This is a genomic window from Herpetosiphon gulosus, assembly GCF_039545135.1.
In the GTDB taxonomy this organism is placed as follows: domain Bacteria; phylum Chloroflexota; class Chloroflexia; order Chloroflexales; family Herpetosiphonaceae; genus Herpetosiphon; species Herpetosiphon gulosus.
The window spans coordinates 346029-403699 of the sequence record NZ_BAABRU010000004.1; the positions used below are offsets into that span (position 1 = coordinate 346029).

The following is a 57671-nucleotide window of genomic DNA, read 5'->3' on the forward strand; positions in this document are numbered from 1 at the left end:
TGCTCGTTCCCAAAGTAACCGTAATTGGGCTAGGGCTAAAGCGGAAGTTTTGAATATTGACGGTTTGGGTCGTCGCGAAATCAAAGTCTTGGATGATGGTCTGATTGAGCACTACGGTTACCGTTGCCACTTGGGTTTCCAAAGCCATAAATTCGCTAGAAATCGTAAAGGTTCCGGCTGGTAAATCCAAACTATAATCGCCGTTAGCATCGGTTTCGGTTGTGAAATTGCCTGGGTTGGCAGTGATGCTTACGCCAGCGCGGCCAGTGCCATTGAGGGTTGCATTCCCGCTGACTGTACCACCACCAAATTCAAAGTCTTCAGTGGCAACTTGACCTTTGACAATCGTTACTTGGCGGGTCATTGGCGTTTCATTTGGCACCGTCACGGTTGCGGTGTAGAGGCCTGCTGGCAAGCTGGTGCTATAAACCCCAGTGGTTTTGCCGAATTCAACTACACCAACGCTATTTTCCAAGCGAATGGTTGCTGAGGTTGCCGCCGTGCCATCAACCGTGATGCTGCCTTGCAAGGTTGGGGCAATGGCAGTCAAAGCATTAACATAGCCATGGCCAAAGGTGTTGTTAGGAATGCTTGTGCCAGCAACGCCACCACAGGTTTGGGTTGAAGGCGCTGGGGTAGCGGTTTCTTGCAAGATTGCGCGAGTTAGATCAACTTGGCCTTGTAGTTCTGGGCGAGCCGACCATAACAAGGCCACGACCCCAACCACGTGTGGGCTAGCCATACTCGTGCCTGAGCTTGAACCATAGGTACTATCACTACCATTGGTTGCCGAGCGAACGCTCGAACCAGGCGCAGAAATATCTGGGCCAATCCGGCTAGCACCATTATTGGTAGCAGGACCGCGGCTGCTAAACCCAGAAATTGCGCCACTTGAGGTATGTGAGCCAACCACAAAGCTTTCAGGGTAGATCGCGACTGGCGTGGTGATAGTAGCACAGCTGCTACCATCATTCCCAGCTGAAGCCACAAACATAATCCCAGCATTGGTCACATTTTGAACTGAAGTTTGAATCCCGTCAGAAGGCGTATTGGTACAACCTTCTGTGTCTGGACAACCCCACGAGTTGTTGACAACGTGTGGTGCTTTGCTGGGGTCGCCTTGAGCACTAGTGCCAGCAGCGGGGAATGGAGCCAGCATCCAGTCGATACAGCGAATGTAGGTTGCAGGCGTACCATTGCCAGCATCCATGTTACGGCAGGCGATCCATTTTGCGCCAGGTGCAACCCCAATTTGTTCGCCTGTGCCGTTATCGCCCACAACCGTACCAACGGTGTGAGTTCCATGCGAGTTATCATCACAAGGTGCATTGATCGCAATCCCACAGGGGTTGCTGCCACCTAACGAGGTGCGAATGCCGTCGTACCAGTTGTAATCGTGGCTAGCATTTGCGCCATCCCAGCCGCGATATTTATTCTTCAATGCAGCGTGAGTCCAGCGCACGCCAGTATCTTCGCCTGCAATCACAATCCCTTGGCCAGTAATGCCTTTAGCCCAAACTTGAGGCGCTTTCACATAATCAACACCCCATGTCGTGGTATTGACTGTTTGTGGTGCTGGATTGGTTTCGGCAACTGGTTTTTCGACCTTGACCACAATCGAATCTTCAATCAATTGCTTAACACTGGCTTGCTCGGCCAGCCATTGAGCACTAGCTAAATCAAGTGTCGCATACAAGGCATTAACCGAGAGAAAGCCCTCTGATCGAATACCACGGTTGCTAAGTTCGGCGAGCAACGGGGTTTGATCGCGTTGGGCTTGTTGACGAAGGGCAGCAACGACTGCCGCACCTTTGGCTTCTTTGCTTGCCAAACGATCAGCAAAGTTGGTATCGACTTGGGCTTGCAATAGCACCAACGTTGGTACTTGTTGGCCTGCATTCAGCTTTGCCAGCAGGGCTGAATCGGCTTTGCTCGCGAGGCGGTCGGGGGTGTTGGCGGAGGCGCTTGGCAGACAAAAAGCTGCCAACACCATCAGGAGGATGAATGGTTTGATCAGACGCATAGGCTCCCCACACAGGTAAAAGATATTAAGGTTGAAGGCAAGTATAGCAAACTTTTGGGCATGGTAAAATAGCATGATGCTGATAGATTGCCCAATACGCTGAAATGGAAAACTATGGAAGATTTTTTGCGCCGAGCAGCGGCGGATTTACATATTGGGGTTGAACAAACCAGCCCAACCACTTGGACGCTGACGATCCCCGGGAGTTTGGCGCGGGTTTTTGGCAAAGAAACGGTTTTGGTAACAACCGATAAGCAGGTGGCGGCGCTCGATCCTGATCTTCAATTACTTTCGCCGAACTCATCGTTAACCTTGCGCTTAGCCGAGCAACTGCGCTCACGTGGGCGGCCAACCCATCGCGCTCGCTTGGAATGGTATCCCGATCAAGCATCATTGCTGGCCGATGTGCAGGAAGCTCAATTAATTCAAGGCCCAAGCTTGCAACTGAGCGGGTTGCAACAACATATTGTATTGCGAATTACCTTTCGCATTCGCTTTGAACGCGAGGTGATTGAGGAAAAAATGGTGGCCTGTTGTGTCGATTATGAAACTGGCCAAGTTTGGCCAACGATCACCGACATCACCAATTTGCGCGATCAACTCACGCCGTTGCCCTCAACTGGCCTAACCGATGAGCATGTGAATGTGGCATTGCACCATGCCCGCCGCTGGCTTGAGCGCTTGCTCTACCCGCAAAAAGCGCTGCACGAAGCCCAACTGGCCCAACTACTGGCAGTCGAAAAAGCGCGGATCAACGCCTTTTACGATGCGCTCGAAGAAGATTCGGGCCTAGCACTGGGAGCCAAAGAGGGCGAATCCAACAAGCAATATGCCCTCGAAGAAGAACGTAAACGCCTACTCGATGAGCAAGAATATCGTTATGCCTTATCGTTGGCAGCCGAAACTGTCAGCGTAGCAACAATTCAAACGCCAGTGCTGCATATTGGCAGCAAACAACAACCACATTTAATTGCGATCTCGCCCTTATTCGAGCCGATGATTCAATTGCCCCATTGCCAAACCTGTGGCCGCCAAGCCAGTTTGGTACAGCATAAAGAGCAATTGGTTTGCAATGTTTGCCATCAGGTGCTAGCACAATAATTTTTGCCCTCACCCCTCACCTCAACCTTTCAAAGGATAGCTGACGTTCCCTCACCCCTAACCCCTCGCCCACTGCGGTGGGCGAGGGGCGTTCACCGTTCATGATGGGAGGGTTCCCCCTCGCCTCGCTGGGCGGGAGAGGGGGTGAGGGGGTGAGGGCATGCCAATCGATGGGAAATCCCACCCAATTATTGGTAAGAATCGGCTCTTATAAGGTCTAGGGGGCGAGGGCATGCCAAACTCCTAGCTATCCAGCCGACCTTCGTAAAAGCCTATTACTTAATAAAGGTTAATCAAGGATAGGACTTAAGGCGCTTGCAAGGGCTTGCAAACAAAACTATGATACTAGCCAAGCATAGATCCTTTAGCCCTGAACGTTACACCCTTTCTATGCAAATCAGTTTTCGTAGCCTGTAGAATTGGCATAGTACTGAGCGTTGCAGAAGCGAAAGGGGAAGTATGCGTTACACCCAGCCCTATCTTGAATCGTTGCGCCCAATTGGCGACCCTGCCGCCGATCGCTTGATTGAACAATTGGCCAGTAATGGCGATTTAGCGCGGGTCAGCCAAGTGTTACGTCAAATCACCAAAAACGATCAGCCTTTACCCCGCGATTTACCCCCTGTTTTGTTTGATTGGCTTGAACACCATTGTAGCCCGCATGGGTCAATCGATTGGCAACGGATCAATAATGGCGCAGCATTTTTCGCTCGCTACGGCATGGCAATCACGGTGGTACTCTCAACCGCAGCCTTGATTGGCTGTTATGCCGCCCAAAAAGGGGTCAAAGTGCTGACCCAAACCCAACGCTTGCAGGCGGAACCTTATCGCCGAGTCACTGAATCGGGCCATTTTTTGATGACGGTATTACAGCCGCAGGCGCTCCAAACCAACGGGGCGGGCTTGCAGGTGATTCAAAAAGTGCGCCTAATGCACGCCGCTGTGCGTTATCAAATTGCTCACGCTGGCCAATGGAAGAGCGCTGAGCTTGGTGTACCGATTTGCCAAGAAGATATGCTGGGAACGCTGATGGTGTTTTCGTATGGCGTTATTTGGGGCTTGGAGCAATTGGGCTATCGCATAGCCGCTCAAGCTGCCGAAGATTTTTTGTATACTTGGTGTGTGATTGGCGAATTGATCGGGATTGATCCGACGAGCTTACCACGCTCGATGGCTGAAGCCGAAGATCTGGCCTATAGCATTTCTAATCGTCAGCATGGCCCGTCTGATGAGGGGCGCGAATTGACTCAAGCGCTGCTAGCAATGCACACTGGGCTATTACCAGGTCGCTTTTTCGATGGCATGGTTCCAGCATTAATTCATCATCTCGCAGGTGATGAGGTTGCTCGCTGGATGGGCGTGCCGCAAACCCGTTGGAAATATGCGGTACGCTATCTCAAAACCCTCAATAGTGCCATGCGCAGCATCACCCAACGCTTTCCAGCTATCGATGAGCAATTTGATCGACTGACCTTCTTGCTGCTCCAACGTTGGACTGGCGCAATCCATCGTGGCGAACTTTAGCGAAACTCTCAGCGAACGCGTGGCCTAATTTTCAACCAAGCCCCAGCCAATGCTACACTGAGACCGATCTGGCTTTGCCACGATTGGTCTTTTTTCATCCTTGACACAATTCAGTTTACAGTGTAAATTCATTTATAGATTTACAGTGTAAATCTATTGAGGTTTTGAAATGGCGCGAACCCGTAATCAAGCACTCAACGATGAAACGATCATTCACATTAAGCAAGCGGCCCGCCAACTAATGGCACAACATGGCACAGCCGGCTTATCGATTCGTGGGATTGCCAAAGTTCTATCGGTTAGCCCACCAGCCTTGTACCACTATTTTGCTAATTTGGAAGACCTGATTACAACCTTGATTGCCGATAGTTTTAATAGTTTGGCCGATACCTTAGATGCGGTTGGGCTTAAATCGCGCACAAAAACCAAGGCTGGGCGTTTGTTGATGGTCTTTGAGGCCTATCGCCAATGGGCCTTCGACCATCCGATCGACTTTCAATTGATCTATGGCAATCCAATTCCTGGCTATAACGCGCCACGCGAAATTACCGTACCAGCGGTGGTTCGCACCTTTATTACGCCAGTTCGCTTGGCTGATCTCGCGATCAAAGCTGGCGAATCAAGCCTCAAGGATTTTCGCATTCCAGCATTTTGTGCTGAGCATATGAATGCCATGATTGTCGAACATGGCTATCCTGTGTCCTTAGAGTCGATGTACCTGATTATGACCCTTTGGACGCAAATTCATGGCCTGATTATGTTGGAATTGTATGGACATCTTAGCTCGAATGTTGGCAATGCCGACGCTTTCTATCGCCATCGCGTCATAGAAATGCTGCATACGTTTGGTTTTGACGATCTAACTTAATTCAATTTGGCCAGCACAATCAACGAGCCTTAGCAACCAGGCTTAGTTTGCTGTTGCCAAAAATCAGCAAGGAAGCATTATGACAAGTGAATTACACGTTATTTTTGGCACAGGCCCAATTGGTAAGGCAACCGCTCGCTGTTTGGTCAGTGCGGGCAAACAAGTGCGCATGATCAATCGTTCCGGCAAGGCCAGCCATCTGCCCGAAAGCGTTGAGGTGCTAGCTGGCGATATTTATGATCAAGACTTCGTCGCCCAACAAGCGCAGGCCGCCACCAGCGTTTACCAATGTGCCCAACCAGCTTATTACGAATGGACGAGCAAATTTCCAGCAATGCAAACAGCGGTGATCGAGGGTGTAGCCCAAAGTAAGGCCAAGTTGGTGGTGATGGAAAATTTATATGGCTATGGGCGCAGCAACGGCCAACCAATGACTGAAAATACACCTTTTGCCGCCCATACCCGCAAGGGCAAATTGCGAGCACAGATGAGTGAGCAACTGTTTGCCGCCCATCGTGCAGGCAAGATTCGCGCAACCAGCGTGCGAGCCTCAAATTTCTACGGCCCCGAATATCAATTAATGGGAGATCAGGTGGTTAAGCCAGCCTTGCAAGGCAAAAAAGTTAATTTGCTCGGCAAAGCCGATGTTCCGCATAGCTTTAGTTATGTCAATGATATTGGTGCAACCTTGGCATTACTTGGCACTGATGAGCGTGGTTTAGGCCGACCGTGGCATGCCCCCAGCCCTGCCGCACTAACCCAACAGGAGTTTGTGGCAATTTTAGCCAAGGTTTTGGGCCAGCCAGTCGGCTATCGCACCGTCAATACTGCCATGGTTTGGCTGCTTGGGCGCTTTATCAAAGAATTAGCCGAAACCGTCGAGATGCTGTATGAGTGGCAAGCGCCCTTTATTATGGATAGCAGCGCCTTTACCAAAACGTTTGGGCTTGAGGCAACTCCAATTGAACAAGGCGTTAAAGCCATGGCCGATTGGTTTCGCAATTAAATTGCAACGTGCAGCGCAATCAGATCAAAAGGTTGCGCTGCATTGCAAAGCCTTGGCCAACAATTGTTTATATTCAGCTCGTGGAATTTCGTAGGCTCCAAATGTTGCTAAATGCGGCGTGATAAATTGGGTATCAAGTAGTTGAAAGCCACCCGCCCGCAAGCGTTCGACCAACGCCACCAAAGCCACTTTGCTGGCATCACGAGCTTTGCTCCACATACTTTCGCCAGCAAACAAACCCGCCAAACCCACCCCATACAACCCCCCAACCATCTCACCATCCTGCCAAGCCTCGACACTATGGGCTAAACCACCAGCATGCAATTGACTATACATTTCAATAAATTCTTGGCTAATCCAGGTTTCATCGCGTTCAGCACAAGCCTGCATCGTTGCACGAAAGGCGGTATCAAAACGAATTTCAAAGGTTTGGCGGCGAATTGTGCGCTGCAAGGAATTAGATACATGAAACCGTTCGTCAAGTGGAATGATCGCCCGTGGATCAGGATCGTACCAATAGATCTGCCCATCCTCATCCATAGGAAAGATCCCTTGGGCATAGCCATAAATTAATAATTGTGGTGAGAGTCGCTTGGTCATGCTATCATGTCTCCAAAAAGTGAGGTCAACCAACCAATGAATACACGACGGGATGTCGCAACCGCCGAACCACAAACAACAACTGATGTCGAGCTAGATTTTATCACGCTCAGCGATGAGGAACTGGAAAAGCCCTATCGGGTTATTTTGCAAAATGATGATATCACGCCCATGGAAGTGGTCGTCTGGGTTTTGGAAAAAGTCTTCGAGCAATCGTTTGAACAAGCCAAAAGGATTATGATCGAAGCCCATGTCAAAGGCCATGCTTTAGTCACAATTTTACCCTTCAAAGAGGCTAGCGCCCGCGTCTACAGCGCCCAAAGCCGCGCCCGCGATATGGGCTTTCCGCTAGTGCTCTTTTTGGAGCCAGATTTTTAACCAAGGGGTCAGGGGTCAGGGATTAGGCTATTAGGAAGCAGCCTGACTATTTGATGAGGTTTCAATCAACTGACCTCTGACCCCTAATCGCTGGCTGCTCCCATTCATCCTTCATAATTCATCCCTCATCCTTGTTTTAAATGTCATAGCATTTGTCACGGCCACGGTGTATGCTAGCCTTAGCATCGCAGTGGAGGACACCATGATTATTCCTTGGATCTACTACGTTCAGGCCGATGAGCAATTATTGGTTGAGAGTCTGAGTCGCCGCTGGACGGTCAATGGGCCACGCCGCTACACTGCCCAACCATTCGAGCGAATCACGCGGCGCAGTGGGTTGGTGCTTGGGCCAACCGAATATGTCTATGTAACCGATTCGCTAACTGGCCAAGAACGGCTTGAGCGCGGCCCCCAACTGCTCTTTCCAACTGCCTACGAAGAAATTGGCACAACTCAACAAGCGTTGCCGCTCAAGAAAAACCAATATGTGCGAATTTTAGATCGCAGTACAGGGCAATTGCGGGTTGAGCGCGGCGAACAAAGCATTTATCTCCAGCCCAACGAAACTCAAATTGGCACTATCGAGGCTGGCTATAATATCGATGAACATCACGCGGTGTTGGTACGCAGCACCACTGACGGTCAATTAAACCTGATTACCACACCACAAGTGTTTATTCCTACCGCTGAGCAAGAGGTAATCGAGCATCGCCAGCGCATTTTGCTCGAAAATCATGAAGTTGTGGTGATTAAGGATCGTGATGGGCGCTATCAGTTTCGGCGTGGCAGTCAACGCGATCGCTCCTTCTTCCTCGAACCTTACACCGATTTGGTGACCTTTCGCTGGTCGTCGGGCTTGCACAAAGATAAACGTAATTTGATCATTACTCATTTGGATATTCGACCAAAATTTATGTGGTATGCCTTCGAGGCCCGTACCCAAGATAATGTCGAAATTATGATCGATATTACCTTTTTCTGGCAGTTGGCCGATGTTGAGGCCATGATTGTTAGCACTGATGATGCCCCGGGCGATATTTGCGCTCACGCTCGTAGTGCAATTATCCAAGCAGTTTCGCAAACCAGCCTTGAACGCTTTTTAGCTAATTTCAATAGCATCGTGCGTGATGCCGTGATCGTGCCCGAAGATGGTTTCTATGCTGAACGTGGCGTGAAATTACACTCGGTCGAAGTGCGCTCGATCACGTGCAAAGATGCCAATACCCAGCGCGTGCTGCAAGAAATTATTCAAGAAACCACCAATCGACTCAATCGGCTGCAAAAACAAGAGAGCGAGAACGAAATCAAGGTCAAACAGCTTGAAGGCGAGATCGTCGCCCAAGAAACCCGTAGCCGTTTGCTTGAATTGCAACGCCGTATCGCCCAAGCCGAAGCTGAAACTCAAGGTTTAGCCGAGGCCGAGCGCGTACACGCCTTTATCCAAGGTCTAGGAACCGAATTACCGCTCAGCGAAAAATTGGCAATTTTCAATATTTTACGCCGCCAAGAAGCGATTGCTAGTCTGAGCCAAGGCAAAGCTCAGTTGTATCTCACGCCTGCCGATATCAATTTGAATATAGAACATCGAGCATAGAACATAATAGGCTATTGGCTAAGTGTAAAGGTTATCCCTCACCCCCAGCCCCTCTCCCACGACGGCGGGCGAGGGGAGACTCCTGAAGCGGTTCCCCCTCGCCTCGCGTGCGGGAGAGGGGGTCAGGGGGTGAGGGAAGACGATCATTGCTAACCCAATAAACCATTACAAATAGCCTATAGCCTTATTCCTTCCCACACTTCATAGATCAAAAAAATCCTGCCAACATCCATTACACTATAGCCATTGTTTTGAGCAAGGAGGCTTGAACGCTATGATGAAGGCAGGATTTTTTCGCCAACACGGTGGGCTAGAGGTTTTAGAATATGGCGATCTAGCTGAACCAGTGGCTGGGCCAGATGAAGTTTTGGTGCGTGTACGGGCCGCTGCCCTAAACCATCTTGATCTGTTTGTGCGCGAGGGCTTACCTGGCCTAAACTTAAGCATGCCGCATATTGGTGGCTGCGATATTGCTGGCGAAATTGCGGCAATCGGCGAGGGCGTAACTGGTTGGAGCGAAGGCCAGCGCGTGGTCGTCAATCCTAATATGTGGTGTGGCACCTGCGAATATTGCATCGCTGGCGAAGAAACCTTATGCGATCGTTATGGGGTAATCGGCGAGCACCAAACTGGTGGTTTGGCTCAATATATCGCCGTGCCAGCCCGCAATCTCTACGCCATTCCTGCTGATTATGCGTTTGAGCAAGCTGCCGCCGTGCCGCTGGTTTGGATGACCGCTTGGCGTGCTTTGATTGGTCAAGCTCAGTTGCGGGCTGGCCAAAGTGTGCTGATTTTGGGCGCTGGTGGCGGCGTAGCAAGTGCTGCAATTCAAATTGCTCGCTATGCTGGAGCCACGGTGTATGCTGCTTCACGCTCACCCGAAAAACTAGCGCGAGCCAAAGCATTAGGAGCCGATTACGTGGTACGATCAGATGGTGATTGGGGCCGCGAAATTTGGAAACAAACCAACAAGCGCGGGGTTGATGTAGTATTAGAGAATGTGGGTGCGGCCACTTGGGAAAGCTCGTTGCGTAGTTGCGCCAAAGGTGGCACAGTTGTAACCTATGGCGCAACTACAGGCCCAATCGTCAATATCGATATTCGTAAACTTTTTTGGCGACAATTTAACCTGATTGGCTCAACCATGGCCAATAATCGTGAATTTAACACGATTATGCGCTTGATGTTTTGGGAACGTCGGTTTCAACCATTGATCGATAAGGTGTTTCCACTCAGCGAAATTCAGACAGCTCAACGCTATCTTGAATCAGCCGAGCAATTCGGCAAAGTCGTGATCGCAATACCCTAGAAGACAGCCCGACCCAAGCAAATAAGCAATGGGTCAAGGCTTGGAGCAATTAATTCATGGCAATCACTATCGAACATGTTCGCGTTTTAGAAGGCCCAAATATCTATTACCCTCAGGCTGGAGTTGCTGCAACCTTGCAGGCGAGCCACGATCTGCGCGATGAACTCGGGCGGCAACTCAAAACCTGGGCCCAAGCAGTTGGTTTGATCATCGGCTATTTGCGCATGAAAATCGAGCCAGTTGACGATCAATGGCAATTAAGCTTGAGTTTTACCTGCAATCATCCCCAACTTGGCGCGGCCATTTTGCAGCATGCGGTCGAAGATATGTTGGCCGCCGAACGCCAAGACGAAGATTGGAATCACGATGATGCCTTGTTTGATCTGCGCCGCCAGCGCATGCGGATCGATCCAGTGCTGCCGTTATTGCAATTACGGGCCGAAGCGCAAGGACGGGTGCTGCCAGTGATTGCGGTTGGCGATGGCATGTTACAAATCGGTACAGGCAGCGGTGGCTGGCAGTTTGATCCGGCTCAACTCAGCCTTGGCTTTGCAATTAACCCGCCATGGGAGCAGATTCGCAGCGTGCCATTAATCGCCATTGGGGGAATTGGGGCCGAAGTAGCAGCAGAACAGATTGCCCAAGGATTAACTGCGGCTGGTTGGCAACAGGTTGTGCATATTCCCAAAGGCGATTTTGCTAGCGTGCGCCAAGCATTTCTCCAACCCAACGCTGCAATGTTTGTGGTAGCCTTGGATTATACTGATGCGGTCGAACGAGGTTTAGCCTTTAATCGCTGTAATATTGGGGTGGTGCTGGGCATTAGCAATTTGCCTGAAGCCCACGCCTTGGCGGCAGGTTTGCCAGCCCTAACCGCCGACGAACTGGGCAACACAATCTTACTTGCCGACGATCAACGCACTGCTGGATTGGCACGACGCACGGCGGCTCCAGTTGTGCAACTACAGCGAACCCACGAACCAGCCAGCATTCAACAACCCTTATTGGCCTTGGTCGTCAATCAATTGCAACAATTGCTCGACGCTGGAGCCTTTGATTAACCTGAGCAACCCAATTTAACGCAGAAGGACTCGAGGCTCTTGGCGATTGGAAGGTTGTCTTTGCTCAACGAAGGGCACGAAGCCCACAAAGCATGTGTCTCCAGACTATTAACGTTTGGCTAGCGGAACCAGTGTTAGGATTTTAACCACGCTCCGCTAGCCCATAGCCATCAGCTTATAGCCTCACCCTCTGCGCCGCTGCGTTAAATTTCATCCTTCATCCTTCATCCTTCATCCTTCATCCTTTCTATGCTCTATGGTATGATGGCACAAATTTATAGCTGAGAGCTAGCCCCCGTTTTGGAGTGCAAGGAGGCATTGCAATGCTACGTGGCCTGATGATGGACTATCCGCTGACCGTTGATCGGTTGCTCGACCACGCTTATAAGCTCTACCCCCACAAACGCGTGACAACTAAGCAACCTGATGGCTCACTCCACCGCTATTCGTTCGCCGATCTCTACCACCGTGTGAAGCGCTTAGGCAATGTCCTACACAAACTTGGCATCAACCAAGGTGATCGCGTCGGCACGTTTGCATGGAACAACTACCAACATCTTGAACTCTACTATGCAATTCCTTGTGCTGGTGCTGTCTGTCATACCTTAAATATTCGGCTTTCAACCGAGCAATTGGCCTATATCATCAATCATGCCGAAGATAAGGTGATTTTTGTTGATGCAACCTTGTTGCCGTTGTTCTCCAAGCTTGCCGATAATATTCCTGCGGTCGAAACCATCGTTTTGATCAATGCCCAACCTGGCATCGAAACACCCTTCCCAAACGTTTTGCATTACGAAGATTTGATGGCGCAAGTCGAAGCTGAATTCGAATGGCCTGTAACTGATGAACGCCAAGCAATGGGTCTGTGCTACACCAGCGGCACAACTGGCAATCCTAAAGGCGTGTTATATAGCCATCGGTCGCTCTATTTGCACACGATGGGCGAAAATCAAGCCACGGCCTTGGCCTTTACCCCCGATGATATTGTAATGCCCGTCGTGCCTCAGTTTCATGCGATGGCGTGGGGCTTGCCCTACTCAGCCATGTTCGCTGGCGCAGATTTGATCATGCCAGGCTTGCACTTGAATCCAGTCGCCTTGGCCGATTTGATTGCCGACGAGAAAATTACTTTCCCTGCTGGTGTGCCCACAATTTGGACGGCGATGTACCAAGAATTACGCGCCAATCCTCGTGATTTTTCGCATGTGCGCTGTTTGGCAGTTGGCGGTGCAGCCATGCCACGCGGCTTGATCGAAGCCTACGAACGTGATTTTGGCGTGCCAGTGCTGCATGCGTGGGGCATGACCGAGCTTTCGCCCTTGGGCACAATTTCAAGCCTACAACCCCAACATCGCCAGCTAAGTGACCACGAACGCTGGGATTTGCGCGCTAAACAGGGCTATCCAATCGGTGGCGTTGAATTGCGGATCGTCAATGATGCTGGCGAGGAATTGCCGTGGGATGGAACGACTGTCGGCGAGTTACAGGCGCGTGGCCCATGGGTGACTGCTGGCTATTACAAAGTTGAGCCAACCGCTGAGCATTTTACCGCCGATGGCTGGTTCCGCACTGGCGACGTGGCTACAATCAACCACGAAGGCTATTTGGGCATTACCGATCGTACCAAAGATTTGGTCAAGAGCGGCGGCGAATGGATCTCATCGGTTGAACTGGAAAATGCCTTGATGGGCCATGCCAAGGTCACCGAGGCGGCGGTGATTGCGATTCCCGATGAGCGTTGGAGTGAGCGCCCGTTGGCTTGTGTGGTGCTGACCAAAGATGCAGGCGAGGTTGAGCCAAACGAACTTTTGGAGTATCTCGAGCCGTTGGTGGCTAAATTCTGGTTGCCTGAACGAGTTGTCTTCTTGAGCGAAATTCCCAAAACCAGCGTGGGCAAGTTTGATAAAAAAGTGCTACGCGCACGCTATGCCAACGGCGAATTAAGCTAGTTAAACAAAAACAGGGCGGATGCAACATCCGCCCTGTTGATCTATTGATTGGGGTTTAACAGACTGTTTCCCCAAAGCATGCCTCGAGTAGGCTGCGAACTTGGGTTTGATGTTGCTGCCACCAGCCACGCCCACCCAGCACTTCAACAACCGTAATAACCTCGTTGAGTTGATAACAGGTAGCCTCAATTCCATCCGAGCGCACAATCGAGATGCTATGCTCAGCGGTATTGGGCGAAATTTTAATTGTATATGTTTGGGTTTCAATCACCATGCTCATTTGTTTACTACTACCCTTTCGTGAGTGCTATTCACCTTGACTCCCCTGATGGTTGGAAACGTTTTCTCAACCAGAAGGACTATGGTTTTAGAGTACAATTTCAAGTTAACCAACTAATTTACCCAACTTGGTTCGTTGTAAGTAGAACGTTTTGGTAATGTTGAACGTTCCTAGAAAATATTCTTTAAGCTACTTTTTAACATTGCGCTAACAGTAGTTACTGGTTGGTCTAGGCTAACATCAACCATTCCAAGGATAAATTTACGCCACAATTTCCCCAACTATTTTCTTTGGGGCACATCAACCACTGCCTCGCAAATTGCAGGCACTTGGCACTATGTTGGCAACGGTGAGAGCTTTCGATTTGACATTGCCAACACGCCAGAGACGATTCGCCCCAAGCATAATGGTTATCTTGCCAACGATCACTATCACCTCGATCGAACAAGCAAATATCGATCCATGGCTATGTATGTATGATTGGAAATTTTAGGCTACTAACGAGGGGGATTTAGGCTGAGGGGCCAAATTTGATCCACGAAGGGCACGAAGAAGCACGAAGTTGAGGTTAGGGGCTAGGTTTCAGGAATCAGGGGCCAGCAGTAACACAGAGGCGCAGAGCATGGCTATAGTTTCATGGCTATAGGCGATCGGAACAATTGTTGCCATTTCAAGAAATCTCTGATAGTCAAGAGCCAATAGCCCTCATGCTCTGCGCCTCTGCGTTAAAGCTTCGCGCTCTTCGCGTTCTTCGCGGATCAAACTTAACTGACCCCTAGCCTCTGAACCCTGATCCCTCGTGCTTATTGCCCCAAAATCAAGGCAAACATCAATGGTGCAACAATTGAGGCATCAGATTCGACGATAAATTTAGGTGTGGTTGGTTCTAATTTGCCCCAGGTGATTTTTTCGTTGGGCACTGCGCCTGAGTATGAGCCATAGCTAGTGGTTGAATCGCTGATTTGGCAGAAATAGCCCCAAACTGGCACGTTGCCCATCTGCATATCTTGGTGCAACATTGGCACAACACAAATTGGGAAGTCGCCAGCGATGCCGCCGCCAATTTGATAGAAGCCAATTGAATGGGTTTTGCTGGTTTCGATATACCATTCGGCCAAATAGGCCATGTATTCGATCCCAGTCCGCACCGTGTGCACATTCTTGATTTCGCCTTGGATACAGTGAGCTGCAAACATATTGCCAGTTGTTGAATCTTCCCAGCCTGGCACGATAATTGGCAGATTTTTCTCCATTGCGGCGTACATCCACGAATCCTTAATATCGATTTGGAAATATTCTTCTAAAACGCCTTTGCGCAAAATCCGATACAGAAATTCGTGAGGGAAATAGCGTTCGCCTGCTGCATCCGCCGCAGTCCATTCATCAACCAAGGCCCGTTCCAAGCGGCGCATGGCTTCTTCTTCAGGAATACAGGTGTCGGTGACCCGATTCATATGGCGAGCCAACAGCGCTGCTTCATCATCGGGAGTTAAATCGCGATAATGCGGCACACGTTCGTAGTAATCGTGAGCCACTAAGTTGAATAAATCTTCTTCGAGGTTGGCTCCGGTACACGAAATAATTTGCACTTTATCTTGGCGAATCATTTCAGCCAACGAGATTCCCAATTCGGCGGTGCTCATCGCACCAGCAAGGGTAATCATCATTTTGCCGTTGTTTTCAAGATGGCGCACATAGGCATCGCTGGCATCGATCATGGCTGCCGCGTTGAAGTGGCGAAAGTTATGGCGCAAAAAATCGCTAATAGGAGTCGTGCTCACAAGCTACCTCTTTTGTTGATAAAGCAAATCTTAAAGCGCTAGATCGAGCCAGCGCCGCCGTCTATTGTACCGCAGGCTGAGCCTTATTGCGCCAAAACCAGCGCGATCCGTTTGCGATCTGGGTCGATCGATTGAATGCTGACATCAACAATATCGCCAACACTCAAACTCAGGCCACGGGGAATTTGCGAACTGTGCAATAAGCCATCGTGCTTAACCCCCAAATCGATGAACGCACCCCAATCGACGACGTTGCGCACCGTGCCTTTGAGTTGCATGCCTGGCTGTAAATCTTCAAAAGCCAGCACATCGCTGCGCAAAATCGGCGCTGGCACATCCTCGCGTGGGTCGCGACCTGGCCGCAGCAGTTGATCGATAATATCGCTTAGAGTTGGCACGCCTGTGCCCAATTCCGCCGCAAGGCTATGCAATGGCTGATTTTTCAAATCTTCCAAGCGTTTGATCCGTTCGTTACGGCCTGTTTTGGCATTGATATTCAGCTTGGCTAGCAAATTACGGGTAACCGTATAACTTTCGGGGTGAATTGCGCTGGCATCCAAGGCTTCATCACCATCGCGAATCCGCAAAAATCCGGCGGCTTGCTCAAAGGCTTTTGGCCCCAGCCCTTTAACTTTTTTGAGTGCTTGGCGTGAACGAAAGGGGCCATGTTCCTCGCGATGGCTCACAATTTGGGCCGAAAGCTTGGGGCCAATCCCTGCAACATAGCGTAAAAGCGCAGGCGAAGCGGTATTGACATCAACCCCAACGTTATTGACCGCGCTCTCAACCACGCCATCAAGCGCATTGCCCAAGGCCGATTGATCAACATCGTGTTGATACATGCCCACGCCAATCGCTTTTGGCTCGATTTTGACCAACTCGGCCAAGGGGTCTTGCACCCGCCGCGCAATCGAAACCGCGCCACGCAGGCTCACATCGAGATCTGGCAATTCGCTGCGAGCAAGGCTGCTAGCGCTGTAAACACTGGCTCCAGCTTCGCTGACAATCAAATAGTGCAAGCCAGTTTGTTGGCGAATCACATCGGCGACCAATTGCTCAGTTTCGCGTGAAGCCGTGCCATTGCCAATTGCAATCAAACTCACCGCATAGCGTTTGATCAATGTTTGCAATTCTTGAAACGCCCGTTCACGCGCTGCTGCGCCACTGTGCGGGTAGATCGTGGCGGTGGTGAGCACATTGCCAGTTTGGCCGATGATCGCCACTTTGCAACCAGTGCGATAGCCTGGATCAAGCCCCAGCACCACATTGTTAGCGATTGGCGCTTGCAACAGCAACGAATGCACATTCTTGGCAAAGACGGTGATCGCATGGCTTTCAGCTTGCTCAGTCAAGGCGCGGCGCACATCGCGCTCGATGGCTGGCAAGAGCAAACGCTCAGCGCCATCGTGAATCGCCAAACGCAGTTGCTCGGCCCACGCTGAACGTTGATCAAGCGGGAAATATTTGGCAACCACATCAAACCAATCACGTTGATCCATCTGAATTTTAAAACGCAAAATATGTTCGGTTTCGCCGCGATTGAGCGCCAACACTTGGTAAGGCTTGAGGCGGCTAGCGGTGCTCTCAAATTGATAGTAGGTTTGATATACGCCCTTGCTATCCTCGGCATCGGCGATTAACTCGCTGCGAACCACGCCCCAACGCAAAGCCCGTTCACGAGTTTGGCGGCGCACCTCAGGATGATCGCTGATCTGCTCGGCCACAATATCGCGTGCTCCCGCCAAGGCCTCTTCAATGCTGGCAATCTGTTCGTTGAGAAACTGCCGAGCGGTGGTATCAATCGGATCGTTCGGCTGCATTTGGATAATTTCCGCCAAGCCTTCGAGGCCACGTTCGCGGGCAATGCTAGCGCGAGTACGCCGTTTGGGCTTGAAAGGTGCATACAAATCTTCGAGGGTGGTTTTATCAGTGGCAGCGGCCAAGGCTTGAGCTAATTCATCGCTCAAATTGCCTTGCTCGCGCAGGGCACTTAAAATTGCCTCGCGCCGTTCATCAAGCTCACGTAAACGGGCAATTTGACTTTGAATGCTGCGTAATTGCTCTTCATCCAAGCCACCAGTTTGCTCTTTGCGATAACGAGCGACGAACGGCAAGGTATTGCCTGCATCGAATAATTGAATTGCGGCGGTAACTTGCTCGGCACGCACCGTCAAGCCTTTGGCAATTAAATGAGCATAATCCATGGAAGTTCCTAATCTAGCTAAACCAAGGTTTTTTAACCACGAAGGACACGAAGAGCACGAAGGGGATGAGACTATAGGCTATCTGTAATGGTGCATTGGATTAGCAACGATATCTATCCCTCACCCCCTGACCCCCTCTCCCGCCGAGCGAGGCGAGGGGGAACCACCGTATAATGAAGGGTGGAACACCCCTCTCCCGCCGCAGTGGGAGAGGGGCCGGGGGTGAGGGAATGGTAATCTAATAAACCATACAAGCTATAGGCTATCAGAGCAGCTTATGGGATTTCAAACGATTCCAATAGCCAAAAGCCCATAGCCGATAGCCCTTCTCCCGATCCCCAACAATCGATCCCCAATTAATGCTATTCAGGGTTGAGTTGCGGGCGAATGAAGGGATTGCTGAAGGTAGCGCCCCAAATGCTGCTGAGCGATTGGCCTTCGACCGTAATCTGCACCTGTTGCACGCTGTTGAACGAGGTTAATGCCAATACCAAGGCATCAACCGCCGCGCGAGGATTGCTAGTTTGGCTGAATTCAGCGCTAAGATCAAGCTGGACAACCCCATCGACAATCACTAAACGCCGCACTTGGCTGGTACTAGGGATGGCACTACTGACAACATGGCTATAGCGGCCAGCTCCGCGAATAAGCTCATCGACAGTGGCCCGCGCCTCGGTTTTGGTGCTTGGCACAAGCCGCATCACTCGCACCCAACGACCAGAACTTTGCTGAAAATATAACGGCAAGAACGAAGTTGTGTTAAACTGACCATTTAAACCCTGCGGATTATCGGGGTTGACATTAGGGCGATAGCGCAGGCCACCCAAATTCTGGCCTTGGACTTGAATTTGCACCTGAGTAATCTCTGGTTGCTCAGTCAAGGCCAACACAATCGAACGCAAGCCCAAGTCTTCTAGGCTTGAATTGCCAAACGTCGGGATACGGTTAAAATTAGCGGTAGCAATGCCATTATTCAAGCGTAGCCCAAGTAATTGGGTATCGCTGGGCAACAAACTACGTAAATCGCTGCGTGCACCTTGAATTAACTGTTGGATTGCAGCAGTCCGTGGCTGACGAGTTGCGGCAATCTGGCGCGAGACTGGCACCAAAACTTGGCCAGTGCTATCGGCAAAAAACAATGTTAATTGATTAACCTCGCGACCACCAGTTTCCTCGGTTGGCTGAGCAGTTGGCTCAGGGATTGGTTCAGGCGTTGGTTCTACAGTTGGCTCAACTGTCGGTTCTACAGTTGGCTCAAGCGTTGGTTCTACAGTTGGCTCAATGGTCGGTTCCACGGTTGGTTCAAGCGTTGGCACGGCAGTTGTCGCAATTGGCGATAACGTTGGCTCCAAGCTGGGAAGATCGGTGGCAAACGGAATGCTAGGAGTAGCAGAGGCGACAATCACATCTTCAGTTGGCGGTACAATAACAAAGGTTGGCGATGCAAGAATCACCTGAGTGGTTGCAGAAGCCGATGGCGTAGCAGAGACCGAGGGAGTGACGGTAGTGGTTTGAGCAATAACTTCGGCTGTTTGAGTTTGACGAACCGCTGCTGTGGCAAAGGCATTTGGTGATGGTGAAACCGTTAATGTTGGGCTATCAGATGTTGGCTGAAGCACTTGCGAGGTAGCGCTAGGAACGGCTGGAGTATCGGGGTTGCTAAATAAAACAACGCCGCTAATCGCATAGGCCACAATAATTAAGCCAAGTAGGCCCACCAAGGTGGCATAAATTCGGCGATCGCGAGTTGATAAACCAGCGAGCCAGCCACGCCAACCACCCACCGCAACTGGCGTAGGCGTGCTGACAACCTGCGCAACGGGCAGATCTTCACCTGCATATAATGGGCAACGCACATGGTTGCTGCTTAGACAAAACGAGGCTTGGGGCACTGGGATGTCGTGAGCCTCACCCGTCATGTAGCAGCGGTGCTCCGGCGTAGGACTCGCGAAACGAATCGCACGATTTTGTTTAAGGCCCACATATGGGCAGTGATGCACTGGTTCCACGACGTTCCTCGTTCAAGCTCAACAAAGGCTTCTGACCGCCATTATACTCTACCAACCCTTGCCACAGAAACAGCGCTTGATTGCAGAAAGGTAACACATGCGGGTTCTGGTTCTTGCTGATATTCATGCTAACTTAGCCGCACTGGAAGCTGTTCTTGGAGCAGCAGGCGAGGTCGATTCGGTTTGGTGTTTGGGTGATACGGTTGGTTATGGGCCTCAACCAAATGAATGTGTTGCGCTCATGCGTGAACGCCAGCAAGCGATGTTGGTCGGCAATCACGACCTTGGTTGCCTTGGCACAATTCCCTTGACCAATTTTAATCGTGATGCACGGATTGCCAATGAATGGAATGGTTTGCAATTAACCGAAGAGCATCGCGAGTTTTTGCTCAGCCTAAGCCCGATGCAACAGGTTAACGATATGGTTACCTTGGCACACGGTAGCCCACGCGACCCAGTTTGGGAGTATTTACTCGATACCGTGGGGGCAACCTATTCGTTCGATCATTTTAGCACACCGATTTGCTTTGTGGGCCATACCCATCAGCCAGTGATTTTTACTGCTGATATGCTTGGCGATCATTGCACGGCGACGATTCCGACTGACCAATTGGTGCTCAAGCTGCAACCCGATAAGCGCTATATCATCAATGCTGGTGGCGTTGGTCAGCCTCGCGATGGTGATGCCCGCTCTGGTTGGGCAATTTATGACGATGAGCAACAAACGGTCAGCTTCCATCGCACAACTTACAATATTCGGCGTACTCAAACCTTGATGCTTGAACATGGCTTGCCTAATATTTTGGCAGCTCGTTTGAGTTTTGGCATGTAGCTACTTGCCCACACTTGGCAAAAAGATATTGGTAATCGGAGTCCAGCTACGGGTTTCAGCGAGCGCATTCGTGCCATTCCAGCCACCAATGCTATAAATATCACGGGCGTTTGAAAGCACGAGGTGTTCGCTGACAGCATGGCCGGTGCGCAAATCGGTTGCATTCCAGATGTTATTTTGCAGCACCAAAATCGCTTGATCGCCCTCAGCCCCACCCACCAAATAGATCTGATTGGTGATATAAACCGCGCCAGCATCGATCCGTGGGGCTGGCAGATCGGTTAACTTTTGCCATGTGCCAGTTTGCAAACGCCAGGTTCCAAGGCTGGGGCCAGTTGAAGTTTGGCCGCCAATCAACACAACATCGCCGCCACTTTGGGCAATGGCTGCATCACGCAAGGGCAATGGAATGGTTGGGCCTTGGCTCCAGCTTTGGGTATCAGGGCTATAAATAAAGCTGGTATCAGCAATGATCCCCTCGTTCTCACCGCCAAACACATAAACTTTGCCATCGATCGCGGCAATCATGGCATTGGCCCGTGGGGCAGGCATGGCTGGGCCAGTTTGCCAACGATTTTGGGCCAAGTCAAAAATCTCTAAAATAGTGCTAGCAGCGCCATTTTTATCGCGGCCACCTGGCACATAAATTTGGCCAGCAATCTGCACTGCGCCGCTGGAGGCAACTGCGGTTGGCTTGGCAGCCAGCTCACGCCACGCCCCCGTCGCCAAATTCAATTGACGGGTATGCGCCACCACGCCAGTATCGGTGTTGCCGCCAATCACAATCAAACTATCGGCTAGGAAAACCCCAGCATGTTGGTAGGTTGGCTCGGGCAGCGCGGTCAGTGGTTGCCACACATTGCTCACAAGCGTTGTTGCCGGTTGGGTGGTTGGCGTAATGTTGCCGCGCACCACAAACCAGCCAATTGCCACCACTGCCACAATCAACCCAAATAGCACACCCAAAATTGCCAAAGCATAGGCTCGTGGAATTGTGATCTGATTGGTGGGTTGGGTGATCACTGGCGTAATCGGATCGGGCGCTGGGGTTGTGATTGGCTGAGTTGTACTAGTTATTTGAATTGGTTCGGGTACAATCGGCTCATCAATTGGAATAATCACTGGCGATTCGCTCTCAGGAATGCTCTCAGGTTCTGGCACTGGATTTGGAGTATTCAAACCCTCGATCAGGCCGCGCCGCACAGCCTCAAGCGTCGCCTCAGCCCGTGATAACACCCCCAACTTGGCGTAGATATTGCGAATATGCACCTTGACTGTGTTGGGGCTGATAACCAGCGTATTGGCAATTTCGTTATTGCTTGCCCCCAGCGCTAGCTGACGCAAGACCTCGATTTCACGCTCGCTGAGTGGTGATTGATCAGACATATTCCTCAATTCCTGAGCCAATTCTCCATCCATTGCATGGTAGCTGAACGCCGCAGCAAAGTCAAAGGTTTAATCAACAATCAGGGGTAGAATGCGGCCTAGGCTCATTCCTACCCCTGATTAAATCAGGCTAAATTGTTATTTGGTTGGCTGTTCGTCTGAATCTGTTAGGGCTTCAGTTTGATCAGCGTCATCATTATCATCATTATCATCAGCCTGATCGTCGTCATCGAATTCGTCATCAATCTGATCGTCGTCATCGAACTCAACATCAGCCTGATCGTCGTCAAATTCTTCATCGTCGTCAGCATCAGTTCCGCCCAAACCTAGCGATTGCTTGGTCATCAGCAAGGCGGCACGGCCACGTAGCATCAAATCGTCAAACTTCGATGGCTCTTTTTCCTCGCGTGGCAACACTGAGATAAAATGATTGAAGAGATAGCTATTTTCACGCACAAACTGATTCAGATCAGCCTCGGGATTGCGCAGTTGCCAATCTTCTAGACTGACAGCCAAAAATTCACTTAATTTCTCCACCGTGTCGGGAGTGGTTTGAGCCGCTGCGCCAGCAATGTAGTATTCTTCGCCAACTGGCACAAGATGGGCAAAAATCAGCTCATTTTCTTCCAAGCGCTTGGCGGCAGCATGATCGCGCAAAGTAAAGGTTTCTTTGGTCAAAACCTCTTGAATCAACGCACCTTTGCCCTTGATAATTTCAGTAATCAGATAGGGGCGCAAGCGAATGCCAGCCCAGGTTGGCAACAAATTCAGCTCATGCTCATCAAGCTCTAGCTCGGCTGGTGGATTAGCGGCGATCCGTTCGACCAAGGTTGAGCCATCATCGCCACTTTGAGCATCGAAGGCCAGCCAAGTCAAAAAGCGCTCTGAGCCACGATCTTCTAGCTCATCAAGTTCGCTCATATCGGCGGCGGTATAGCGTCCGCCCCAATATTGCTCAAACAAGCTAGGCGTGCTCGGAGCTAATTCTTCGCTTTGGGTGGCCTCGATCAATTTAGGAAACAACCGATCTTGAGCACGGCGTAATAAGCGCAACTGGTCTTCCTGCGCACGGTCAGCTGCTTCATGACATTGCTTATATTTTTTGCCACTGCCACAAGGGCATGGGTCGTTGCGGCCTACTTTTGCCATAGAACTACTCCTAGATTATGCTGCTGAGGGCATGCTAAAGATAAAGGTACTGCCTTTGCCTGGGGTGCTATCGACCCAAATGCGGCCACCATGAGCCTCAATCACCTGTTTGCAATAGGCCAAGCCAACCCCGCCGATGCGTTGTTCGCCAACCTGCTTGCTGAAACGATCGAAAATACGGCCTGCGAGTTCAACCGGAATACTTGGGCCTTGGTCGGCGATCCGCACTTGGGCATTGCCGCCAGTGTTGCTCACTTGCACCCGTACCATGCTATAGGCTGGACTGCGGCGCAGGGCGTTATCCAACAAGTGGCTCATCACCCGCCGCATCTTATCGGCATCGAAGGCAAGGCCACCACTATCAGCACCATACTCCAACACCAAGTTGATTGCCCGTTGTTGGGCTTGGGGTGTAGATTGGGCAATGCTACCTTCGATCAGTGGCCGCAATGGATTGGCCAAGCGATGCAGGCTGTTGGGGTCGCCATGCAAACGGCTCATTTCCATCAGGGTATTGGTTAGCTCAACCAAGCGCGAGGTGGTACGACGGGCAGTCGATAAAACCCGCTCATTGCCATCGCCCAAATCGCCAGCCAACAAGGTATCTTGGGCCGCCAACACCGAATTCAGCGGATCATGCATATCTTGCACGAGGAAATCGAGCAATTGCGAACGCATTTCTTCAACTTCTAATTCGGTAGTTTTATCGTGGAAAACCCCAACGTAGCCCAAGACACTGCCTGCGCTACTACGAATTGGCACTTGGTTGAGGCCAATCACGGGCTTGCGGGTGCCTTGTTGTTGCTCAAAGACCACCCGTTGGCGTTCGCCTTCGCGTTCGTTACTAATCACTCGCAAACGTCCAGTGTTTTCTTGGCTCCATTGATTAAGGGCTTGGCCTTCGAGCGTACCGCCAAACGCTTCGTTCAACAACTGACGAGCAGCAGCATTGGCCTGCAAAATGATGCCATTGCTATCGGCCAACACCACGCCATCGCTAGCTGCGCCTAGCACCGCCGCCAGTCGATCACGCTCTTGCACCAACAATTGGGCAGCGCGTTCGACCCGCTCTTGCTCTTCGCCAAGCTGCTTGTTGAGTTGGGTGGTTGATTCGTGGCCGACAGTTTGTTGGCGATCAAAAGCGCGTAAGGCTGCGCTACAAACCAAGGCAAAAATGCTAATTACCAGCACAAAAGCGCTGAGCAAGCTCCATTGAATTAATTGATTGGTACTTGGTTCAGCGGCGGCAAAATAAGCCGCTGCCCATAAACTGGCTAAACTAACAACCGTAACAATAGCAGTATGCAAGGGGCGCAAGGTCAGTGCAGCACACAAAACGGGCAGGGCGGCGCTGATAATCGCCAATTCGCGTTGCTCGGGGAAAACCATGGTTGCACCCAAAGCGATGCTGAGCGTGCCAATAATCAAGGCCCAACCACTCAAGGGCAAGCGTCGCCGCAAGCCAGCAATCAGGCCAACCAAAGCAGCCAATGAGCCAACTCCGCCAGCAATGGCTCCAATCAGCATCGTTTGAGAGCCAAAATTCAAGCCACTCCACGCTGCCAGCCCTGCACCAAGCGCCAACACCACCAAGGCAATTGGCAATAACAACCGACTTAAGGGCGAACGTGGGATAGTTATCGCAGCCGTTTGACTAGGCTGCTCGGTAATTGCGACGCTTTCAGTCATGAGCCAATCCTCAATCCATCTAAGCTAGGGCTGCCCAATTATACTACGGTGTGACGTTATAGCTGTAATCGGCTGCCTCGGTTGTGCCTTGAGTTGTAGCATTGACCACCAAAACCGCTCGTCGATTAGCCGGAATCAGCCAACGCGCTTGACCATTATCGGTTGGAATTGCGACAACTTCAGCAACCCCAGCTTGATCATACAGCACTGCCGTTAGCACCCAACGCTGCGCCAGTTGATTACGCACTGGCACAAAACCAGCCCCGCTCCATTCAGCCATTACATTGTCGATTGTGAGATTGCTCAAGGCTAAACCAGCAGCATTATACGCTTCATCGTTAATAACCCAAAATCGCAATTGAATTTGTTGACCAGCCCATGGCCCAAGATCGATGCTTTCTGCTTGCCACGCGGTTTGTTGGCCTGTCCAGCCAGCCCCAATATTTAAGCCAACCGGATTGGCTCCAGTGCTGGCTTGAGTCGCAATCGCTTGCCAGGTTTGGCCATTATCTTGCGAGAGGCTGAGATAGGCATAATCGTAATCTTGCTCTAAATCAAACCAGCGTTGATAGCTCAGGCTACTGCCAGCGCTGGGCACTTGAATTGCTGTGGTGAGCGTGCTCACTCGCGCATCGCCGCGCCCGCCCCACCATGTGGCGCTACTTGTCACATCGGCGGCGAAAATAGGCACTGTGGTATTGCCCTGCCATTCAACAGTTCGTTCGCTGCTGGCGCTATCAAAAGCCAAATAATCGCTGCCAAATTGCTGAATGCTCAAGTTTTGCTCGCTGCTCTGGGCTGGCTCTGGCAACACAGCCCGAGGCAAATCGTAGCTATAACGGCCATCGGCGAGATCAGGATCATTCACCAAATTGGCGACCGCCCAAGCTGCAAACAGCTGATCAAAGCTGGTCAAATCGGGGTAGCGGGTAGCCATCAAACTCGTAATGCTGGTCAAATTATCGCCAGCATCAGCAGCAGCCAAGGTTCCCATCGGCAAGCCGTCGAGTTGCTGATCGAGATAACCGAGGAAAAGCTGAGCCGCACCATAATGTTTGAGCGCAGTGCCAGGGCTGCTGGCCCACGCATTGAGTTGGGTATCCGGCGAGGCCAGAAAATCGAGTGCCAAACTATCGTTGCCATAGCCTGAACGATTTTCGCTCAACATCGAAGCGCCTTCATTGAGCCAAGTGGCGGGGTGGCTCAGCACATTCCGATGCAACAGATGCTGCATTTCGTGAATTAACGTGGCGACATAGCCAAAATCGCTGGGTGGCATGGCCGCAGCGTTAATCACCAACATCTCGCGTTCGTTGGAATATGGATTGATCGCTTGGGGCAATTCGTTATCGCTGGCGTAATAGCCGCCCGCCCCGTTGACCGCAGCATTCAAGACCGTTACCGGCACTTGAGGCCAAGCCTGTTGCGGATACCATTTGGCTAGCAACGGCCAACCAACCTGTTCAAATTGCTGAGCAGCATTAATCAGCGCTTGTTGATCAACTGGCAAATCATCGGCCACATAAATTAATAGGTGAGTGGTACTAAGTTGAAGGGTGGCACTGATATTGCGCTGTTGATTGCTAGTTAAATCGGTAACCCAAAAGCTGCGGCGCTCGTATGGTGGGGGCATTTCCAAACGTAGTGGTTGAGGTTTTTCGCTAAGCAAGCGCCAATCAACGGCAAGTTGGGCCAAATCGCGCTCAAGCCCTTGTTGGCTGGCAAGTTCCACCGCCGCTTCATCGGCAATGATTGGGATGCTTGTGGCCAGTGCTTGAGTCGGGCTGAGAGTTTGAGCTAGGGTTGGCAAGCTTGGTTGAATTGGAATTTGGGTGCTGGTTGCAGGTGCGGTTGCGCTACAACCCACCAACATCCACAGCAAAAGGCAGATTCGCCAGCGACGCATACCATTATCCTTATCGCAATTTTGCTATCAGGATAGCACAGAACCTTGGTAGACATGGCATATATTGCCATCTATAATCGCAGTATCCTCCGTTAGCCAGTTTATTGAAGGAGCGAAGCCCATGAAACAGTGGATGAGTCGGATGTTGTTGGGCGTGTTAGCAATTGCCTTGAGCGGTTGTGTTGCCTCACAAGTCGAAACCACAATCAGCGGTGATGGCAGTGGCACGAATACGTTTAAAGTAGGTATGGATGCCGAAACAATGGCCATGATGGCAAGCATGGGTGGCACCGAGGGCGAAGATCCCTTTAAACAAACCAGAGATGATGTTTCAGGTTATCCAGCTGAGTGGGCTGCAACTACCAGCGATTGGAAAGAAAAACTTGGCGAAACCGAGTTCCAAGGCGTACAGATTAACATGAAATTTGCCAACGTTGCGACCTTGAACGAGCAATTAAGCCAATTTTTGAGTGACTCGGGCAGCAGCGATAGCCCAACCGGCCAAGCGTTATCGAATCTTAAAATAACCGATGATGGCGAAACCTTCACTGTATCCGGCAATGCAATGGCCACCGATTTGGCTGCTGCCGCCGAGAGCGAAGGCGCTGGCATGCCTGGCATGGGCGATTCGTTGAAAAAGGCTGTGATTGTTTGGCAAGTAACCTTGCCAGGTGAAGTTAGCAGCGTTGAGCCAACCGATATTGCAACCGTCAACGGCAATACGGTTACTTGGAAAATCCCAGTTGATAAAACTGCCACCTATACCCTCAAAGCAGTTTCAACCAAGAGTGGTGGCGGTGCTGGCGGCAGTAATTTGCCATTGATCCTTGGTGGCGTTGGCTTGTTGGTGGTCTTGGCTGGTGTTGGCTTCTTCGTGATGAGCCGCCGTAAAGCTGCTCCAGTGGCCGCTGGCTATCAGCAATATGGTGGTCAAACCTACGACCCCAATGCTCAAGGTCAAAATCAACAACAAGGTTATTACGACCCAAACAACGACCCTAATCGCAAACAATAAGCCAATTTGAAACCTTTTGGCCAACGCTCCGTCTTTACGGCGGAGTGTTGGCGTTTTAGCCAGCAAATTGCGGTACGATGATAGTGAGCGATTTTTGATCAACGGAGGCTGCTGTATGCGCTATTGGTTGTTGCTTCTCGGGCTGGTGTTGTTGAGTGGTTGTGTGAGTCAGCAACAACAAACTGAATTTAATTCCGATGCCAGCGGTGTTTATGAAATTCGACTAGGTTTTTCGCAACAGTTTCTCGATTTTGCCGAGATGGGCGGAAGCGGCGCAAGCACCGATGTGCTCGATGATGCCCTCAGCGAATTAGGCTCAATCGCCGATTTACTGCCTGCTGAATGGCAAGCCAGCAACGAAAATTGGACCAGTGAAGATGGTCAGTATCGGGGCACGTTAATTCGCATGCAATTTCGCGATTTGGCGATGCTCAAAGAGCAATTGACCAGCAGCGAATTAAACGAACTCTATAGTTTGGTGCGTTTTGAGGATGTGGCAATTGAGCAAAACGGCAATGAAGTTCAGCTCAAGGCAACTGTCAAAAACGGTCAAAGTTCAATGTTGGGCAGCCAAGAATCAGGCGAGCTGTTTGGCTCCGGCTTGATTGCTAGCCCCACCACCAGCTGGACAATTCGCTTTCCTGAATCAATTAGCACTTGGAACGAGCGCGAAATTGCCACGCTCAACGAAGCACAAACCAGCATCACCTATGATTTTCCCTATCCTTTGAGCCGCGATTATCAGCTTGAAATTGTGGGTACGTTGAGTGCTGGCGTGCCGCAATGGGCTTTGTGGGGCGTTGGCGGTTTGGTTGGAGTTGGGTTGCTGTTGGTAGGCGTTGGCTTTATCTTGAGCCGCCGCAAACCCAGCACCCAGCCGTATGATTTAGTGCCTGCTGGCCCAAGCAGCGATTACCCAGCCTATCAAACTGGTAGTCAAACCACTCCATTAGCAGCATCAAGCTATCAACCCAAGCCTGAAAGCTACCAACCAAGCGATAGCGTTGCAGCCTATCAACCCAAACCTGAGAGCTACCAGCCAAGTGATAGCATTTCGCCGTATGCACCAAAACCAACAGGTTATCAAGCGCCAACACCCTCAGCTCAAGCCAGCAACAGCTACGAACAGCCAACCACATTTGGCTCAGCCCCAACAGAATTTGGTGGCCGCACGCCAACCCGTTCACTGGGCAGTTGGCAAGAGTCTAACGATGATCCTCAAAGCCGATAGGGCGCATGGGGCGCAGCATTCGGTTTATTCAGGGTTTGAATCTGGTTAATCGCTGCTAGCGGCCCGATAATCACCAATTGATCGCCGCTGCTCAAGCGTTCATCGCCGCGTGGGCGTAAATCTTCGCCATTACGCCCACGCCGATAAAGCACCGAAATATCGTGCTGATTTTCAACCGTCTGGATCAAGCGTCCATCAAAAATGCCATCGCGGGCAACCGTAATCTCCACCGTCGAGAGTAACTTGCCTGCCACATACAAGGCGTTGGTAATGCCGCGACCCAAGGCAGCAGCGGCAAGCGTTGGAGCCGCCAGCGCCGAAGTGCTAAATGCGGTCTGAATATGAAAGGCTGAGCTGAGTTTGCTTGCCAATGAATCGTTAAAAACCCGCATCACAATATGAATATCAGGGTGCGATTCGCGGGCGGTCAAAGCAATATCGAGATTGGTCAAATCGTCGCCAGTAACCACGGTGAGCGAGGTAGCATGGCGTAAGCCTGCTTCGTGCAGCAGTTCTGGCTGACGAGCATCGCCAATAATCACTGGCACATGCTGGCCCATCACCAATTCATGAAACGGCCCATCGCTATGAGCATCGATCACCACCACATCGCAGCCACTGGCCAGCAATTGCCCAACCACCCGATAGCCAATTTTGCCCAAACCACACACAATAATATGATCACGATAGGTTGATGCTAACGCCATTTGCCAAGCCTCCCGCCGATTGCGTTTATCGAAGAGCAAAATACCCATATTGAGCGCACCGCGCGCCAGCAAAATAATATTCAAGGCTGGCGCGAGATAAAACAGCACTTGCAGCCACCATGGCTCAGGCAGTGGCACAGGGTTGAGCGTCATTTGGCTAAATGCTTGATATAGCGCTTGGTTAAAAGCCAAAACAGGGCGCGTGCCTGCCCAAATTGCCAAGGTAAACCCCAACCACAACAAGAGCCATAAGCCCAGCCAAATTCCCGAATCGCGAAACACAATCCAACCATCGCGCAACGAGGCTGCGATCAGTCGTCTCCAACGCGCTTTGCGACTAGGGGTTTTGGTTGGTTTCATGCTTGATACATTGCCTCGCTCGCTCCCTCACGCAGTTGTTGATCGGCCTGTTGAATTGTACTAGCTGTGCCAATCAAGGTTAGTTGATCGGCTGCTTGCAATTGGGTTTGGCCATCGGGCACAAATAAATTGCCCGCTCGCCGAATTGCCACAATCAAGACATTACTTGGCAAATTAAGCTGTTTCAACGGCTTGCCAACCACTCGCGGATTCGATACTTCAACTTCGTAAATGCTTTGATCGGCTTGATGGCTTAAGAGCATGCTCATGGCTGATGGGCCTTGAACTAACTGGGTCAGGGCATCAACCGACGCTTGCAAGGGATTTAAAACTGTGATACCAAGATCGCGCAAAACACTGCTGGTACTCTCATTTTCAGCCCGAGCCACAATTGTTGCGACCTTGAAATGCGAACGCACCACCTGGCTCACCAACAGATTGAGTTTATCACTCGGGGTCAAGGCTACAACCGCTTTGGCCCGTTCAACGCCAGCTTTACGCAACACTTGCAGATCAGTCGCATCGCCAGTAATTGTGCTAATGCCATGGTGGCGCACCCGATCGATCAACTGTTGATCAGTATCGATCACTACCACATCGTGATGTTGGCTATGCAGTTGGCGGGCAAACAGCTGGCCTAAATCATTCGCGCCAATAACTAAGGTGGTCATCGGTTCAACTCCTAACAAACGTGCAAACAGCGGGGTAGTGAAGCTTTGCAGCACAACCGTGCCAATCACGGTCATAAACACCAAGCCAATCAATAAATTGCCCCCAGCAAATCCAGCTTCGTCCAATGAGATCGCTGCAAAGGTGGCAACCGAAGCGGCCACAACTCCGCGTGGGCAAACTGCGGCAATAAAGGCCCGTTCGCGCCAGGTTAAGGTTGAACCAAGCGTTGAGGCAAAGACACACAATGGCCGCACCACCACAATCATCAACACAACCGCTAATACGCCCCACCAACCAAGCGCGGCCAAATCGGCAAATTTCAAACGAGCTGCTAGCAAAATAAAAATAATCGTAATTGCCAGCATGGTTAGGTCGCCCTTGAACAAGACAACTTCTTCTTCGTGGGGAAAATCGATATTGCCAACCGCAATCCCTGAAACTGCTGCTGCCGCAATGCCAGCTTCATGCGAAATCGCTTCAGCAATGATAAAGATTGCGATTGCGCCACCCAACGCGCTCAAACGAGTGGTTTCAGCATTGAGCTTCGAGCCGATAAAGCGCAGCGCATAGGCTAAGCCAATGCCGCCAACCAAACCAATCAACGAGCCAATCAGCAAGCGTTCGGCCCAATCGAAGGCTCCGCTAATGGTTGTGCCGCTGGTGAGCAAGACATCGAGCACAACCACCGCCAAAATAGCCCCAACCGCATCAACCAATACGCCTTCAGCTTGCAACAACACTTTTAAGCGTTCTTTGGCATTGCTGCGCCGCATCAAAGGCGTAATCACGGTTGGCCCAGTGACGCTCATCAATGCCCCAAACAAGGTTGCCAGTGGCCATGATAAGCCCGCCACAAAATGCGCTACCAAGGTTGCACTACCCCATGTCACTAAGGCTCCAACACTCATCAACATTTGCAATGGGTACGATAAACGGCGCAAATCGTTGATATCGAGCACCAAACCACCCTCAAATACAATAATCGCCACAAACAACGGAATCAACACCCGCAGCCCAACGCCTAAGGCCGATGGATCAACCAAGCCAAAAACTTCGGGGCCAACGATCACTCCCACCAACAGCAACAAGACAATCGACGGGATGCCAATCCGTTCAGCAAGCACGAAGGTGGCGATGCCAAAACAAATCACCATCCCCGCCATCAACAGCAAACTATGTGCATCCATATAACTCCTTTCTGTGCGCCTTGCCAGATTGACACAAACCTAAGCTATGTTATGCTATTATTGTTAGGTTTGTCGTTTAACTTAGTTAACAAAAGGACTCAAACCATGGCGCGGATTTATGACAACATTACCCAACTTATCGGCAACACGCCGCTGGTGCGCTTGGGCAAGGTTAATACCACGGGGGCGACGGTATTAGCCAAGCTTGAGTTTTTCAACCCAGCCAGCAGCGTCAAAGATCGGATTGGCTTGGCGATGATCGAGGCAGCGGAGGCCGCCGGTCTGATCAATCCAAACGATACCACGATTATCGAGCCAACCAGTGGCAATACGGGAATTGGTTTAGCATTTGTGGCCGCCGCCAAAGGCTACCGTATTGTGCTAACCATGCCAGAAACCATGAGCTTGGAACGGCGCAAATTGCTCAAAGGCTTTGGAGCTGAATTAGTTTTGACTCCAGGCTCCGAGGGCATGCCCGGGGCAATTCGTCGCGCCGAAGAATTGGCCGCCGAAAATCCAGGTAGCTTTATTCCGCAACAATTCAAAAATAAAGCCAACCCAGCAGTTCACCAACGCACCACCGCCGAAGAAATTTGGAATGATACCGATGGCGCTGTCGATATTTTGGTGGCTGGGGTTGGCACTGGTGGCACCATCACAGGGGTTGCCTCGGTGCTGAAAGAACGCAAACCAGGCTTTAAGGCAATTGCGGTCGAGCCAACTGCCTCGCCAGTGCTTTCTGGTGGCAAAATGGGGCCGCACAAAATCCAAGGCATCGGCGCTGGCTTTGTGCCCGATGTGCTCGATACCAGCGTGATCGATGAAATTATTCAAGTTACCAATGAAAATGCTTTTGAATGGGCCCGCAAATTGGCTCACGAAGAAGGCTTGATGGTCGGGATTAGCTCAGGGGCCGCCGCGTGGGCCGCCTTGCAAGTAGCTGCCCGCCCCGAAAATGCTGGTAAAACGATTGTCTTTATTGTGCCAAGCAACGGCGAACGCTACCTCAGCACACCATTATTTGATGCTGAGTAGGATTTAGGGGTCAGGGGCTAGTTGCCAGGGTCCAGAAAAGCTAGAAGTAATTTTAACGCAGAGGCGCAGAGTCTTGATAAGGATGAAGGCGGTTTCAACCTGATTCCTAGCCCTGACAACTGATCCCTAAAAATCTAACACCCTCAGCACCGAACCATGCTGAGGGTGTCGAATTTTTAGCAATTCGTGAAACTAGGCGGCTGGAGGAGGAGCTTCGTCGCCGTCGATGCCTAATTTATCTTTGGCGGCTTCATACACATCGCTGGCTTTATCGCCGACGACTTCGGCAACATCACTAATTTTTTCGGCAGCTTGCTCGGCTAAATCGCCTGCTTTTTCAGCGGCATCGCCGATAAATTCACCAACCGACTCGGCGACATCCTTGGCTTTATCAACCAAATTTTCGAAAAACCCTGGTTCATTATCAGTCATGGGGTTTCCTCCGAAATGCCACGTGGTATCTACCACGATCTCTTGCTTAGCTCTATTGTAGTAGATTCAGGCCAACTTACAAGTAGCAATTTGGTTCCATTCTGCTCAGATCGAGCCAGCCTTGGCCTGCTGTTCGCCCAATGTCGGTTGGTTTGGCACACGCGGCAAGCTCAATGAGATCATGGCTGTGATTGCACTCAGCAAGGCCGCTGCCCATAAACAGCCTGCCAACCCATAGCTTTGATAGAGCAGGCCTGAAAGAATTGTGCCAAGCAAGCGACCCAAGGCATTGGCCATATAGTAGAAACCTACATTCAAAGCCACATCATCCTGATCGGTATAGGCTAAAATGAGGTAGGAGTGCACCGCCGAATTCAGCGCAAAGATAAACCCAAAGCCAATTAAGCCCACCACAACCACGACTGCCGATTGTTGGTTGATTTGCACAACGCTGGCAATCGCCGCCATAATCAGCATCAACAAGCCAGCCAAAATTGTTGCCGCCCAACCGTTGGGCGTGGTTTGCCAGCGGCGGGTTATCTGTGGCGCGAGCGCTTGAATCAGGCCATAGCCAATTACCCACAAGGCCAAATAGCCGCCAGCCTGCCAAAACGACCAACCAAGCACTTCACTGAGAAAAACTGGCAAGCCGACCACAAACCAAACATCTCGCGCTGCAAACAAAAAACAACGCGCTGCTGAAAGCAGATTGATCGCGCGGCTTTTGGCAAAGAGTTGCTGCCACTTTGGCTTGGCTTTGCTACGCCCCAAATCGTGTTGCAAAAAGATCCAAGTGCCGATTGCTGCCATAGCAATCAAACTCGCAAGCACGGCGAAGGCACTGCGAAAGCCAATGGTGCTCAATAATAGGCTACCCAAGAAAAAGCCCACGCCTTTGAGCGCATTTTTCGAGCCAGTCAAAATGGCTACCCATTTGAACAAGGTCGATTGAGCATCTTCAGCCACCAACATTTTGATACTGCTCTTGGCGCTCATTTTGGTCAGATCTTTGGCGATGCCCGAGCCAGCTTGCGCCAACATCACATAAGGCACGCTGAGCCAAGCACTGGGCACAACCATCATGCCCAAGGCGACAACTTGTAACACCAAGCCAGCATGCAACGTGCGATTCAGGCCAAAACGTGTGCCCAGCCAGCCACCAAATAAATTGGTAACCACCCCAAATACTTCATAGAAAATAAAGAGCGCCGCTACCGCCAAGGCACCATAGCCAAGTTGATGAAAATGAAACAAAACCAACATACGCAACGCACCATCGGTCAAAGTAAATGCCCAATAGGCGGCGGTAACAATCGCATATTCTTTGAATTGTTGCTGCATGGTTGGCTCCTAGCCTGCCTGAAGTTGGGCGACCTTGGCGGCTAGCTCCAACATGCGATTAACATAGCCAATTTCGTTGTCGTACCAAGCCATAATTTTCAGTTGGGTTTGGTTGGTAACAGTCGTCAGCGCTGCATCAATAATCGCCGAACGTGGATCACCTTTGTAATCAACTGAAACTAAAGGCCGTTCTTCATAGCCCAAAATACCTTTGAGCGCTCCACGACTAGCCTCAGCCAAAGCCCGATTAACCTCTTCGCTCGTAGTTGGTCGGGCCAGTTCAAAGACACAATCGGTCAGCGAGGCATTCAACAAGGGCACGCGAATCGCTACCCCATCTAAACGACCTGCTAATTCTGGAAAGATCATGCCAATTGCGCTGGCTGAGCCTGTGCTGGTGGGAATCAGCGATTGGCTAGCGGCGCGGGCACGGCGTAAATCTTTATGCGGCGCATCGATCAAATTTTGGGTATTAGTCATATCGTGAATTGTGGTGATCATGCCGTGTTTGATACCAAACTGTTCATGCACCACTTTGACGATGGGAGCTAAACAATTGGTTGTGCACGAGGCGGCAGTTAATAAACGATGCTGTAGTGGATCATAGAGCTGATCATTGACTCCCATCACAATGTTGAGTGCGCCGTGCTTAACAGGTGCGGCAACGATCACAGTTTTGACTCCAGCCGCAAAATAACCCGCTAGTTGTTCGGGGCTACGAAATTTGCCTGAACATTCCAGCACCAGATCAACGTCATGGCTCGCCCAATCGGTTGCTTCAATTGTCGCATGATTGCTATAACTCAGGCGTTGTTGATCGATGATCAGGGCTTGGGCTTCGGCCTGCACAGCTTGGTTCCAGCGGCCATGAACTGAATCGAAGGCCAGCAAATGCGCAGCAGTCGCAGCCTCGCCTTTAAGTTCGTTGATATGTACCCATTCAAATCCTGGGCGATTCCAGCCAGCCCGTAATGCTAGCCGCCCCATTCGCCCAAAACCATTAATGCCAATTCGTAAAGCCATTATTTGCTCCCTTCGCGTTGTTGGCGCTCAATGGTGGTCAGTAAAAAACGAATACGGGTCATCAGTTGCTGGGCGGTGGTTTCAATTGCAGCGGCTTGGGCTAGTTCGCTGGTTTCACGCAATGGGTCGGCAAAACTCCAGTGCATACTGGTGGGGTGGCCAGCAAGCGTTGGGCATTGTTCGCGTGCTCGATCGCAGACCGTAATCACATAGTCGAAATCTTGCTCAAGGTAGGGCTGGAGTGCCTTGGAATATAAGCCAGCGCTGGAAATCTTTTTTTCGGCCAAGGTTGCTAGAACCAAGTGATGCACCTCGGCAGGTTGGGTTCCGGCGCTCACTACATCGAGCATGGAGCCGCCAATATGGCGGGTAATTGCCTCAGCTAGTTGCGAGCGAGCACTGTTGTGGGTGCACAAATATAAAATTCGCACTGGTTTGGTGAGTTGATAGGTTTGGCTAGTTGATTTACCAGCAAATGGATCAAGATCAGGGTGCAGGGCTTGAGCGCTAGCTTGATAGGCCGTTTGCAAGGTGGGCAAATCGAGATGGTAATAGACATCACGGCCATCGGCTTCGCTACGGCGTTCGATCACCAAGGCAGCTTCACGCAACAGCCGTAAATGATATGAAACCACATTCATCGGCGCTTGCAAGACCGCCACACATTCATGCACCCGATAATCGCTATGGACTAAAAGTTGTAACAAGCGCCAACGAAGATCATGCGCTAGCAATTTGAGCACGGCAGGTGGTTCAAGCCCAAGGCTTTGCATAATAATACTCCAAATCAAAATGATTCAAATTATTTTGAAGTATATTCGAGGTATTAGCAAAAAGCAAGCTAGCATTTTGATCCACGAAGCGCACGAAGTTATTTTAGCCACGAATTGCACAAATTATGCTTTTGTGATCCCCAATGTACTACAGCTCAGTGCTATGCGTAATGTCTGACCCCTAGCCCCTGAATCCTGACCCCTGACCTCTATTTTGCCTTTTGCCTTTTGATTTTCATCCCTCATTATTCATCCTTCATCCTTTCCTATGCTACTCTGTGGCATGCGAATTGCCGCAACGTTTGGCGAAAAATAGCTAGCAGAGGAACCCTATGTTCGATTGGATTCAACCTTATTTACCACCTGTAAATAGCGTTTCTTACTATATGTTGCGGGGCACACTGACGTTTTTGCTGGTGGCAGTCGCCGCACGCGCGATTAGCATCATCATTCGGCGAGCCTTTCTCTCGAATGCCCAATTACTGCGCCATAACCTCAGCGAGCGCCGCCGTAAGACCTTGCGCTCCTTGGTTTCATCGCTGACCAATGGCTTGGCAATTTTGATCTCGCTGTTTTTGATTATGGGCATGTTTATTCAGCCAAGTGCCTTATTTACCTTTTTGGGCTTGTTTAGTGCGGGCTTGGGGTTTAGTGCGCGGCCTTATGTTAGCGATTTTCTGGGCGGAATTACGCTACTATTTGAAGATCAATTTGCGTTAGGCGATAAAGTGGAGATTGGTGATCGGCAGGTGGTGGGTTGTGTTGAACGAATTAGTTTGCGTATGACCTATATTCGCGGCGAGTCGGGCGAACTTTGGCTGGTGCCCAATGGCGATATTCGCACCATTCGCAATTTTACTCGTGGCAAATGGTCGCCAGCCAGCATCAAATTGACCGTGCCAACTACCAAACTTGATGAAACCATGATCGTTCTGCACCAAATTATCAGCGATCCAGGTGATGATGTGATTGAAACACCTGAAATCATCAGCGAAGATGGCGAAATTGGTGCAGTCACGACCACGATTACATTAAAAGTTAAGGCGCGTTACAGTATGGCTCCGGCAGTGCGTGAGCGCTTGATCACTCAATTGCAAGCGGCGTTAACTGAGCACCATGTGTTGGCTGCGGATGAAAATCGGGAATAGCATCGCCAGTTAAGGCATCGTAGGAAACTGCATCGGCAGGCTCACGCAACAGTGATTTGACCCGTGGCCAAAAGCCACGGAAAAACTCTGAGCGGCGATAGCGTTGCAAATCACGGCCTGATTCCCAAGTACTCCAGGTTGCAAAGGCGGTTGGGTCGCCAGTTTCACGTAAAAGCGATAAGGCCAAACAGCCTTCTTGATGGCGAATTGTTGGCTCGCATTCAGCATAAAATGCAAGAAATTCTGCTACATGTTCGGGGGCAAATTTTAACCGAACTAAGCGCACAACCATTGGCGTAGCTCCTTATTGGGAATTGACACACAAAGAGGTGGCCGTAACCACAGCGCTATCTTAGCATGCTTAGCCTGCATCCAATGCAAAAACTGCACCATCGTAGGCGATCAAAACTTCGCCCTTAAACATTGTGGCAACTCGCGCCAAAACTTCAGCTTCCGGAGCGGTATTGATTGGGCTGTAGTGGGTCAGAATCAGGCGTTGGACACCAGCATTTTGAGCGGTGGTAGCGGCTTGCTCAGGCGTTGAGTGGGTATCAAAGGGCATTGAAACGGTGCATTCATGAATCAATGTATGCGCCGCTTGGCTTAATTCAACTAGTGCCGCGCATGGTCCACTATCAGCGCCATACACCAAACTGCCTTGGCCTACTTGATCAATCCGTAAGGCGAGGGTTGGGCGGCTATGGTAGGTTGGGGCGGTGGTGAAGGTTGCACCTAAATCGAAGGGTAATTCGACCCTACCACCAGCATCATCGAGGGTTTGAAATTGGGGCGTAATTGCATGAATGCCTAAATCGGCGGCTTGCACAACCGCCTCAGCCGTAGCAATCGTGCGCGAATTACCAAACACTAGCAATTCACCGTTGTGTTGAGCCAACCACAAATGTAGCAACAAACTGGGCAAGCCCATCAAGTGGTCGGGGTGATTGTGCGAGATGAAGATCGCGCGGAGTTGACGTGGATCAAGCCCATATTTGAGCATCCGACGATACGGGCTACCGCCACAATCGAGTAAGACTAAGCCAGCCGCGCTTTGCCAAACATAGCCACTATTTTCACGCTCAGCATCGGGAAGTGCCGTGCCAGAGCCAAGCACAATCAAATTACTCATGCGGACCTCCTTTGGTCGTGCAATCTACGCAGATAGCGCAGCAATTAGTATAATAGGCCATAAAAGACCCGACAAGGGTGCAAAACTCACATTTTGCAGCCACTATAGGAGCCAGTATGGACGCACTCTCTGCAATGATGCAGCTTTGGTTGGGTGGGTTATTGGTCGCATGGGCACTGGTGTTGCTTGGCGGATTCGTGCTAGGCAAGCCGAATCCTGAAGGCACGCGCCGCATGACGCTGTGGGGGCGTTTGGGGTCATCAGCAATTTTGGTGGTGGCGGCTTGGAGTTGGTGGTGGCAACTGCACCAGCAACATAATCTAACGGCCTTGTTAGTTGCGCTTGGCATGAGCTTGGGCTTTGTGGGCGATTTATGCATGGCCCAAGTTGTTCCGCTTAAAAATTATGTATTGGGTGGCATGAGTGCCTTTGGGCTAGGCCATGTGGCCTATATTTGGGCTGGCCTAGGCATCGAAAGCTTCAATGTGCTGAGCTGGTTGGTTTGGTTAATCGTGGGGGCGCTTGGCTGGTATGTGGTAGTTTGGCACGATAGCTCACGCAGTCGGTTGCATCAAGTGGCTTTGCCTTATGCGTTGTTGCTGGCGAGCACGACAGGCATTGCAACTGGGGTAGCCTTGGAGCAACTGCCAATGCTGACATTTGCGATCGGCGCAGCCTTATTTTTGCTCAGCGATTTAATTTTGGCCACCCAGTTGTTTAATGATGCCCGTTGGCGCGGAATTGGCGATGTGGTTTGGTTTACCTATGGTCCGGCCCAAGCCCTAATTGTCTATAGCATGGCTTGGTTGCTTTAATTGAGAAAAGAGGATTTTAATGATCTAGCTAATATAGTTTCAGCCAAACAATGCTGGGAGCTTAATTGATCACCACCCCTCCGCCCCGCCTCAAGGCGGGGAACGCAGGGTGTTTTCATCCCCCTGCACCCCCTAAAGCACAATTTTTGATAGACAGCCGTATCCAGCTGCATCAAAAATTATGGTTTTAATACAAACGACAAAGCCACAATTGCGGCTTGTGGCTTCTTCGCTAATTGACATTTTGCAGAACGTGCTACAATGATCATGCTCTCGACCAATTTGGCGGGAAGCACTGATGGGTTTTCTGGTTTCAAACACCACTTGGATCGCACCCGACCGAGATGGTAAGTACACAGTGATGTGCTTAGTTGTCCTCGGCTGACGCGATTCGGCGTTGCGGAGGTTTTTTTATGGCTTTTTCCGCTCGACCGACAGTCGGCATTTTTGGCGCAGGCAAGGTTGGCACAGCCTTGGCCTTGGCCTTACAACGCGTCGATTACCCACTTGTCGGCGTTAGCTCTCGTTCAGCTGCTTCGGCTCAGGCATTAGCTCAAAGTCTGGCATGCCCCGTACTTATACCCAACGAATTATTTGCCCAAGCTCAATTGATCTTTCTGACAATTCCTGATGATCATTTAGCCGCTACCGCCCAAGCTTTGACTGATTCACTTGGCCATGGCACTGGCATTGTGGTGCATTGTTCAGGAGCCTTGACCAGCGCCGTTTTGCAACCATTGCAGCTGCGTGGTTGGCAGGTTGCTGGTTGTCATCCATTGGCTCCCTTTGCGAGCCGCTCAACTCCCTTACCCCAAGCAATTACCTGGGCGATCGAGGCTGAAGCTGAGTCATATGCTGTGCTGGCGGAATTAGTCCAAGCAGTTGGTGGCATTCCTCGCCCAATTCAGGCTGAGCATAAAGTGCTTTATCACAGTGCGGCGGTGCTTTCGGCCAACTATGCCATTATGTTGGCGGCACGGGCGGTCGATTTACTGCAACTTTGCGGTTGGTCAGGCCAAGAAGCATTGCAAGCACTTGTGCCTTTATTACGCGATAACGTTGAAAATTTGGCTCGCGTCGGCTTGCCCCAAGCATTAACTGGCCCATTGGCCCGTGGCGATTATGGCACGGTCGAGCGCCATCTCCAAGCCTTGGATGCCAATGCCCCTGATATTGCCAGTTTGTATCGCGCCTGCATCGAGGCAACTCAACCGTTATTAAGAACATAGATCAAAGAACATAGAACATAGCTGTCATGGTTTATCGCATGCACAACGGCCAGCATGCCCTCACCCCCTAGCCCCCTCTCCCGCACGCGAGGCGAGGGGGGATTCGCTCCGGCAGTGCTCCCCTCGCCCGCCGTCGTGGGAGAGGGGTTGGGGGTGAGGGAAAGCAATCTATTTTCGATATTTCAACATATTCAACCAAGCAAAGGAGCTACCATGCGTACACAATTGAGCGATATTCAACGGATGAAAGATCGGGACGAACGCTTGGTGATGGTCACAGCCTATGATTACACCAGCGCCCAACTGATCGATCGTACCGATATTCCGTTAATTTTGGTTGGCGATTCGCTGGGGATGGTGATTCAGGGTAATAGTTCAACCGTGCCTGTAACCATCGATGAAATGGTTTATCACACCAAAGCCGTGATGCGTGGCAGCAGTAAAGCGCTGGTGGTTGGCGATTTGCCTTTTTTGAGCTACACCAGCCCTGAACATGCCATCCAAAATGCTGGCAAGTTGATGCAAATTGGTGGTTGTGGTGCGGTCAAGCTCGAAGGTGGCGTGAACATGGCTCCAACCGTGCGCCGCTTGGTCGATTTGGGCATTCCAGTGATGGGCCACTTGGGCTTTACCCCGCAATCAGTTAATCAAATTGGTATGCGGGTGCAGGGCAAAACCGTGGCCCATGCCCGCCAGTTGCTTGACGATGCCTTGGCACTTGAAGCCGCTGGAGCCTTCGCGATTGTCTTGGAGTTAATTCCAGCAGCCTTGGCCAAGGCGATCACGGCTCGCTTGCATATTCCCACAATTGGAATTGGAGCGGGGGTTGGTTGCGATGGCGAAGTGCAAGTTTGGCACGATATTTTGGGCTTGTATAGCGATCATCTGCCGCGCCACACCAAGCGCTATGCCGATTTGGGCAGCACAATTGAGCAAGCGCTTAATCAATATGCCCACGAAGTCCGCGAACGCAGTTTCCCAACTGCCGCTAATAGCAGCGTGATCGATGCCAATACCTTGGCTGAAGCGCTGGGCGAACAAACGGTTAGTGTTGGGGCAAGCGCCAAAGTCGCCGTCTAAATAAACATTAAATCAAATGTCCGCTGGGATTAATCAGCGGACATTTGTTATTTAATTGAATAATTCAGCGACTGATTCAATAATCGCGGTTGGGCGATAGGGATAGCGCTCGGCATCAATGCGCGTCATCATACCCGAAAGCACCAAGGCCGTGCGCATACCCGCCTCGGTTCCGCCGATAATGTCGGTATCCATGCGGTCGCCAATCATCATGGCTTCGGCAGCGTGTGATTCGATTGTGCGCAAAGCGGTACGCATCATCACTGGGTTGGGCTTGCCCACAAAATAGGCTTCGGCGTTGGTAGCGGCGCGAATTAAAGCCACAACTGCCCCACAGGCTGGTAAAATTCCACGCTCCGATGGCCCTGAAACATCAGGATTAGTACCAATCAAACGTGAGCCAGCGGCGACAAAGCGCACAGCTTGGGTGATGCGCTCAAAACTATACGAGGTCGTTTCACCAATCACTACATAATCGGGGTCGTGCTCGGTCATGGTGTAGCCAACATCATAGAGCGCATTGGTCAAACCAGCCTCGCCAATCACAAAGGCCGTGCCATTGGGGCGTTGCGAATCGAGAAATTTGGCAGTAGCAAGGGCTGAAGTATAAATATCTTCAATTTCGAGCGGCAGCCCGATGCGGGCCAAACGAGCCTGTAAATCGCGGGGAGTATAAATTGAATTGTTGGTCAAAACTAAAAATTTACGCCCTGAAGCCCGTAACCGACCCAAAAACTCCGGTGCGCCAGGTATAATTTGTGCGCCGTGGACTAAAACTCCATCCATATCACATAACACGGCGCGAACATCATCAAACTGATTCATCACAAGCCTCCCAAAACAAAGTGCGGGACGATAGGCCTATTATAATCCGAAAGGATGAGGGATGAGGGATGAATATCAAAAGGCAAAAGAGTAGGGGTCAGGGATCAGGGACTAGAGGTCAGGCATTACGCATAACGGGATAATCACATCCATCTGTACAATCTGTGGCTAAAACGATAGCTTCATACACTTCGCGGTTGTAGCCCTTTGGCAGCATTGGGTTATTCAAGGATAGAATGTGCCGTCACAACGACGGCACATCTGGTTTAACCTGGGCTGCAATCAATAATTTGTTGGCACCTGTTGTGCCCAAACGGGTGCAACCATTGCTCAATAAGGCACGTGCCTGAGCTAGATCATGCACAAAATCAACTTTAATCCCCATGGCCGAATTGATCGTGCGACGAACATCGGCTACGAAATCGGCTGGCACGGTCACAAGATCCAAATCGTGGGTAGCGGCTTGAGCACAGGCTCGCAGCAAGATTTGGTGATGATCGCAGGCAGTTAAGTTGAGTTTAAGCAATGGCTTGGGATCATATGAACGTGGCAAGATTTCGCCGAGCCATGTTTCTAAGTGTTCCGCATCTCCAATGATCGGTTGAGGCACTATTAATTCAATTTCGGTAACTCCAAGCCGTAGCGCATGCTCAGCCTGTTCGCGATTGTCGGTCACAACCCCAACACGTAGCCCACTGCCAGCAGTCGCATCAACCCAGAGTTCAGCTTGCTCCAGTGGCACAACCAAGCAGCCAATTCCGGCTTCGATCGCTTGTTGCGCTTGGCGTTGAAGCTGATCTAAACTTACTTGTTCGATAATGGTTTGATCAAGCAAGGCGGCCAAAGCACGGGGGGCATCGCTACGCGCGTTGGGCAAGCCCACCAGTTGAGCGCGTTCGCGCAGCGTGCGCAAGACCATTCGGCTAACCGTGGCTTCGACTGAATGGCGAATTGTTGTCATCTCAATCAACTCCTTTTAATCAAGCAATTGCACTAAGCACAAAAGCTTATGGTATTATCAGCGAAATGATCCGCGTTGTGGATGACGATTTGATAACAACCAGTATGGGTCGATCTGCATTTCGACCCCAAGGATGAACTATGCAAACCGAAGTGGAGCGTGTCACGGCAATGACGCACGAACAACGTAACCCCATCAGCCCGCTCGACCTTGGCTGGGTCAATAGTATTCGCGTCAATCGCTCAGCGGTGGAGCGCCGCGTGAGTAGCTTGCCAAATCGGCGCACGGTTAAAAAAGATTGGCAGGCAGCTTGGCTGTTAAAAGCAATTAGCTGTATGGACTTAACCACCCTGTCAGGTGATGATACAGTTGGCACTGTCCAGCGTTTATGTTTAAAAGCCCGGCAACCAATTCGTGGCGATTTGGTCGATGCGCTCGGCATTCGCAGCCTCAACCTGACGGTTGGCGCTGTGTGTGTCTACCATACCTTTGTTGCCACAGCAGTACAATCACTCCAAGGTACGGCCATTCCGGTTGCCGCAGTATCAACTGGCTTCCCCGCAGGGTTATCCCCCATGGAGTTACGCCTGCGTGAGATCGAGGCTTCAGTTGCGGCGGGCGCTCGTGAAATCGATATTGTAATTTCACGCCATCTTGTGCTCAACGGCGATTGGCAAGGCCTATACGAAGAAGTGCGGGCGTTTCGCGAAGCCTGCGGCGAAGCCCATATGAAAACAATTTTGGCTACAGGTGAACTCGGAACCTTGCGTAATATCGCACAGGCCAGCCTTGTTTGTATGTTGGCTGGCGCTGATTTTATTAAAACTTCGACTGGCAAAGAGCCAGTTAACGCCACCCTGCCAGTGTCGCTAGTAATGGTTCGGGCAATTCGCGATTACTATGAGCAAACTGGCTATAAAGTTGGCTTCAAGCCTGCTGGTGGCATCCGAACTGCTAAACAATCATTGGATTGGCTGGCGTTGATCAAAGAAGAACTCGGCGATCAATGGCTACATCCACATCTGTTTCGCTATGGTGCGAGTGCCTTGCTAGGCGATATTGAACGTCAATTAGAGCATTATTTAACTGGCCAATATTCGTCGGCGATTCGCCATCCAATGGGGTAGTGCAATGAAACGTCTGGTTCGTGGGTTGCTGGCGAGTTTTATGGTATTGGTGGGCGTTTTACACTTTACCAATCCCAAGCCCTTCATCAAGATTGTACCACCTTCGTTGCCACGTCCGCGCAGCATGGTTTATCTCAGCGGCTTGTTTGAGATTTTGGGTGGGCTGGGTCTGTTGTTGCCAGGGGTTCGCCGTAAGGCTGGCTTAGGGTTGATGGCCTTATATTTGGCGGTTTTTCCGGCCAATATTCAAATGCTCAAGCAAAATCCACGGTTGTTTGGTAAACAACGCCCACTGCTGTTATGGTTGCGTTTGCCATTCCAACCTTTGTTGATCTGGTTGGCATGGTGGGTTTCGCGCGACGAAGCTTAGTTACCCTGTCTCTAGCATTCCTAATTCAAGTATCGTTATTAAACCCGTCATCACCCATCCAATATGCTAAAAGCTCTAGCCTAGGATGTTGTGCTGACGGGTTTTGGGTAATCGCGGCAATCCCAATAAGCTGAGGCAGTTTAGGTTTTACCTTTGGCTCCATCGTTGGGCATGGTCTTTTTGAAAAAGCTATTGGCCGCCGTGTGATAGATGATCACACCCTCAGGCTGCATAAAGCCAGCAACCATCCGACTACCATTCAGCCGCAAATCTTCTAAGCATGCATCAATTTTGGCAGTATCAAAAATGCCATCGTAGAGCACCGGCACAACCTCGCAGCAAGCAGGGCGATTCGCATCATTCCAACGCGATGTATTGAACAAGGCAAAACGCCGTTCGTTCAGCCCATATTGACGCTTGCCAACACGGTGACCAAACCATTCGCCATGATGCGTACCAACCCCTAATTCAAGCAAGGCATTGTGGTTGGCGGCAACCCATGCTGCAAAGCCATAATTATCGTTCTCCACAGTCAGCCATTGACTACGACTGCCAGCCCGAATGTGGCCTTGTTCGTTAATTGCAATACAGGCGTTTGTGCCGTCAATTTTCTCGGTCACAATCACTTGGCGCGAAAGCCGCGCAATTTTGGGAAACGCCACAAACTCATCACTCATCGTTCACCTCATTTGCTGGGATGGTCAATTTAACATTGCCTAGCATAATCATAATTATTTGGGGCGTAATCAGTCGCAAGGAGTGGATTTTAACAAAAAGCCCCTCTCCCGCCGCAGTGGGAGAGGGGTTGGGGTGAGGGAACCCAGACTTATTGCTTTTTGGTTGCGGCAGCAATCAAGGCATGCACGCCGCTGATCAACTCGCTAGGGTTGGGATGTAAGCCTTCGCCCAACAAGGCTGTGCCATACAATTGTTGCACCGCAACGTTGAACAATTCGGCTTGATCTGGCTCGTCGAGCAGAGCTGCCAAGTTGTGCACGATCGCGTGGCGTGGGTTGAGTTCAAGAATCCGGCTTGGCACGCTATATTCTTGGCCCATCATGCGCCGAATGCGATCCATATCGCGGCCAAAATCATCGCTAGGCGCGGCCAAACGCACCGGGTTGCTACGCAGCAACTTTGAGCCACGCACTTCGCTGATTTGCTCGCCCAATAATTCTTTGATCCGGTCGCCAAGCTGACCGAGAGTAGCTGCTGAGAGCGAGCCTTCTAGCTCAACATCGTCGCCGGCAATATCGGCATCATCGACTGAGCGCAATTTTTTGCCTTGGAAATCGCGCAAGCTGGAAATGACAAAGCTATCGATCGTTTCATGCATCAATAGCACTTCGTAGCCGCGTTCGTTGAAATAATCGAGGTGCGGCGAACGCCGAGCGGTTTCCACATTGTCGGCAATCACATAATAAATATCTTCTTGGCCTTCTTTCATACGCTCGACATACTCGCTAAGCTTGGTCAAGCCCTCGCCGTTAGTCGAGTGGAAGCGCAACAGTGGCTCGATTTGGCTGCGCGTGCCAGGATCGGTGACCAAGCCTTCTTTGAAATATGGCCCAAATTCGCGCCAAAAATCAGCAAATTTTTCGGCATCATTTTCGGCCAAGGTTTCAATTTCTTTGGTAATTTTGTTGGTAATAATTTTGGCAATTTGGCGTAATGTGCCGCTGCTCTGCACGGTTTCGCGCGAGACATTCAACGGCAAATCTTCCGAATCGACCACACCTTGGACAAAGCGTAGATGCTTGGGCAACAATTCTTCGTTGCGCTCTTGAATGAGCACCTTGCGTGAATAAAGCTTCAAGCCTGGATCAGGAATTTGGCGCATCATGCCTTGCTCACGTTTGGAGGGCAAGAACAAAATTGCGTGCAAATCGACCGGAGCATCGGTGCTAATGTGAACCGTGCTCAGTGGCTCATTGAAATCCATCGTAGTTTGGCGATAGAAATCATTATATTCTTCTTGGGTAACTTCGCGTGGCTGCTTGCGCCAAAGCGCCGTGCGTTGGTTGAGCACCTTCTTTTCGTCGCCCTCAGCCGAATAAATTGGGAAGGCCACAAAATTGGAGTGTTGGCGCACAATTTGGTCAAGCTTCCAGCGTTCGGCATATTCTTCGGCATCTTCTTTGAGCACGATTTCGATCGTCGTGCCACGTTCGCTGCGTTCGGCGGCTTCCAAGGTGTAGGTTGCTTCGCCGCACGATGTCCAGCGCCAAGCAGTTGCATCGGGCTGATACGACAACGAGGTGACCCGCACTTCATCGGCAGCCATAAACACCGAGTAGAAGCCTACCCCAAATTGCCCAATAATTTCGCTGCTATTGGTTGGGTTGGCTTCGCCCAATTTTTGCAAAAAGGCCTTTGCGCCTGATTGCGCCACCGTGCCCAAATTCTTGATCATATCATCACGGGTCATGCCAATACCTGTATCGCTGATCCGAATGATCCGCGCATCTTTATCGGCTTCCAGCGTAATCGCTAATTCAAGCTCAGGGTCGCGCACATCTTGGTTAGTGAGCATCTCAAATTGCACCCGATTCAAAGCATCGGAAGCATTCGAGATTAATTCGCGCACAAAAATCTCGCGGTGGGTATACAGCGAGTGAATCAGAATATGCAAAACTTGTTGAATTTCAGCCTGGAATTGAAACTGTTCGCGCTCGTTGGCAACATCGTGTTGCTCAGCCATAGGTCTCTACTCCTTATAAAACACTTAATTGGGCTTAACTGCTAGTCCGATTGTAGCATAGCCCAGCCTGCTGCGAGAAGCTTGCTACGTTAGCGTTGTGTTGGAGATGCGCCCTAAGACCGAGGGCAGCCCAGTCAAAACTTGGTATAACTCAACTATTGTTTTGATTTGGAGGCGATTCATGCAAACACTATCAACGACTGCTGGCATCGTTTGGGTTGAGCAGCAGCAATTATAAATATTCCCCCTCTCCCATAAAGCGAAAATTGAGAAAATCACCTAACCAAACTCCCTTCTTCCTCAGTGGTAGGAAAAGGGTTGGGGATCAGGGAAATATGCGCTGCGGCTCAGCCAGTTGGGCTGAATCTTTCTAGCAGGAGTTGCATGTGCAACCGCAAGCGCGTTTTAGCTATTTGGTTTTATCATTTGGAACTCGGCTGATCTTAAGTTGTATTTTTACTGCCTCGATGCTCTATCGGATTCAAGTGCTCCAGCTCGATCCATTACAACTAGTGCTAGTTGGCACAATGCTTGAGGCCGCCGCCTTTGCCTTGGAAATTCCCACTGGAGTAATCGCTGATGTCTATAGTCGGCGTTTGTCGGTCGTGTTGGGAGTAGCCTTTTTGGGCTTAGGAGCGCTCAGCGAGGTTTGGCTGGGCAGTTTTGTTGGTAGTTTGTTGGCGCAAGTTATTTGGGCCTTGGGCTATACCCTCATGAGCGGCGCGACCGAAGCTTGGATCACCGATGAGCTCGGAGTTGAAGCGGTTGAAGCGTTGTTTCTCAAGGCCGCCCAACTCAACAGCATCGCCAGCCTATTTGGCATCGGGCTGGGGGTGGTGTTGGCAAATCTTGGCTTGGTATGGCCGATAGTCAGCGGTGGTATAGCCTTGGTTGGTTTAGCTATCACTATACGTTGGTTCATGCCAGAAACCCAGTTTAGCCCTGCGCCAGCTGCTGAACGCCAAAGTTGGGGCCGCTTTGGCGCAACCTTCAGCAATGGTTGGCAAGCGGTACGGGGGCAACCAGTATTATTGAGTCTCATGCTGATGAGTGCCATGGCCGGAGCAGCTTCCGAGGGCTACGATCGGCTGTGGGAAGCGCATTTGCTCAACAATATTGGCCTACCAGCATGGCTTGATCTCCAGCCAGTTACCTGGTTTGGGGCGATTGCTGCCTTAGGAACTTTAGCTAGTTTGTTGGCGGTTAGTGTGATTAAACGCTTGGCCAGCAACACCACCGAGCGCAGTATTTGGCTATTGCGTTGGCAATATGGCTTGTTGGCAGTGGGCTTGATTGGCTTGGCGATCGCCCAACAATTTATCATAGCTTTATTTTGGATTATGCTGATTCGAATGCTGCGCCAAAGCATTCAACCGCTGTATAGTGCTTGGCTCAATCGGCTGATTGAAAGTCGCAGCCGTGCGACAATTATTTCGATCAATAGCCAAGCTGATGCCTTTGGCCAGATTTTGGGCGGCCCAATCATTGGTTTAATCGCTAGTCGCATGGGACTCCCCGCAGCGTTTGTGGCAGCAAGTTGCTGTTTATGGCCAATGTTGGTGTTATTACGACGGAGGCAACTAAACCGCTAATAAATTAAAATTATTCGGCCTAAATCGATCAGCCATGTGTGTAGTTCGCTGCACCATGGCTGATTTTTTTAATTTTTAGCGCCCACTAAAAACCCAACAACTAAATAACAACTAAATAATTGTCGCATACGTGTCGCATGCCATTCACGGGATTGTCGCGCTGAGAAAGCGAAGCTGAGTTCAGTTCCAAATTGAACCAGCTTAGGAGGCTCCCAGTGTACAATTCATCAACGATTAGCCGCCGCATCGCTCTCGCCTTCGTTACCTTCGGCCTGATTTTTGCCAGTTTTGTTTACACTGCCCTCACAAGCAGCCAAATACCTCAATTTGATACACCAGCCGCCGCCAACACCGCTTGGCAATGGGGCGACATCGAAGGCATTACCGTCACCCAACAACTGCAAACTGCCCCACTCAACACCGCTTGGCAATGGGGCGACATCGAAGGCATTACCGTCACCCAGCAACTGCAAACCGCCCCGCTCAACACTGCTTGGCAATGGGGCGACATCGAAGGCATTACCGTCACCCAGCAACTGCAAACCGCCCCACTCAACACCGCTTGGCAATGGGGCGATATCGAAGGTATTACGGTCACCCAGCAACTACAAACCGCTCCACTCAACACCGCTTGGCAATGGGGCAACATCGAATCAAGCAAAGGGATGCTTTAGTTGAAGAGGAGAACGCGGCATGGATACAACAACCTTTCCTGAATTTTGGCACTCCATCCCGCGTGACATTGCCGCTTTGATGCCAAACTCACCTGAATTAGCCTATGATGCCCATTTGATCTTAAATTCGATCGCTCGCCATTCACATGAACTGTATCAACATTCGCTGCGGGTTGGCCACATGGCTTGGCATATGAGCCATAGCCTCGGCTTACCAACCTATGAACGACAACAAATTTGGTTGGCAGCCCTGTTGCATGATTGTGGCAAAACCCGCATGCCGCGCAGTCTATTGTTCCGGCCAGCAGCAAACAGCCCAGTTTGGGAAGTTGCGCTCTATCAACAGCATGTCAACGAAGGCATTGAGGTATTACGCGCTTATCCCACCCTGCACTTGCTAATTCCCTTAGTGGCTGAGCATCACGAACGGATCGACGGCACAGGCTTTCCACGTGGCAGCAAATACCCTGCCCGTAGCGCCCAAATTGTGGCGTTGGCCAATACGCTCGACCATTTGCGCACCCAACCAAACAGCCTTAGCCCCAATCTGCAAGGCTTAATCGATCAAGCAATTGATCAAGATTGGGATTCAGCAGTGGCCGCGACGGCGCTTAGTGCTTGGCAGCAAACGAAACTGGCTGAGGTTGGATAATTGTCTCTTGCCACTCGGCGGCTTGTTGTCGCAAGCGACTCCGCACCAAGGCCAAGGCATCAGCCGATTGATCTGCCGCAATCCAGCATCGCCCTAAACGTTGGGCCACCGCCGCCGTCGTGCCTGAACCACAACAAAGATCGGCTACCAGATCGCCCGAATTGCTTGCTGCGAGAATAATTCGCTCCAGCAAGCGTTCGGGCTTTTGGGTAGGGTAGCCCAAACGCTCGGCAGCCATGGGGTTGAGCATCGGAATATCCCAAACATCATCGACGGGAGTGCCATCGGGATGCGGCAAATAACGCTTGCCAGCCGCCGAACGAATGCCTGCCTTGGCAAAACCACTACTGGCTTTATATGGTTGGCGCATCGCTTGCAAATTAAACGTCCAATGCTGCGGATGTTTGCTATACCACAAAATCGTATCGTGTTTATGCGAAAAGCTGCGCCGCGCTCGCCCGCCGCCGGTGTAATGCCAAATAATTTCGTTGCGAAAACACTCAAAGCCCCAAGTATGATCGAGCAACACTTTGGCATAATGCACCGCCCGCCGATCAAGGTGCAAAAATAATGAGCCATGCTCAGCGACAATTTGGCGAGCAGCCAGCAAACGTTGCTCAAGCCAGGCCAAATATTCAGTTAAGCCACCTTGCCAGCGATCATCAAAAGCTCCAGCGCTATCGGCAAACACCCGACCAGCAGCAAACGGCGGATCAAGATACAACAGATCGATCGATTGGGGCGCGATTGAGCCGATAACATCGAACATTTCGCCTTGAATAAGCTGATTTGGTTGCTGCGAATTCACGCCTAGCCCTTCTAAACTATGCTAATGATTGAATCAACAAATTGGCCAAGCGTTCGCGACTGGTCGTTTCAAGTTGATAGAGATCTTGCTCAATATTGGTTTGGGTCATCAGCAAGCCATGGTGGCCTGCCTGCAATAAACTATATTCACGGCTCAACACCTGCTGGCCTTGATACAGCACTGCATTGAAAATCGTGGTGGTATGCGGCTGGCTCAGCAGTTCGATCAAGCGGATGGCTGCTTCAGCGGAAACACCTGAATTGCCCAAAGCTTGCAGGGCTGCTTGCTCCTCGCTTTGTTCAACTAAGCTACGGGCTTCGGCCAAAACATTGCTTTGAATATGGAAGCGCAAACTTAACTCCGCACTTCCCGCATAGCCACACCAATCGAGGCTGTAATTTGCTAGCTGCTCCAACGAACCAAAGGCCTGCAAGCGCTGCATATCAGAATTGAGCAGCTCGTGGAAAACCACCGAATCGGCGTGTTTATGCCCAAATGCCTGCAACACCGACCCATTCCCTTGCACATGATGGATGATCAAACTGCGTTGGGGGTAAGCACAGGTTGCGACCAAAGCCAGCGGGTCGCGGGCGATCATCAACATGCCATCTTGATCAGATTGAGCAAGCTGGCGTTGGCGTAATGCAGCTTCGCCAAGCTGGATTAATTGAGCATGCTCAGCAGGATTTTGAGCTGGGGCAACTCCCATAATGCTTGCTGCACTAACCACAGCACAAATTGTCACAATTTCAGCGCGGCTTAACTCAACCACTGTGTGCATACCAACCTCCAACGATCAATAAAGCTCACTCCATTGTAACGGCAAAATGGCTACGGCCATGCTAAAATGCGCTGAGCATGCGACTCAACTAATACAAGGAGATGGTTTGATGCAATTGACAATTTTGGGCTGTGGTGGCTCGATGGGCGTGCCAATGTTGGCCTGCAACTGCGCAGTCTGCACATCAACTGAGCCACGCAACCAGCGAACCCGCACCGCTGCCTTGATTCAAAGCCCAACCACAACAATGTTGATCGATCCTGGCCCAGATTTGCGGATTCAAGGCTTGCGCCATAATTTACAGCAGCTTGATGCAGTTTTAGTAACCCATCCACATCAAGACCATATTGGCGGCATCGACGATTTGCGGCCATTTACCTTGCATACCCAACGGATCTTGCCGCTGTATGCCAATCAATTTACCCTTGATCGGATTCGCTACCAATATGATTATGCCTTTGCTAGCGGCGAATCGGCTTCAACTCGCCCGAGCTTGGGCTTAAATTTGCTTGATGGCTCAGCATTGCAGATTGGCGATGTGTCGATTATTCCCTTGCCGATTGAGCATGGCGATTGGCAGATTTTGGGCTTTCGGATTGGCGATTTGGCCTATATGACTGATGTGAGCCATATTCCCGAGCCAACCTTTGAGCTGTTGCATGGCGTAAAGAGCCTGATTATCGGGGCATTGCGCCACGAGCCACACCCCTTGCATTTTACAGTGGAGCAAGCACTTGCGGCAGTTGCACGAATTCAGCCTGAGCAGGCATTTTTTGTGCATATGAGCCATAGCCTTGATTACACCACTGAGCATGCCACGCTGCCCAGCCATGTGCAACTCGCCTATGATGGCTTGGTGTTGTCAATTGGAGAATGAGACTTTTTGATCACGAAATGAGACTTTTGCTCAGCGTCGCGATGCTATGCTACAGCCATCGGAATCAAGAAGGAGTGTAGCAATGCAACGACAAACTCGCCAACTTTGGCGCTCGACGCTGAGCCTGTTAGGAACGATTGGATTAATCGCTAGTAGTTTTTCAATCACCACCAGTTCAACTTCGGCCCAAACCAGCAGTAGTGCCCAACCATGTTTGAGTGGTGATCCATTCCAACTGGCCGCGCTCAAAACCAAGCTTAGCCAAGCTAATCCACCCAGCGGCGTTCAACGAGTCAATCGCACCTTGACGGTCGAATTTATTACCACTGGGGTGCTAACCGACGAAGCCCCAACCTTGCCAGTGTTGCCAGCAGAAGTTGGCGATGATGAGCCATACGAACGTGATCCTGTTCCTGCTTCAACTGCCACCTTCCGCGTGTTCAACACCCTAACCTTGAACGAATTTCGGGTGGTGATGCAAGCGAGCACGGTCGGCACAATTCGCGATTGCTACGAGCGCAACGATTTGCTCAATGGCAAAATACCCACCGATTACATTGGCGATATTGATGCCCCGCCACCACCGCAACGTAGCAAGCAAACCGAAGTGTTCACGCCATTTGGTTGGAGCAATGCCGATGATAACCGTGAATTAAAAACCAACCATACCCAATTTCCATTACGCACAATCAGCCAATTTTCGCGGGTGAGCGGCAACCAAGATTCCAACTGTACTGGCACCTTTGTTGGGCCACGTCACTTAATTACGGCGGCACATTGTATCAATCGTGAAGCAACGAATGTTTGGTTTACCACCAAAGTCACGCCTGCTCGCAATGGCACGGGTACTGGCTCAGCGCCCTATGGCTCAAGTGTAATCATGCCTGATCCAGAACCACCAGTCGAATCATGGTATTGGACCTTTGAGGAATGGCGCAACCCGAACCAAAGCAATCGTACTCGTTGGGACATTGGAATGATCGTCGTGCCTAATCGTTTGGGTGATACCACTTCATGGATGGGCGTTGCTCCACGCACAGCAACCTATTTGAAGAATACAACCAGCTATAATCGTGGCTACCCCAACTGTAATGGCGATGGAGCGACTCGTGGCAATGCTCCAGCTGGCTGTCAAGTAGCGCGAATGTATGGTGATCCCGGCAATTGTGGCGCACGCTGGTTCAAGAATTTAGATGGTGCTGGTTGGTCGATGCGCTACGATGTCAAATGTGATGCTAGCGCTGGCCATAGTGGCAGCCCAGTTTATCATTACGAATACAGCGCTCATCACGGCAAAGATATTCCAGTTGTGTCAGCAGTGATTATCACCGAAGAATGTTTCACCTGTTCAAATCTGAATTCATATGTCAATACGGTGCGCCGCGTAACGCCTTCAGTCATCGACAACTACGTCGCCTTACGCGAAATCTTCAACTAGCACACTCAACCATCCACAACAAAGCCCGCTGCAACTCGTGCAGCGGGCTGTTGGCATTATTGGCGACCTTCTTTTTTGCGCTGACGATGATATTTCGCCATTGCCCGACCCCATTCTTTAGCCTTTTGTTGGCGCGGATTGGGCGGTGGGCGATCATCATTTTTGCGTTCGCGGCGCTCAGCTATTTCTTCAGTTTCTTGGTCTTCCAACCACTCTTCATTCAAATAATCGCGTGTTTGGCCTTTCATGGCGACAGCGTACTCCTCAATAGAAATTGATTCCGCAACGACGAGCGCTACGGGGAGCCTGCCCCAGGGCCGATGTTAAATTAGGCTATCGTGCCCCAGCTACTTATAGCTCCCCATTTGAGAACACAATTACAGCAGCCATATGCACCCTCCTTGATTTCAAAATGTCATCTGGTCGATAGTGTAAATAGCATACCAATTTTTTGGCTCCATCGCAAGACTGAGTTTTAGTCAAAAAGGTGTTAACTTGCCTACCCTAATTAACCAAAAAACCACCCCTATGACCTAGCATAGAGGTGGTTTGAGCCAAGCGAGCACGGTTTATTCGACGGTGAACTCACCATCAACTACACCATCATCAGCGGACTTAGCGTTGGCAGGTGCGCCCGCAGCAGCAGCTTGGTCGCTGTACTGAGCTTCGCCAATGCTCATCAAGGTTTGTTGCAAGGTAGCCATTGCAGCTTGAATCCCAGCATCATCCTCGGCGGCAATCTTCGAGCGCAAGTCGGCAATTTGAGCTTCGGCTTGGCTCTTGACACTTGGGTCAACCTTATCGCCTAAGTCGTTGAGCGTTTTTTCGGCTTGATAGGCAATATTATCAGCTTGGTTTTTCAGCTCAATCTTGGCACGGCGAGCTTGGTCGGCTGAAGCATTCGATTCAGCATCACGCACCATCTTTTGCACATCGTCTTTGCTCAGGTTGGTGCTAGCAGTAATCGTGATCTTTTGCTCTTTGTTGGTGGCCTTATCTTTGGCCGAAACGTTGATAATGCCATTGGCATCGATATCAAAAGTCACTTCGATTTGCGGCACACCACGTGGTGCAGGCGTAATTCCTTGCAATTGGAAGCGAGCCAAAGTCATGTTATCGCCAGCCATCTCGCGTTCGCCCTGCAAAACGTGAATATCAACCGCAGTTTGGCCATCAGCCGCCGTGCTAAATACTTCCGATTTGCGGGTTGGGATGGTGGTGTTGCGATCAATCAACTTGGTCATAATCCCACCAAGGGTTTCAACGCCCAACGACAATGGCGTTACGTCGAGCAAGAGCACATCTTTAACTTCGCCGCCCAACACACCAGCTTGGATGGCTGCGCCAATTGCCACGACTTCATCAGGGTTCACACCCTTGTGTGGATCTTTGCCCGTCAGTTTGCGTACCAATTCTTGCACCACTGGCATCCGAGTTGAACCACCGACCAAGACCACTTCATCAATTTGGGTGGCCTTCAAGCCAGCATCCTTGAGCGCTTGAGTGAATGGCCCTTTGAGCCGTTCGGTCAAATCGGCGGTCAATTGCTCGAACTTCGAACGGGTCAAGTTGGTGACCAAGTGCTTGGGTCCGCTAGCATCTGCCGTGATAAAGGGCAAGTTGATTTCGGTTTCCATGGTCGTCGAGAGTTCCATCTTGGCTTTTTCAGCAGCTTCTTTCAAGCGTTGCAAGGCTTGCTTGTCGCTGGTAAGGTCAATACCTTGATCTTTTTTATACTCGTCAATCAACCACTTCACAATCCGATGGTCATAGTCATCGCCGCCAAGGTGGGTATCGCCATTGGTGGCCTTGACCTGAATCACGCCATCGCCAACTTCGAGCACTGAAACGTCGAATGTACCACCACCAAGGTCGAAGACCAAAATCGTTTCATCGTTCTTTTTATCAAGACCATAGGCCAAAGCGGCAGCAGTTGGCTCGTTGATAATCCGCAGCACTTCCAAACCTGCAATTTGGCCAGCATCTTTGGTTGCTTGGCGTTGGGCATCGTTGAAATAGGCTGGAACGGTAATCACCGCTTGGCGTACAGGCTCGCCCAAATATTGTTCAGCATCGTTTTTGAGCTTTTGCAAGGTCATAGCTGAAATTTCTTGAGGAGTGTAATCTTTGCCAGTGCGTGGAACCCGCACCCGAGCATCGCCACGTGGGCCATTGACAATTTCGTATGGAACGGTGCTACGTTCTTGATTTGCTTTATCAAACTCCAAGCCCATAAAGCGCTTGATTGAGAAAATGGTATTTTCAGGGTTGACAGTTGCTTGCCGCTTGGCAGTTTGCCCAACCAATCGTTCGCCGTTTTTCGAGAAGGCCACAACTGATGGTGTGGTGCGACCACCTTCAACGTTTGCAATAACCGCTGGATCGCCACCTTCCATAACAGCGACTACCGAGTTGGTTGTCCCCAAGTCGATCCCTACAATCTTTGCCATAGCGGTTAATCCTCCAAAAAATGTGTTTATTGATATGTCTAATTGGTTTGTATTGTTATTGGAACAGGCGTTGCATCGCTGCCCGACCTGTGTATGGAGTATAGCCGATCATCCACTAGAACAATATAGATGGAGTGTTAGTTTTGTGTAAGAGATGATTAACAAGGAGTAAATCAAAAGGCAAAAGGCAGAAATCAAAAAGATGAGGGATGAAGTTGAGAACATAGAACATAGAGCAAAGAACATAGTCATTGGAGATCGGTTGCTGGAGATTGGGGATCGGTATTTAACGCAGAGGCGCAGAGAGTTAAGCATGAGGGCTGAACGCAAAAGGCCGAAGTCAAAAATCAAAGAACAGAGAGCCTAGAACATAGAACATAGGCATTGAAGATTGGTTGCTGGGGGTTGGGGATCGGAGCTGAATCATTGGTAATGGTCAATGGGTTTGACTAGGATAATTGGTGGAATTCGTGCAATTTGTGACTAAAAACTTAACTTTGTGCCCTTCGTGGATCAAAATGGGGATCAGTCGCCTGACCCCCGATCCCTGATCCCTCGCCCCTCGGCACTAATTACGTGCTTTCAA

52 protein-coding genes (2 of these 52 cut by a window edge) are annotated in these 57671 nt (G+C 50.7%); 25 read left to right on the forward strand and 27 right to left on the reverse strand.

Features of this window, described 5'->3' with window-relative positions; all coding sequences use genetic code 11:
- Positions 1–2023 carry the 5' portion of a S8 family serine peptidase gene (locus ABEB26_RS07390; protein WP_345721326.1) on the reverse strand. It extends 221 nt beyond the left edge of the window, so the window shows 2023 of its 2244 coding nt (coding positions 1–2023); the start codon lies at positions 2021–2023; its stop codon lies off the left edge, out of view.
- 114 nt (positions 2024–2137) lie between these two features.
- Between ABEB26_RS07390 and ABEB26_RS07395 the strand changes: the two genes are divergently transcribed.
- From ABEB26_RS07395 to ABEB26_RS07410, 4 genes are all read left to right on the forward strand, one after another.
- A complete protein-coding gene (locus ABEB26_RS07395; protein ID WP_345721327.1) occupies positions 2138–3124 on the forward strand; it encodes a hypothetical protein in 987 nt (328 codons plus the stop codon).
- A gap of 459 nt (positions 3125–3583) precedes the next feature.
- Positions 3584–4648 carry an oxygenase MpaB family protein gene (locus ABEB26_RS07400; RefSeq protein WP_345721328.1) on the forward strand — a complete coding sequence of 355 codons (1065 nt, stop codon included), beginning with the start codon at positions 3584–3586 and terminating at the stop codon, positions 4646–4648.
- 169 nt (positions 4649–4817) lie between these two features.
- Positions 4818–5516: a TetR/AcrR family transcriptional regulator gene (locus tag ABEB26_RS07405; RefSeq protein WP_345721329.1), complete on the forward strand. Its 699-nt coding sequence runs from the start codon at positions 4818–4820 to the stop codon at positions 5514–5516.
- 79 nt (positions 5517–5595) lie between these two features.
- Positions 5596–6522 carry an NAD-dependent epimerase/dehydratase family protein gene (locus ABEB26_RS07410; RefSeq protein WP_345721330.1) on the forward strand — a complete coding sequence of 309 codons (927 nt, stop codon included), beginning with the start codon at positions 5596–5598 and terminating at the stop codon, positions 6520–6522.
- Positions 6523–6546: 24 nt separating this feature from the next.
- Here the strand turns inward: ABEB26_RS07410 and aat are convergent, their stop codons facing one another.
- On the reverse strand, positions 6547–7122 hold the full coding sequence (aat, locus tag ABEB26_RS07415; protein WP_345721331.1) for a leucyl/phenylalanyl-tRNA--protein transferase: 576 nt from the start codon (positions 7120–7122) through the stop codon (positions 6547–6549).
- Positions 7123–7158: 36 nt separating this feature from the next.
- On the opposite strand from aat, the gene ABEB26_RS07420 reads away from it, so the two are divergent.
- The 5 genes from ABEB26_RS07420 to ABEB26_RS07440 all read left to right on the forward strand — a co-directional run bounded on the left by ABEB26_RS07420 (position 7159) and on the right by ABEB26_RS07440 (position 13416).
- The gene (locus ABEB26_RS07420; protein WP_012190738.1) at positions 7159–7500 is read left to right on the forward strand and encodes an ATP-dependent Clp protease adaptor ClpS; all 342 of its coding nucleotides are present in this window, start codon (positions 7159–7161) and stop codon (positions 7498–7500) included.
- Positions 7501–7702: 202 nt separating this feature from the next.
- Positions 7703–9094, forward strand: a complete 1392-nt coding sequence (locus ABEB26_RS07425) for an SPFH domain-containing protein (protein WP_345721332.1) — start codon at positions 7703–7705, stop codon at positions 9092–9094.
- A gap of 274 nt (positions 9095–9368) precedes the next feature.
- On the forward strand, positions 9369–10403 hold the full coding sequence (locus tag ABEB26_RS07430; RefSeq protein WP_345721333.1) for a zinc-binding dehydrogenase: 1035 nt from the start codon (positions 9369–9371) through the stop codon (positions 10401–10403).
- 56 nt (positions 10404–10459) lie between these two features.
- Positions 10460–11464, forward strand: coding sequence for a DUF4938 domain-containing protein (locus tag ABEB26_RS07435; protein ID WP_345721334.1), 1005 nt, complete (start codon positions 10460–10462; stop codon positions 11462–11464).
- Between the two features lie 323 nt (positions 11465–11787).
- Positions 11788–13416 (forward strand): long-chain fatty acid--CoA ligase, encoded by a 1629-nt coding sequence (locus ABEB26_RS07440; protein ID WP_345721335.1) that lies wholly within the window; start codon positions 11788–11790, stop codon positions 13414–13416.
- Positions 13417–13471: 55 nt separating this feature from the next.
- Here ABEB26_RS07440 and ABEB26_RS07445 read toward each other — a convergent pair whose 3' ends face one another.
- Positions 13472–13696 (reverse strand): hypothetical protein, encoded by a 225-nt coding sequence (locus ABEB26_RS07445; protein ID WP_345721336.1) that lies wholly within the window; start codon positions 13694–13696, stop codon positions 13472–13474.
- Positions 13697–13951: 255 nt separating this feature from the next.
- Here ABEB26_RS07445 and ABEB26_RS07450 point away from each other — a divergent pair, with 255 nt between their 5' ends.
- On the forward strand, positions 13952–14176 hold the full coding sequence (locus ABEB26_RS07450) for a family 1 glycosylhydrolase (RefSeq protein ID WP_345721385.1): 225 nt from the start codon (positions 13952–13954) through the stop codon (positions 14174–14176).
- A gap of 323 nt (positions 14177–14499) precedes the next feature.
- Here the strand turns inward: ABEB26_RS07450 and ABEB26_RS07455 are convergent, their stop codons facing one another.
- From ABEB26_RS07455 to ABEB26_RS07465, 3 genes are all read right to left on the reverse strand, one after another.
- On the reverse strand, positions 14500–15477 hold the full coding sequence (locus ABEB26_RS07455; RefSeq protein ID WP_345721337.1) for a deoxyhypusine synthase family protein: 978 nt from the start codon (positions 15475–15477) through the stop codon (positions 14500–14502).
- A gap of 83 nt (positions 15478–15560) precedes the next feature.
- Positions 15561–17681 carry a Tex family protein gene (locus ABEB26_RS07460; protein WP_345721338.1) on the reverse strand — a complete coding sequence of 707 codons (2121 nt, stop codon included), beginning with the start codon at positions 17679–17681 and terminating at the stop codon, positions 15561–15563.
- Between the two features lie 362 nt (positions 17682–18043).
- Positions 18044–19537 carry a GerMN domain-containing protein gene (locus ABEB26_RS07465; RefSeq protein ID WP_345721339.1) on the reverse strand — a complete coding sequence of 498 codons (1494 nt, stop codon included), beginning with the start codon at positions 19535–19537 and terminating at the stop codon, positions 18044–18046.
- A gap of 250 nt (positions 19538–19787) precedes the next feature.
- Between ABEB26_RS07465 and ABEB26_RS07470 the strand changes: the two genes are divergently transcribed.
- Positions 19788–20522, forward strand: a complete 735-nt coding sequence (locus ABEB26_RS07470; RefSeq protein ID WP_012190876.1) for a metallophosphoesterase family protein — start codon at positions 19788–19790, stop codon at positions 20520–20522.
- On the opposite strand, the gene ABEB26_RS07475 is transcribed toward ABEB26_RS07470, so the two are convergent.
- The 4 genes from ABEB26_RS07475 to ABEB26_RS07490 all read right to left on the reverse strand — a co-directional run bounded on the left by ABEB26_RS07475 (position 20523) and on the right by ABEB26_RS07490 (position 26652).
- Positions 20523–21908, reverse strand: a complete 1386-nt coding sequence (locus tag ABEB26_RS07475; protein WP_345721340.1) for a Kelch repeat-containing protein — start codon at positions 21906–21908, stop codon at positions 20523–20525.
- Between the two features lie 138 nt (positions 21909–22046).
- Complete coding sequence (locus ABEB26_RS07480; RefSeq protein ID WP_345721341.1) at positions 22047–23057, reverse strand: YecA family protein; 1011 nt, start codon at positions 23055–23057, stop codon at positions 22047–22049.
- Between the two features lie 15 nt (positions 23058–23072).
- The gene (locus ABEB26_RS07485) at positions 23073–24746 is read right to left on the reverse strand and encodes an ATP-binding protein (RefSeq protein ID WP_345721342.1); all 1674 of its coding nucleotides are present in this window, start codon (positions 24744–24746) and stop codon (positions 23073–23075) included.
- Positions 24747–24789: 43 nt separating this feature from the next.
- Positions 24790–26652 carry a hypothetical protein gene (locus ABEB26_RS07490; RefSeq protein WP_345721343.1) on the reverse strand — a complete coding sequence of 621 codons (1863 nt, stop codon included), beginning with the start codon at positions 26650–26652 and terminating at the stop codon, positions 24790–24792.
- Positions 26653–26773: 121 nt separating this feature from the next.
- Here ABEB26_RS07490 and ABEB26_RS07495 point away from each other — a divergent pair, with 121 nt between their 5' ends.
- Together ABEB26_RS07495 and ABEB26_RS07500 are read left to right on the forward strand one after the other, a co-directional pair.
- The gene (locus ABEB26_RS07495; RefSeq protein WP_345721344.1) at positions 26774–27667 is read left to right on the forward strand and encodes an LppM family (lipo)protein; all 894 of its coding nucleotides are present in this window, start codon (positions 26774–26776) and stop codon (positions 27665–27667) included.
- 115 nt (positions 27668–27782) lie between these two features.
- Positions 27783–28898, forward strand: coding sequence for a hypothetical protein (locus tag ABEB26_RS07500; protein ID WP_345721345.1), 1116 nt, complete (start codon positions 27783–27785; stop codon positions 28896–28898).
- Here the strand turns inward: ABEB26_RS07500 and ABEB26_RS07505 are convergent.
- On the reverse strand, positions 28886–29965 hold the full coding sequence (locus ABEB26_RS07505; RefSeq protein WP_345721346.1) for a potassium channel family protein: 1080 nt from the start codon (positions 29963–29965) through the stop codon (positions 28886–28888). The genes ABEB26_RS07500 and ABEB26_RS07505 overlap by 13 nt on opposite strands.
- Positions 29962–31824 carry a cation:proton antiporter domain-containing protein gene (locus ABEB26_RS07510; protein WP_345721347.1) on the reverse strand — a complete coding sequence of 621 codons (1863 nt, stop codon included), beginning with the start codon at positions 31822–31824 and terminating at the stop codon, positions 29962–29964. Before ABEB26_RS07510 ends, ABEB26_RS07505 begins: the two co-directional genes overlap by 4 nt.
- A gap of 105 nt (positions 31825–31929) precedes the next feature.
- Between ABEB26_RS07510 and cysK the strand changes: the two genes are divergently transcribed.
- Positions 31930–32859 (forward strand): cysteine synthase A, encoded by a 930-nt coding sequence (cysK, locus tag ABEB26_RS07515; protein WP_345721348.1) that lies wholly within the window; start codon positions 31930–31932, stop codon positions 32857–32859.
- Positions 32860–33051: 192 nt separating this feature from the next.
- On the opposite strand, the gene ABEB26_RS07520 is transcribed toward cysK, so the two are convergent.
- From ABEB26_RS07520 to ABEB26_RS07535, 4 genes are all read right to left on the reverse strand, one after another.
- Entirely contained in the window at positions 33052–33291 is a 240-nt protein-coding gene (locus tag ABEB26_RS07520) for a YtxH domain-containing protein (RefSeq protein ID WP_012190866.1), read from the reverse strand.
- A gap of 105 nt (positions 33292–33396) precedes the next feature.
- Complete coding sequence (gene arsJ, locus ABEB26_RS07525; protein WP_345721349.1) at positions 33397–34632, reverse strand: organoarsenical effux MFS transporter ArsJ; 1236 nt, start codon at positions 34630–34632, stop codon at positions 33397–33399.
- A gap of 9 nt (positions 34633–34641) precedes the next feature.
- Positions 34642–35655, reverse strand: a complete 1014-nt coding sequence (locus ABEB26_RS07530; RefSeq protein WP_345721350.1) for an ArsJ-associated glyceraldehyde-3-phosphate dehydrogenase — start codon at positions 35653–35655, stop codon at positions 34642–34644.
- Positions 35655–36428, reverse strand: a complete 774-nt coding sequence (locus ABEB26_RS07535) for an arsenate reductase/protein-tyrosine-phosphatase family protein (protein WP_345721351.1) — start codon at positions 36426–36428, stop codon at positions 35655–35657. Before ABEB26_RS07535 ends, ABEB26_RS07530 begins: the two co-directional genes overlap by 1 nt.
- 332 nt (positions 36429–36760) lie before the next feature.
- Here ABEB26_RS07535 and ABEB26_RS07540 point away from each other — a divergent pair, with 332 nt between their 5' ends.
- Positions 36761–37576 carry a mechanosensitive ion channel family protein gene (locus tag ABEB26_RS07540; protein ID WP_345721352.1) on the forward strand — a complete coding sequence of 272 codons (816 nt, stop codon included), beginning with the start codon at positions 36761–36763 and terminating at the stop codon, positions 37574–37576.
- Here ABEB26_RS07540 and ABEB26_RS07545 read toward each other — a convergent pair.
- Both ABEB26_RS07545 and ABEB26_RS07550 read right to left on the reverse strand, forming a co-directional pair.
- Positions 37512–37868 carry a putative quinol monooxygenase gene (locus ABEB26_RS07545; protein ID WP_345721353.1) on the reverse strand — a complete coding sequence of 119 codons (357 nt, stop codon included), beginning with the start codon at positions 37866–37868 and terminating at the stop codon, positions 37512–37514. The genes ABEB26_RS07540 and ABEB26_RS07545 overlap by 65 nt on opposite strands.
- A 69-nt stretch (positions 37869–37937) precedes the next feature.
- Complete coding sequence (locus ABEB26_RS07550; protein ID WP_345721354.1) at positions 37938–38705, reverse strand: MBL fold metallo-hydrolase; 768 nt, start codon at positions 38703–38705, stop codon at positions 37938–37940.
- Positions 38706–38821: 116 nt separating this feature from the next.
- On the opposite strand from ABEB26_RS07550, the gene ABEB26_RS07555 reads away from it, so the two are divergent.
- The 3 genes from ABEB26_RS07555 (at position 38822) to panB (ending at position 41829) form a co-directional block, all read left to right on the forward strand.
- Positions 38822–39520 (forward strand): lysoplasmalogenase, encoded by a 699-nt coding sequence (locus ABEB26_RS07555; RefSeq protein ID WP_345721355.1) that lies wholly within the window; start codon positions 38822–38824, stop codon positions 39518–39520.
- 413 nt (positions 39521–39933) lie between these two features.
- On the forward strand, positions 39934–40749 hold the full coding sequence (locus tag ABEB26_RS07560; protein WP_345721356.1) for a Rossmann-like and DUF2520 domain-containing protein: 816 nt from the start codon (positions 39934–39936) through the stop codon (positions 40747–40749).
- 213 nt (positions 40750–40962) lie between these two features.
- Positions 40963–41829 (forward strand): 3-methyl-2-oxobutanoate hydroxymethyltransferase, encoded by an 867-nt coding sequence (panB, locus tag ABEB26_RS07565; RefSeq protein ID WP_345721357.1) that lies wholly within the window; start codon positions 40963–40965, stop codon positions 41827–41829.
- Positions 41830–41880: 51 nt separating this feature from the next.
- Here the strand turns inward: panB and ABEB26_RS07570 are convergent, their stop codons facing one another.
- Entirely contained in the window at positions 41881–42654 is a 774-nt protein-coding gene (locus ABEB26_RS07570) for an HAD-IIA family hydrolase (RefSeq protein ID WP_345721358.1), read from the reverse strand.
- Between the two features lie 244 nt (positions 42655–42898).
- The gene (locus ABEB26_RS07575; protein WP_345721359.1) at positions 42899–43615 is read right to left on the reverse strand and encodes a beta/alpha barrel domain-containing protein; all 717 of its coding nucleotides are present in this window, start codon (positions 43613–43615) and stop codon (positions 42899–42901) included.
- 140 nt (positions 43616–43755) lie between these two features.
- Between ABEB26_RS07575 and deoC the strand changes: the two genes are divergently transcribed.
- Both deoC and ABEB26_RS07585 read left to right on the forward strand, forming a co-directional pair.
- Complete coding sequence (deoC, locus tag ABEB26_RS07580) at positions 43756–44742, forward strand: deoxyribose-phosphate aldolase (protein ID WP_345721360.1); 987 nt, start codon at positions 43756–43758, stop codon at positions 44740–44742.
- Between the two features lie 4 nt (positions 44743–44746).
- The gene (locus tag ABEB26_RS07585) at positions 44747–45112 is read left to right on the forward strand and encodes a DoxX family protein (protein ID WP_345721361.1); all 366 of its coding nucleotides are present in this window, start codon (positions 44747–44749) and stop codon (positions 45110–45112) included.
- A gap of 140 nt (positions 45113–45252) precedes the next feature.
- Here ABEB26_RS07585 and ABEB26_RS07590 read toward each other — a convergent pair whose 3' ends face one another.
- A complete protein-coding gene (locus ABEB26_RS07590) occupies positions 45253–45789 on the reverse strand; it encodes an RNA ligase family protein (protein ID WP_345721362.1) in 537 nt (178 codons plus the stop codon).
- A 149-nt stretch (positions 45790–45938) separates the two neighbouring features.
- Positions 45939–47813: a molecular chaperone HtpG gene (gene htpG, locus ABEB26_RS07595; RefSeq protein ID WP_345721363.1), complete on the reverse strand. Its 1875-nt coding sequence runs from the start codon at positions 47811–47813 to the stop codon at positions 45939–45941.
- A gap of 386 nt (positions 47814–48199) precedes the next feature.
- Between htpG and ABEB26_RS07600 the strand changes: the two genes are divergently transcribed.
- The 3 genes from ABEB26_RS07600 (at position 48200) to ABEB26_RS07610 (ending at position 50731) form a co-directional block, all read left to right on the forward strand.
- A complete protein-coding gene (locus tag ABEB26_RS07600; protein ID WP_345721364.1) occupies positions 48200–49405 on the forward strand; it encodes an MFS transporter in 1206 nt (401 codons plus the stop codon).
- Between the two features lie 215 nt (positions 49406–49620).
- Entirely contained in the window at positions 49621–50079 is a 459-nt protein-coding gene (locus tag ABEB26_RS07605) for a hypothetical protein (protein ID WP_345721365.1), read from the forward strand.
- Positions 50080–50098: 19 nt separating this feature from the next.
- On the forward strand, positions 50099–50731 hold the full coding sequence (locus ABEB26_RS07610; RefSeq protein WP_345721366.1) for an HD-GYP domain-containing protein: 633 nt from the start codon (positions 50099–50101) through the stop codon (positions 50729–50731).
- Here the strand turns inward: ABEB26_RS07610 and ABEB26_RS07615 are convergent.
- Positions 50691–51539, reverse strand: coding sequence for a DNA-methyltransferase (locus ABEB26_RS07615; RefSeq protein ID WP_345721367.1), 849 nt, complete (start codon positions 51537–51539; stop codon positions 50691–50693). The two genes, ABEB26_RS07610 and ABEB26_RS07615, sit on opposite strands and share 41 nt — an antisense overlap.
- Before the next feature lie 16 nt (positions 51540–51555).
- Positions 51556–52320: a hypothetical protein gene (locus tag ABEB26_RS07620; RefSeq protein ID WP_345721368.1), complete on the reverse strand. Its 765-nt coding sequence runs from the start codon at positions 52318–52320 to the stop codon at positions 51556–51558.
- Between the two features lie 109 nt (positions 52321–52429).
- Here ABEB26_RS07620 and ABEB26_RS07625 point away from each other — a divergent pair, with 109 nt between their 5' ends.
- Positions 52430–53197: an MBL fold metallo-hydrolase gene (locus ABEB26_RS07625; protein WP_345721369.1), complete on the forward strand. Its 768-nt coding sequence runs from the start codon at positions 52430–52432 to the stop codon at positions 53195–53197.
- Positions 53198–53279: 82 nt separating this feature from the next.
- Positions 53280–54635, forward strand: a complete 1356-nt coding sequence (locus ABEB26_RS07630; protein WP_345721370.1) for a trypsin-like serine peptidase — start codon at positions 53280–53282, stop codon at positions 54633–54635.
- Between the two features lie 56 nt (positions 54636–54691).
- On the opposite strand, the gene ABEB26_RS07635 is transcribed toward ABEB26_RS07630, so the two are convergent.
- The 3 genes from ABEB26_RS07635 to ABEB26_RS07645 all read right to left on the reverse strand — a co-directional run.
- Positions 54692–54883 carry a hypothetical protein gene (locus ABEB26_RS07635; protein WP_345721371.1) on the reverse strand — a complete coding sequence of 64 codons (192 nt, stop codon included), beginning with the start codon at positions 54881–54883 and terminating at the stop codon, positions 54692–54694.
- Between the two features lie 321 nt (positions 54884–55204).
- Complete coding sequence (dnaK, locus tag ABEB26_RS07640; RefSeq protein ID WP_345721372.1) at positions 55205–57085, reverse strand: molecular chaperone DnaK; 1881 nt, start codon at positions 57083–57085, stop codon at positions 55205–55207.
- A 568-nt stretch (positions 57086–57653) separates the two neighbouring features.
- A protein-coding gene (locus ABEB26_RS07645; protein WP_345721373.1) for a response regulator crosses the window boundary here: on the reverse strand, positions 57654–57671 show its end. 2061 nt of this gene lie beyond the right edge of the window; 18 of the gene's 2079 nt are visible here — the last part of the coding sequence; the start codon falls outside the window, past its right edge; it ends in the stop codon at positions 57654–57656.

What these genes read in the sequence shown, in the direction of transcription:
- ABEB26_RS07395 (WP_345721327.1), top strand. Translation starts at nt 2,138, where the DNA reads ATGGAAGATTTTTTGCGCCGAGCAGCGGCGGATTTACATATTGGGGTT.
- ABEB26_RS07400 (WP_345721328.1), top strand. Translation starts at nt 3,584, where the DNA reads ATGCGTTACACCCAGCCCTATCTTGAATCGTTGCGCCCAATTGGCGAC.
- ABEB26_RS07405 (WP_345721329.1), top strand. Translation starts at nt 4,818, where the DNA reads ATGGCGCGAACCCGTAATCAAGCACTCAACGATGAAACGATCATTCAC.
- ABEB26_RS07410 (WP_345721330.1), top strand. Translation starts at nt 5,596, where the DNA reads ATGACAAGTGAATTACACGTTATTTTTGGCACAGGCCCAATTGGTAAG.
- aat (WP_345721331.1), bottom strand. Translation starts at nt 7,122, where the DNA reads ATGACCAAGCGACTCTCACCACAATTATTAATTTATGGCTATGCCCAA.
- ABEB26_RS07420 (WP_012190738.1), top strand. Translation starts at nt 7,159, where the DNA reads ATGAATACACGACGGGATGTCGCAACCGCCGAACCACAAACAACAACT.
- ABEB26_RS07425 (WP_345721332.1), top strand. Translation starts at nt 7,703, where the DNA reads ATGATTATTCCTTGGATCTACTACGTTCAGGCCGATGAGCAATTATTG.
- ABEB26_RS07430 (WP_345721333.1), top strand. Translation starts at nt 9,369, where the DNA reads ATGATGAAGGCAGGATTTTTTCGCCAACACGGTGGGCTAGAGGTTTTA.
- ABEB26_RS07435 (WP_345721334.1), top strand. Translation starts at nt 10,460, where the DNA reads ATGGCAATCACTATCGAACATGTTCGCGTTTTAGAAGGCCCAAATATC.
- ABEB26_RS07440 (WP_345721335.1), top strand. Translation starts at nt 11,788, where the DNA reads ATGCTACGTGGCCTGATGATGGACTATCCGCTGACCGTTGATCGGTTG.
- ABEB26_RS07445 (WP_345721336.1), bottom strand. Translation starts at nt 13,696, where the DNA reads ATGAGCATGGTGATTGAAACCCAAACATATACAATTAAAATTTCGCCC.
- ABEB26_RS07460 (WP_345721338.1), bottom strand. Translation starts at nt 17,681, where the DNA reads ATGGATTATGCTCATTTAATTGCCAAAGGCTTGACGGTGCGTGCCGAG.
- ABEB26_RS07470 (WP_012190876.1), top strand. Translation starts at nt 19,788, where the DNA reads ATGCGGGTTCTGGTTCTTGCTGATATTCATGCTAACTTAGCCGCACTG.
- ABEB26_RS07475 (WP_345721340.1), bottom strand. Translation starts at nt 21,908, where the DNA reads ATGTCTGATCAATCACCACTCAGCGAGCGTGAAATCGAGGTCTTGCGT.
- ABEB26_RS07480 (WP_345721341.1), bottom strand. Translation starts at nt 23,057, where the DNA reads ATGGCAAAAGTAGGCCGCAACGACCCATGCCCTTGTGGCAGTGGCAAA.
- ABEB26_RS07485 (WP_345721342.1), bottom strand. Translation starts at nt 24,746, where the DNA reads ATGACTGAAAGCGTCGCAATTACCGAGCAGCCTAGTCAAACGGCTGCG.
- ABEB26_RS07490 (WP_345721343.1), bottom strand. Translation starts at nt 26,652, where the DNA reads ATGCGTCGCTGGCGAATCTGCCTTTTGCTGTGGATGTTGGTGGGTTGT.
- ABEB26_RS07495 (WP_345721344.1), top strand. Translation starts at nt 26,774, where the DNA reads ATGAAACAGTGGATGAGTCGGATGTTGTTGGGCGTGTTAGCAATTGCC.
- ABEB26_RS07500 (WP_345721345.1), top strand. Translation starts at nt 27,783, where the DNA reads ATGCGCTATTGGTTGTTGCTTCTCGGGCTGGTGTTGTTGAGTGGTTGT.
- ABEB26_RS07505 (WP_345721346.1), bottom strand. Translation starts at nt 29,965, where the DNA reads ATGAAACCAACCAAAACCCCTAGTCGCAAAGCGCGTTGGAGACGACTG.
- ABEB26_RS07510 (WP_345721347.1), bottom strand. Translation starts at nt 31,824, where the DNA reads ATGGATGCACATAGTTTGCTGTTGATGGCGGGGATGGTGATTTGTTTT.
- cysK (WP_345721348.1), top strand. Translation starts at nt 31,930, where the DNA reads ATGGCGCGGATTTATGACAACATTACCCAACTTATCGGCAACACGCCG.
- ABEB26_RS07520 (WP_012190866.1), bottom strand. Translation starts at nt 33,291, where the DNA reads ATGACTGATAATGAACCAGGGTTTTTCGAAAATTTGGTTGATAAAGCC.
- arsJ (WP_345721349.1), bottom strand. Translation starts at nt 34,632, where the DNA reads ATGCAGCAACAATTCAAAGAATATGCGATTGTTACCGCCGCCTATTGG.
- ABEB26_RS07530 (WP_345721350.1), bottom strand. Translation starts at nt 35,655, where the DNA reads ATGGCTTTACGAATTGGCATTAATGGTTTTGGGCGAATGGGGCGGCTA.
- ABEB26_RS07535 (WP_345721351.1), bottom strand. Translation starts at nt 36,428, where the DNA reads ATGCAAAGCCTTGGGCTTGAACCACCTGCCGTGCTCAAATTGCTAGCG.
- ABEB26_RS07540 (WP_345721352.1), top strand. Translation starts at nt 36,761, where the DNA reads ATGTTCGATTGGATTCAACCTTATTTACCACCTGTAAATAGCGTTTCT.
- ABEB26_RS07545 (WP_345721353.1), bottom strand. Translation starts at nt 37,868, where the DNA reads ATGGTTGTGCGCTTAGTTCGGTTAAAATTTGCCCCCGAACATGTAGCA.
- ABEB26_RS07550 (WP_345721354.1), bottom strand. Translation starts at nt 38,705, where the DNA reads ATGAGTAATTTGATTGTGCTTGGCTCTGGCACGGCACTTCCCGATGCT.
- ABEB26_RS07555 (WP_345721355.1), top strand. Translation starts at nt 38,822, where the DNA reads ATGGACGCACTCTCTGCAATGATGCAGCTTTGGTTGGGTGGGTTATTG.
- ABEB26_RS07560 (WP_345721356.1), top strand. Translation starts at nt 39,934, where the DNA reads ATGGCTTTTTCCGCTCGACCGACAGTCGGCATTTTTGGCGCAGGCAAG.
- panB (WP_345721357.1), top strand. Translation starts at nt 40,963, where the DNA reads ATGCGTACACAATTGAGCGATATTCAACGGATGAAAGATCGGGACGAA.
- ABEB26_RS07570 (WP_345721358.1), bottom strand. Translation starts at nt 42,654, where the DNA reads ATGAATCAGTTTGATGATGTTCGCGCCGTGTTATGTGATATGGATGGA.
- ABEB26_RS07575 (WP_345721359.1), bottom strand. Translation starts at nt 43,615, where the DNA reads ATGACAACAATTCGCCATTCAGTCGAAGCCACGGTTAGCCGAATGGTC.
- deoC (WP_345721360.1), top strand. Translation starts at nt 43,756, where the DNA reads ATGCAAACCGAAGTGGAGCGTGTCACGGCAATGACGCACGAACAACGT.
- ABEB26_RS07585 (WP_345721361.1), top strand. Translation starts at nt 44,747, where the DNA reads ATGAAACGTCTGGTTCGTGGGTTGCTGGCGAGTTTTATGGTATTGGTG.
- ABEB26_RS07590 (WP_345721362.1), bottom strand. Translation starts at nt 45,789, where the DNA reads ATGAGTGATGAGTTTGTGGCGTTTCCCAAAATTGCGCGGCTTTCGCGC.
- htpG (WP_345721363.1), bottom strand. Translation starts at nt 47,813, where the DNA reads ATGGCTGAGCAACACGATGTTGCCAACGAGCGCGAACAGTTTCAATTC.
- ABEB26_RS07610 (WP_345721366.1), top strand. Translation starts at nt 50,099, where the DNA reads ATGGATACAACAACCTTTCCTGAATTTTGGCACTCCATCCCGCGTGAC.
- ABEB26_RS07620 (WP_345721368.1), bottom strand. Translation starts at nt 52,320, where the DNA reads ATGCACACAGTGGTTGAGTTAAGCCGCGCTGAAATTGTGACAATTTGT.
- ABEB26_RS07625 (WP_345721369.1), top strand. Translation starts at nt 52,430, where the DNA reads ATGCAATTGACAATTTTGGGCTGTGGTGGCTCGATGGGCGTGCCAATG.
- ABEB26_RS07630 (WP_345721370.1), top strand. Translation starts at nt 53,280, where the DNA reads ATGCAACGACAAACTCGCCAACTTTGGCGCTCGACGCTGAGCCTGTTA.
- ABEB26_RS07635 (WP_345721371.1), bottom strand. Translation starts at nt 54,883, where the DNA reads ATGAAAGGCCAAACACGCGATTATTTGAATGAAGAGTGGTTGGAAGAC.
- dnaK (WP_345721372.1), bottom strand. Translation starts at nt 57,085, where the DNA reads ATGGCAAAGATTGTAGGGATCGACTTGGGGACAACCAACTCGGTAGTC.